Raw genomic sequence first — 56,654 nt, forward strand, 5'->3', positions numbered from 1 at the left:
GCACCGGCTGCTGCACGACCCGATCTCCGCCGGCGCGCTGCGCCGCATCCCGGTCGGCGACCGCACGCTGCTCGGCCTGTCCGACGGCTTCCTGTTGATGTCGCGCGACTTTCTCGGTACCGCCGAGGCGCCGGCGATCGGGCACGACACCCTGCGCCAGCGGTACGGCGAGGTGCGGCTCCCGCTCGGCTGCTTCCTGCTCCCCGGCGAGCGACCGGTGCTCATCGACACCGGACTCGGCGCGGACGACTTCCGGCGGGGCGGCCGGCTCGTCGGCGGCAACCTGCTGCCCCAGCTCGCGCGGCAGGGCGTACGTCCGGACGACGTCAGCGTGCTGGCGCTGAGCCACCTGCACGGCGACCACTCGGGTACCGTCGGCGACCCGCTCACCGGCCGGCCGGTCTTCGCCAACGCGCGGACGTTCGTCGGCCGCGGCGACTGGGAGCACTTCGTCGAGCGGGAGCTGGCGCCGATCCCCATCGCGCCGCACACCCGGGCCGCGCTGCTGGAGCTGGAGCGGCGCGGGCAGGTCACGCTGATCGACGGCGAGCGGGACATCGCACCCGGCGTACGGGCCATCGCCGCACCCGGCCACACCCCCGGTCACACCGTCTACGCGGTGCACGACCACGGGGAGCGCGTACTCGTGCTCGGCGACGCCATGCACTGCCCCCAGCAGCTGGACCACCTCGACTGGCAGGTCACGTTCGACGTCGACCCGGTGCTCGCCCGCCAGACCCGCGACCGCCTGCACGCGGACCTAGAGGCACACGGCGGCGGCGCGGTCGGCTGCCACTTCCCCGAACTCCTCCTCGCCCGCGTCCTAACCCGCAAGCCCGGCGCGTAGCGACCTCTGGAGTCGGGTCCTAGCATCCGTCCACATTGGTCATTGCGGATTCAATGCCTGGCAAAGATTTGAGCTACCGCGACGTCCGCGGTGGTCCAGACCGTCGCTCCCGCAGCCTCACCCTCCGCGCTTCACGACCACGCCGGTGCGCACGACCACGCCGGTGCGCACGGCCGCGCGGCGCCGTGCGGGCTGCGGGCGGGGTGTCGCTTGCGGGATGCTCCGGAGCTGGGCGCAGCACTGCGCCCAGCCGGACTGTGGTCGCCGCGGGTGACCACAGCAACCGATGTCGGCGCAGCGCGCGGGCTGCGGGAAGGGTGTCGCTTGCGGGATGCTCCGGAGCTGGGCGCAGCGCTGCGCCCAGCCGGGCTGTGGTCGCCGCAGATGACAACAGCAACCGGTGTCGGTCGCTTGCCGGGCGCATTCGTGCGCCCAGGTCGAGAGCTGGCCGCGGCAGAGCCCGGCCCGGCCGTTGGCCGCGCGGGTTGGGTTGTGTCGCGCGGAGGGTGAGGCCGCGGGAGCAGCGGTCCGGACCACGACGGACGTCGCGGTAGCCCAAATCTCTGTCTCTGGGCGGCCGGGGTCAGGCTGTCGCGTAGTCCTGAGCCGCCTCGGCGGCCTCGTTGAGGGCGGCGTTGAGGAGGTCGGCGTCGACGGAGGCGGCGAGTGCGTCGGCGCCGATGGCGGTCAGCATCTGCGGCGCCCGGGTGCGCACCACGCGCAGCGCCCAGTCGAGCATCGGCCCGTTCGTCACCTCGTCGAAGTGCACGAGCATGTTGCCGCGCTCCGGCGCGATGTAGTGGTAGTGCGGCTCGTCGGCGAAACAGTCGAAGCGCAGGTACTCGGCGAGCCCGTCGGTGGCGAAGACGTGCAGCGAGACGCCCTGGTCCGTGTCCTGCCGATGGAACAGCGAGTCGGGACCTGTCGCGGCGATTTCCTCGGCGGTGAGCTTCTTCGCCTCCTCGACCGGGTCGAAGACGCGGTACTCCAGGCCGATCGTGAGCGAGCCGGCCGGGAAGTAGCGGGTCTTCTCCGGCTCGTGCGGCACCGGAATCGACTCGATGAAGTTACCCACGCGCATCTCGGTCAGCGACATGCCTACTCCCAGGACTCGAGCAGGTCGTCCACCGCGGCGAAGGCTGTGTACAGGCCCTCGAACCCGGTGAAGTACATGGCCGACCCGGTGATGCCCTTGATGACCTGCTCCCGCGAGATCCCCCACGCCTTGCCGAGCAGTGCCGCCTCGCGCAGCCCCTCACGCGAGCCGGTGATGGTGTGGTGGCGCAGCATCAGGTACGGCGCGATCTGCTTGGGCAGCGTCTTGAGCGCGACCTCCCACTTGGCCCGGTTCACCTTGACGAACTCGGGGTGGTACTTCAACCCGAACAGGATCGAGTCGGGCAGGTACCCGATGGTCTTCTCGTACCACTCGGTGAGCGCCTTGCGGTCGGCGGCCGTCATGTCCCTTGTGGACAGATCAAGGCCGGCCTTGAAGGCTTCCGGGTCGGCGGTCCACCCGTCCGGGAAGGGCGCGAGCGGCTCCACCGGCGGCCCGTACGCCGGCAGCTGCTCGCCCACCGCGCGGAAGACGTGGCCCAGGCCGCGCATGCCCGCGTACAGCTGGGAGAACATCACCAGCTCCATGAGCTTCTCCTTCGACATGCCGTTGCGCCGAAGGGTGATGAACTCGTTGAGGATGCCGGTCTCCCAGCCGAGCATCATGTAGCTGTGGATGTTCTGGCTGCTGAGCAGGATCACGTTCGCGTGTGACGGGCGGCCGAAGAAGTCCGAGCCCCAGCGGTGCAGCTTCGCGAAGTCCGGTGCGTAGTCGAGCATCAGGCTGTTCGCGTACATCTCGTAGAGCGGTCCGCGCCAGCTCCACACCTTGACGAGATTGGCGTTGACCTCTTCCTCGGACGTCTCCCCCAGCCTGGTCAGGTCCAAGCCCTCGCTCGCGCCAACCATCGGTTCTCCGTTCCGTGCCGTCCCGCGTGACTTCGCGGTGATGGAGACTCTTACCGTCCGCCAGTGTGGAGCGTCACATGATTGACGCCGGCGGTAGTCAGGTAGGGTCTTACGTGCCGCCGATCGTATATGGAATGTGATTGTATGGTCAAGGTGATCGGCGCGCACCGCGATGACCTGGAGGACCGTTGAGCGGACCAGCAGAAGCGGAGATCCCCCTCGCCGGCCCGGTCGGCCCGCGCGCCGCCTTCATCTCGCTGCGTACCCGCAACTACCGGCTCTTCGCCATCGGACAGTTCTTCTCCAGCACCGGCCTCTGGGTGCAGCGCATCGCGCAGGACTGGCTCGTGCTGACCCTCACCGGCAGCGCCACGGCCGTCGGCATCACCACCGCACTACAGTTCCTGCCCTCGGTCCTGTTCGGGCTGCTCGGCGGCTTGCTGGCCGACCGGTACTCGAAGCGGCGCCTGCTGCTCATCACGCAGACCGCGGCGGCCCTGATGTCCGCCCTGCTGGCCGTCCTCACCCTCACCGGCGTGGTGCACGCGTGGCATGTCTTCGTCATCGCCTTCGCGCTCGGCACCGCCGCCGCCCTGGAGATCCCCACCCGGCACTCGTTCGTCAACGAGCTTGTCCCGCCAGCCCAGCTGCGCAACGCGATAAGCCTGAACGCCGCGATCTTCCAGCTCGGCGCGCTGATCGGGCCGGCGATCAGCGGATACCTCGTCACCGCCGTCGGTCCCGGCTACTCCTTCGCCATCAACGCCGCGGCGTACCTGGCCCCGATGGTCGCGCTGCTGCGGATGCGGGGGGACGCCTTGCGCCACCCGGTCCGGCCGGCGGTCACCGAGCGGGCCAGCCGCCAGCTCGTCGACGGCCTTCGCTACGTCGCCCACCGGCCCCAGATCCTGTGGCTCACGGTGCTGATCGGTACGTTCGGCATCTTCATCGCGAGCATCCCGGTGACGAACGCGGCGTTCGCGCGGATGGTCTTCCACAGCGGTGCCGCGGGCTACGGGATGCTCAGCTCGGTGGTGGCGATCGGCTCGGTCCTCGGCGCCCTCTTCGCCGCCTCCCGAGGCCGCCCGAGACTGCGGACCAGCGTCCTGTCCGCGGCGGCCCTCGCGGGGCTCTTCCTGCTCGCCTCGGTCGTACCTGGGCTCGTCGGCTACGCGATCGTCGCGGGGCCATCGGTTTCGCCACGATGACCCTCGTGACGGCCGCGAACTCCACGGTCCAGACCGCCGCCGAGGACCATGTCCGGGGCCGGGTCATCGGGCTGTACATGCTCGTGTTCCTCGGCGGCGGCGCGATCGGCGGACCGATCATCGGAGCCGTCGCCGAGTACTTCGGGCCGCGCGCCGGCATGCTCGTCGCCGGTGTGGCCGCCGGGCTTGTGACGCTGGTGGTCGCCGTGCAGCTGGGCCGGGCGGTCGGCTTCCGGTTCCGGCTTCGCCGGGTGCGCCGGCCGGCCGCCGCGGTCGTGGTCGCCGCGGCAACCCGGCAGCCGCAGCCCACAGGCATCGTCTCCGACTCGGGGAACCCGGGCAAGGCTAGGCTTCCAGCACGATATCCGATACGATGTCGTATCGCGGCAGTGCCGGCCGCCCTCCCAACGGGAGTGACACAAGCGCGTGGACGTCAACTACACCATCCGCCAGCTGCAATACTTCGTCGCGGTCGCGCAGACCGGCACGATTAGTGCCGCGGCGAGCCGCGTCCATGTCTCACAGTCCGCGCTCTCCCTGGCCGTCTCCCAGCTGGAGCGGGGCCTCGGCGTCAAGCTGCTGGTCCGGCACCGGGCCAAGGGCGTCGAGCTGACCCCGGCCGGGGCCCGGCTGCTACAGCACGCGGAGGCGCTGCTGGCCAAGGCGGCCGACCTCCAGTCGGAGGCGGGTGTGGAGCGGGGCGGCGCGCTCTCCGGCACGCTCGCGGTGGGCTGCTACACGACGCTCGCGCCGCTGTTCATCCCCCCGCTGCTGGCCGGGTTCAAGGAGGAGTGTCCGGGCATCATGCTGGAGCTCGCCGAGTACTCCCAGCCGGAGCTACAGCGGGACCTGCACGACGGCGTGCTGGAGCTGGCGCTGCTCTACGACTACCAGCTCGACGCCGACCTCGAGTACATCGAGGTGCGGACGCTGTACCCGCACGTGCTGATGGCCGAAGACCACCGCTTCGCCAAGGACGAGACGGTGAGCCTCACCGCCCTGGCCAACGAGCCGATGATCCTCTTCGACGTGCCGCCCAGCCGGGAAAACTGGGAGCGGATGATGAGCACCATCGGCATCGAGCCGATGCTCGGCCACCGCACTCATAACTTCGAGCTCACCCGTTGCCTGGTGGGGCGCGGGCTCGGCTACGCGGTGCTCTTCCAGCACCCGACGGTCGACCTGACGTACGAGGGGCGGCGGGTCGTGGCCCGGCCCATCGAGGAAAACGTGCCGCCGATCCAGCTCGTGCTCGCGTACCCGTCGCGGACAAGCCTCACCGCCCGCGCGCACGCCTTCGCCGACTTCGCCATCGCCGCGCTCGCCGGACACCCGACACACCGTGAGTGAGCTGTCCGGCCGGCCACGCTCGGCACAGGATCCGCGCGTGGGTCTGACCGACCCCGAAACACTCACCGGGCCCCGGCGCGCGCTGTACGACGCGATCGCGGGCGGGCCCCGCCGGCAGCAGCGGGGCCAGGTGCCGATCGCCGACGAGCAGGGCAGGTTGCTCGGACCGTTCGGCCTCATGCTGATCGCCCCCGAGGTGGGTGACGCCGTCCAGCGGCTCGGCGCGGCGCTGCGCTTCCAGAGCGGCCTGAGCCCGCGCGTCCGCGAGCTGGCCATCCTCACCGTGGCCGTGGCGACGGGCTGCGAGTTCGAGTGGTGGGCGCACGAGCAGGCCGCCCTGGCCGCCGGCCTGGACCCCGCACAGCTACAGTCCATCTTGGACGGCAGTTTGCCCGAGGGCCTCACCGGCGCCGAGCGGGAAGCCGCCCGTGTATGCCTCGCCCTCGCCCACCGGCACCGGCTCGACGACGACGAGTATGCGAGCGCCGAGCGCACCCTCGGCCCGGTCACGCTCGCGGAGCTCACCTGGCTCGTCGGCTACTACTCCACGCTCGCCCTCGCGCTCGCCGTCTTCGCCCCGCCCTCGCCCGCGCCCTCGACCGAAGGCCAGCCCTCGCCCTCGACGGGAGAGCAGCCTTCGCCCTCGACCGGAGACCAGCCGGATACTTCATCGCGGAAACCGAGGTAGAAGGCAAGGAATGCAGGTTTGACGCTCGTTCTCGGGCGTTCCTAGGCTGCGGTACTACGTCTCCGCAGCGGCCACCACGGGCCACGGCGGACGGTCCGGCGGTGAGGTGAACGGTAGTGCCTTCAGACCAAAAGACGATCGTCGACGAGATTTCGCTGTCCGACCTCTACGACGACCCGTATCCGATCTACCGGCGGCTGCGCACGGAGGCGCCGGTGGCCTGGGTGCCGGTCGCCAACCGATATCTCGTGACCCGCTACGACGACATCGTCCATCTTGAACGGCACCCGGAAATCTTCATCGCCAACGAGCACGGTTCGCTGATGACCCGCATCATGGGCCACACGTTGCTGCGCAAGGACGGCGCCGCGCACCGCCGGGAGCGGGCCGCGGCCGAGGCGCCGATGCGCCCGCGTACCGTCAACCGGCACTGGATGCCGCTGTTCCAGCGCAACGCCGACGACCTGATCGACGAGTTCGCCGCCGACGGCGGGGGCGACCTGTTCCGGCAGTTCGCCGGGCCGCTCGCGGCGCGCAACCTCGCGCTGGTGCTCGGCCTGCGGGACGCCAGCGACGTGGACATGCAGCGGTGGTCGCAGGCGATGATGGACGGCGGCGGCAACTACGCCGACGACCCGGTGGTCTGGGAGCGGGCCGACAAGGCCGCGGCCGAGATCGACGAGGCCGTCTACGCGGCGGTCCGGCACGTGCGCGAGCACCCCGACGAGTCGGTCATCTCCTCGATGGTGCACGCCGCGGACCCGCTGACCGTCGACGAGATCCGCGCCAACGTGAAGGTCTTCGTCGGCGGCGGGCTCAACGAGCCGCGCGACTCCATCTCCGTTGCGATCTGGGCCGTGCTGACCCACCCGGAAATCCGTGCCGCGGTCGAGCAGGACCCGGCGCGGTGGCGGGCGGTGTTCGAGGAAGCGATCCGCTGGGTCGCGCCGATCGGCATGTACCCCCGAGAGGTCGCGCAGCCCGTCGAGCTGGGCGGTGTGACCCTGGAGCCCGGCTCCCGCCTCGGCGTGTGCATCGGCTCCGCCAACCGCGACGAGAGCGTCTTCGAGCGGCCGGACGACTTCGACATCAACCGGCCCAGCAAGGCGCACATCGCATTCGGCGGCGGCCCGCATTTCTGCCTCGGCACCTGGGTCGCACGCGCGCAGGTCGCCCAGGTCGCGCTCCCGACGCTCTTCCGGCGGCTGCCCGACCTTCGGCTCAGCGACACCCAGGAAGTACGGCTCGGCGGTTGGGTGTTCCGCGGGCTGCTCAACCTGCCCACCCTTTGGGGGTGTGAGCCATGCTGCCGCCGCCACCGTTCAACCTGGACGAGCCGGGCACGATCGAGTTCACCGCGCGGCGGGCGCTCGAAGGGCAGGCGCTCAACCGGTTCGCGCTCAGCCTGCGCAAGCCGGACAACCGCGCCGCGTTCCTCGCCGACGAGGCGGCGTACATGCGCGCCGCCGACCTGAGCGACGACGAGATCGACCTGGTACGCCAGCGCGACTGGACCGGCCTCATGCGGGCCGGCGGCCACCTCCAGTCGGTGCTCAAGCTCGCCGCGACCGTCGGCCAGGACCTCTGGCACGTCGGCGCCCACAACGCCGGTTGTACGAAGGACGAGCTTGTCGCCGCGTGCCCGCGCCGGGTCACCGGGCTGCCGGGGAGTGACGGCTGATGGCCCGCGTCGTCGCCGGGATCGGCATCTCGCACACCCCGTCCATGGGCATCGAGTTCGACCGCGGGATGGCCAGCGAGTCCGGCTTCAGCCCGCGCTGGCAGCCGTGGTACGACGGCACCCGGCGGGTCGAGCGGCTCCTGCACGCGCTGGCACCGGACCACCTCGTCGTGGTGTACAACGACCACCTCAACTACTTCGACCTCGACAACTACCCGACGCTCGCCATCGGGGTCGGCGACCGGTTCCGGCAGGCGGACGAGGGCTGGGGGCCGCGGCCGGTGCCCGACCTCAACGGCGACGTCCGATGGGGCCTGCACCTCACCGAGCACCTCGTCGCCAGCGAGTTCGACATGACGGTGAGCCAGGACCTCGCGGTGGACCACGGCATCTTCTCCTGGATGCCGTACCTGCTTGAGCGCCCCTGGCCGGTCGCCATCACGCCGATCGCGGTCAACATGATCCGCCACCCCCTGCCGACAGCGCACCGGCTGTACTGCCTCGGCCGCGCTATCCGCGCCGGCATCGAGTCCTTCGACGCGGACGAGCGGGTCGTCGTGGTCAGCACCGGCGGCATGTCCCACCAGATCAGCGGCGCGCGGTTCGGCATCGCGAACGAGGGCCTCGACCAGTGGTTCCTGGAGATGCTCCCGGAGCATCTCGACGAGCTGATGGCGATTCCGGTACGCGAGTACATGCGCTACGGCGGGACCGAGGCCGCCGAGCTGTCGCTCTGGTTCGCCATGCGCTCGGCGCTTTCCCCAGACGCCCGTGCGGTGTACAGCTTCCAGACGTTTCCCGCGGTGACCGGCTGCGGCGCGCTGATGATGCTCGAGCCCGGCGTGACGGTCGCGCTCGACGAGCAGGACGAGAAGACGGAGGCAACCCGATGAGGTTCGGCACGGTCCGCGCGAACGGGCACGAGCGCGTGGTGCTCGGCGTCGGCGAGGAGCGGGCGCTCCCGCTTGACGGCGTAACCAGTCTCGCCCGCGTCATCGAGGAGTGGCCGGCGGCCGAGCCCGCGGTCAAGCAGGCCCTCGCCGGCGACCTGACGCGGGCGCGGCACGTCGACCAGTTCGAGTGGCTGCCACCGATCCCCCGCCCCGGGAAAGTCATCTGCGTGGCGCTGAACAACAGCGCCAACACCGACCGCATCATGAGCGGACCCAAGCATCCCGCGATGTTCCTCAAGCCGGCGAGCGCGCTCATCGGCCACGGACAGTCGATCCGGCTCCGCGCGGAGTACGGCCGGGTGCACCCCGAGCCGGAGCTCGCGGTGGTGGTCGGCCGGGGCGGCGAGGATATCCCGCGCGACGCGGCCATGGACCACGTCTTCGGGTACACCATCATGAACGACCTCACCTCGCCCACCATGCGGGGCGAGGACACGTTCCACTACCGTGCCATCCACCCCGCCGCCGACGGCTCCGGCGATGTGTCCTACGTGGACACCTGGGTCACGTACCCGATGCGCTACAAGGGCTCCGACACGTTCGGTCCGATCGGTCCGTGGGTCGCCACGAAGGACGACATCCCGGACCCGCACGACCTGACCATCCGCTGCCTGCACCAGGGACGCGTCGTCACCGAGGACAACACGCGAAACCTGCTGCACTCGGTGGCCGACGTCATCGCGTTCGTGTCGCGGTACACGGCGCTGGAGACCGGCGACATCATCGCGATGGGCACCGCACTGAAGGCGTCCGCGAAGGGCGGCTCGGCCGTGCAGAACGTCGACCTCACCACGCTCGGCGGGCCGGTCGACGTGACCATCTCCGGCATCGGCACGCTGAGCAGCCCGGTGGAGATGCGATGACGGCGGAGATCCGGGCCGCCGTCGACGCGGTGATGGCGGAGTGGGCGTGGCACATCGACCACGGCGACGTCGACGCGCTTGTCGCGCTCTTCACCGACGACGCGCGGTACGTCGCCGGTGGCGTGACCCTCGACGGCAAGGGCGAGATCGAGGAGCGCTACAGGTCGCGTACCCGGCACGGCGCCCGGACCACCCGGCACGTCTACAGTGGACTGCGCCTGACCGAGGTCACCCCGGCGGCAGTCCGGGCGACGAGCACCTGGATCTGCTACGCGGCCAACGCGCCGGCACCTGTGGAAGGTACCCGGGTGTTCCTCGTCGCGGACTTCCTCGACCGGCTGACCCACTGCGCCGACGGGCGGTGGCGGCTGGCCGAGCGCACCATCGTCGACGTCTTTCGGGACTCCACGCTTGCCCCGGTGCGGGTACCGGTATGACGGCGCCGACCCCGTTCGCCGTCGACGTACCCGGAGGCCGGCTGTACGGCGAGGCGGCCGGCGCCGGTCCGGCCGTGGTACTCCTGCACGGGTTCGGCTGTGACATGTCGATGTGGGACCCGCAGTTCGAGGAGTTCGCGCGGCGGCATCGGACGGTCCGGTACGACATGCGCGGCTTCGGTGAGTCCGCGCCGCCGGTCGCCGGTGCCGATCACGTCGCCGACCTGCTCGCCGTCCTCGACGCGCTCGACGTCGCGCGGGCGCACCTTGTCGGTCTCTCGCTCGGCGGCAACCTCGGGCTCGCAGCCGCGGTCGAGGCACCGGACCGGGTCGCCAGCCTTGTGCTCTGCTCCCCCGGGCTGCCCGGGCACCGGTGGACGACGCCCCGGCCGCCCGACGAGGCAGCGGCCGTGGCCCGCCGCGACGGAATCGCCGCTGCCAAGGACTTCTGGCTCAGCCACAAGCTATTCGAACCTACCCGTGCCCACCCGACGGCATATCGCGCGCTGGCGTCGATGGTCGAGCGGTTCGCCGGCGCACCGTGGCGCGATGGGGCCGCGGTCGAGCCACTCCCCCCGGTGGCGGACCGGCTCGGCGCGGTGGCGGCCACCACGCTCGTCGTCAACGGCGAGCAGGACCTGCCTGGCTACCGAGAGATCGGCGAGATCGTACATCGGGGCGTGCCCCGCGCCGAGCGCCGCGAGGTATCCGGCGCCGGCCATTTCGTAAGCCTCGAACAGCCCACCGCCTTCAACCGCCTCGCCGACCGTTTCCTCGACCGGGTCGACCGGAGCCCCACGACCGACCGGCACCACAGGTCCGGGCCGACAGCGGCATCCGACCGGGCGAGATCGTGATCCTGGAGGAGAAGATGACACCCCACGACCTGAACCCCCGCACATTCCGGCCCGGCCAGCAGGGACCGTCCTCCGCGACGATGGTCGAGGAGGAGCCGTCGAGCCCGGGCGCGTCGCCCGACGGGTGGACGGACGACCCGCAGTCGCGCGGCCGGATCGTCGAGGCGATCGCGATGCTGGAGTCGGCGGCGACCGCGATGGGTGCCGCGGCGTTGACCCCGGCCGACCTGCGTTCGGCACGGCAGACCAACCAGCTGCTCGCCGAGGCCGCCGGGCACGAGGTGCCCGGCCGCGTGGTCGAGCTGATCGGCGAGTTTCACCGGCAGCTCTACGCCCGCTGCGCCAACTCGCGGCTAATCGAGCTGATCGGCGAGGAGATGACGCTGCTGCGGGCGGTCGAGCACGACCCGGTGCGGCTGTCACCGGCCCGGCTGCGCGGGATCGTCGAGGAGCACGAACAGCTTGTCGACCTCATCGCGACCGATCCCACGGCGCCGACAATCCGGTACGTGCTTCGCGCGCACCGCGAGCGCGTCTGCTACCTGTGAGGCGCCCGCCGTGGGCGCGACCGCGATCGGTGAGGGGTCGGCTGCCGCACGGCGAAGGGCACGTCGCGGTGCGGCAGCCGGTCAGTCCCGCTCCGCCCCGGCGGCGATGGCCCCGGCGATGACCGCCCAGGCGCTCGCGCCGGCGTCCGGCCGGCCCTGCGCCCGCTCGCCGATCCAGCCCGCCCGCCCCACCTGGGGACGCATCGACGCGGTGGCTTCGGCACCCGCGCGGGCACCGTCGGCGGCCGCGCGGAGCGCGGCGATCGGGTCGTCCCCGGCGGCACCGGCCCGGTCCCGGGACGCCAGCAGCCCGTCGAGCACCGTGCGCTGCCCCGCGTGTACACCGCCGCGGCGTGCCACGCCCGCGGCCATCACGTCGAGGGCCCCGACGACGTCCGCCGCCGCCAGCTCCGTCCGGCCGGCGAGCGCCCGCCCCGCGTCCCGCCACGCCATGCCCAGCAACGTGCCGAATGTGGACGGTGCGGCACGGCTCAACGCTCCACCGGCGCGCAGCAGAAGGGCGCCGGCGTCCCCCGCCTCGTCGCCGGCGAGCTCTTTCTCCACGGCGGCGAACCCGATCGCGAGGCTTTCACCGAGGTCGCCGTCGCCGGCCGCGGCGTCGAGCGCGGTCAGCTCGGCCCGAGCGTCGAGGACCCGGGCGCACGCATTCAGCAGCCCGGCACGCAGCCGCGTGGTGTCAAGCACGCGCTCGCTCATGCCGGGGCCTGGCTCGCGGTCGCGGCGGCGATCAGCGGCTCGATCGTCTCGTCCAGGTGGAGCAGGCTGATCGACGCGCCGGCCATCTCCAGCGATGTCGCGTACTCCCCGACGAAGACGTGGCGCGGCACGATCCGCGCCTTCTCCAGTAGCTGGTGCACCGCGCGGTAGATGATGTACAGCTCCTCGCGGGGTGTGGCACCGAGGCCGTTGACGAGCACCGCGACCTCGTCGCCTGCGGCGAGGGACAGCTCGGCGACAAGTTGCGGCACCATCTCGTGGGCGAGTTCGTCCACTGTGACCAGTGGGCCGCGCCGGGTGCCGGGCTCGCCGTGGATGCCCGTGCCGATTTCCATCTCGTCGGCCGCCAGCGCGAAGTTGGGCGTACCGACGGTGGGCAGGATCGCGCCGGAGAGGGCGACGCCGATGCTTCGCGTACGGTCGAGGGTGTGCCGGGCCAGCGCGGCGACGTCGGCCAGGCTCCGGCCGGCACGCGCGGCCAGACCCGCCACCGCGTAGCCGAAGAAGATGCCGGCGATGCCCCGCCGCTGGTCCGCCTGCTCCGCCGGTGCGGAGAGGATGTCGTCGGCGCCGCGCACCGACTCGACGGTGATGCCGTAGTCGCTCGCGAGATCCGCCGCGGCCTCGAAGTTGATCCGGTCGCCACCGTAGTTGCCGTACAGGTAGAGCACGCCCTCGCCGGTGTCGATAGCCCTGGTGACCGACAGCATGACGTCCGCGCTCGGCGAGGCGAACATGTTGCCGACCGAGCAGCCATCGGCGAGCCCGCGCACCACGTACCCGACGAACAGCGGCAGGTGGCCGGAGCCGCCGCCGGTCGCGATCGCCACCCTCGGCCGCTCCGGACGGTCGGCGCGGACCACCGCGCGGGGCTCGTCGGGCAACCGGCGCACCTGGCCGGGATGGGCCAACAGCAGACCTTCAAGGGCCTCGTCGGCGAAGCGCTCCGGGTCGTTGAGAAATTTACGCATGGGACGGCACGGCTTCCCTTCAGCTATGCGGACGCTCAGCCGAAGGTCGGCTCGCGCCCGAACACCTCGTGGACCATCGGCTCGAAGTGCTCCATCGGCAGGTTGTCGTAGTCGGGGTCGAAGCAGTTCTCGTCGTAGTTCTCGCAGAAGTACACGGCGTCGTCGAACCACTCGTGACCGCGGAACCGCTCACGCACGTTCCGGTCGCCGCCGACGAAGTGCGCGTAGTAGTACATCGAGAAGATCGGGTGGTTCCTGAGGATCCACGTGATCCGGGGCGACACGAACGGCTTGATGACCGCGGCGGCGAGCTCGCCGTGCGAGTACGGCGCCAGGATGTCGCCGATGTCGTGGATCAGTGCGGCGACGACGTAGTCGGTCTCCTCCCCCGCCCGGAAGGCGCGGGTGGCCGACTGAAGGGAGTGTTGGGTCCGGTTCACCTGGTACCCGCCGACGCCCTCCTCCTCTATGGCGGTCAGCGCCACGATGATGCGGTGGGGAAGCTCCGCCTTCTGCGCCCGCTCGGCGAGCTTGACGGTCGCGAACTCCTCGGGCGAGCCGTCCTGCATGCGGGTGAACGTCACGGGACGCGGGACGATATCCATGGCACTCTCCGTAGCTAGAGCTTCACGTGGGGGCGCCGCGCGGCCGCGACAGGGCCCACGATTTCCGCGATCCACGCGGATTGTATAGGATTTTTGATCTCCTGGTCAACGGCGCAGCGCGGTGGCACACGTCCTGGACTTGATACGATTTCGTATTGTACGGTCACGGTGCCGGCGCTGACCGAGCGCGCCGCTTTCACCCATCCCATGACGCCCAGGAGGCCGCGCCATGACCGAGTTGAGCGAGGGTCTCGACCTGTCGGCCATCGACTCGATCTCGCCCGAGGAGGTCCAACAGAACCTCGCGCACATCTGGAGCTGGCGAGGCCCGCTCTACGAGACGTACGCGATGAGCCTTTACATCGACTACGCCCCGGACTTCGGCAAGCTCTCCCGCTGGAGCGGCGACGTCTTCGGCCGGCGCTCAGGCTCGCGCAACGTCATCCTGGCCAGCGCGCAGAACATCCACAGCTACATGATGATGGGCTGGGAAACGGGTCTGCGCAACGAGTTCTACGTCTTGTGGCGCAACGGGATGTCGAAGGAGGACGTGCTCGAACTGGTCATGTTCTCCCAGATGTACGCGGGCATGCGCGGCCTCGGCCACGTCTACCACGCGGTCGGCGACCTGCTGCCGATCTGGGCGCCGCCGAAGGAGCCGGCCGTGTACCCCGAGGGCTGGGCGGCCGACCCGGAGGCGTTCAAGTGCGGCCTCGACCTGAGCACCCGCGAGCTGACCGACTCCGACGTAGCCAACCTCACCGAGTGGTACGAGCGGACCATCGGCTACGTACCGAAGTCGATCAAGTTTGGTATCAAGCGCAACCCGAAGTTCGTCAAGCTCAACCGGGCCCGCTGGGAAGTCACCCTCAAGACGACTCCCAAGCAGCTCGCGCCGTACCTCATGCTGCGCCACCACACGATCACCGGCTCGATCGAAGGTCTTCGGGAGTCCGCCCTGCTCGGCAAGGCCTGGGGCATCACGCCCGATCTCATCGTGCGCGCGGTCACCAACACCGCCATGTACTTCACCCACTTCGAGGGGCTGTACGCGGTTGAGGAAGCACTCGAGGACATCCTCGAAAACTGGGACAAGTGACGGAGGAGTATCCAATGGCCAGAAGCGAGGGCCTCGACCTCAACAACATCGACGAGACGAGCGTCGAGGAAATCGACGACGCGCTCATCCACGTGTGGAGCTGGCGCGGCCCGCTCTACGAGATGTACGCGACGAGCCTGCAACTGGACAACGCCCCCGACTTCGGAAAGATCTCCCGCTGGGCGTCCGACCTCTTCGGCCGCCCGGCCGGCGAGCGCGCGGTGGTCCTGCAGAGCTGCCAGAACATCCACAGCTACATGATGCTGGGCTGGGAAACGGGCATCCGCAACGAGTTCGTCACCCTGTGGCGCAACGGGATGTCCAAGGAGTCACTCCTCGAACTCGTGATGTTCTCCCAGATGTACGCCGGCATGCGCGGTCTCGGCCACGCGTACCACGCCATCGGTGACTTCCTGCCGGCCTGGTCGCCGCCGAAGCAGGAAGTGCTGTTTCCGCTGGGCTGGGAGGCCGACCCGGAGGCATTTAAGTGCGGGCTCGACCTCAGCACGCGCGAGCTGACCGACAAGGACGTCGAAAACCTCACCGGCTGGTACGAGCGGACGATCGGCTACCTGCCGAAGTCGATCCAGTTCGGCATCAAGCGCAACCCCAAGTTCGTCAAGCTCAACCGGGCCCGCTGGGAAGTCACCCTGAAGCAGACCCCCAAACAGCTCGCGCCGTACCTGATGCTGCGCCACCACACGATCACCCAGTCGGTGGACGGTCTGCGGGAGTCCGCGCTGCTGGCCAAGGCGTGGGGCGTCGACTCGGACCTCATCATCCGGGCGATCACCAACACGGCGATGTACTTCACCGGTTTCGAGGGCCTGTACGCCGCCTACGAAGCCGTCGACGACCTCCTCGACTGAGCGGCGGATCAGGCTGCGGGAGCGTGGGCGGAAGTCAACGTCTGTCCAAGACCACTCCCTCCGGATCCCACTCCCTAACAGAGATTTGAGCTACCGCGATGTCCGCGGTGGTCCAGACCGCTGCTCCCGCGGCCTCACCCTCCGCGTCACACAACCCAACCCGGCCGCCGCCGCGGCCGGACGCTATCCGGCAGATCGTGGTACTTGGCTGTTGCTATAGGCACAGCCAAGTACCACGATCGCTCACGTTCCCCAACCTCGATCGCGCCAGCGATCGTGGTACGTGGGTGCCCCTCCAGGGGCAGCCACGTACCACGATCTGCCTGATGGTGTCCCGCTGTAGCGTCGATCAAGGAAAATCCGCGGCCGCAGGCCACGATCGGCGTCTTTGCGCGGGCCACGCCGGCCTGGGGTTGGCTTGTGTATCGCGGAGGGTGAGGCCGCGGGAGCAGCGGTCCGGACCACCGCGGACATCGCGGTAGCTCAAATCTATTGTGGACGGATCTGCGGTAAGAGGCAGGGCCTAGGAAGCGGCGGGTTGCGGTATCGGGGCGGCAAGCTGAGCGGCGACAGCGCCCACCGTCTCGTCGAGCACCTCGGCGCCCTCGACGAGCAGGCGCGAGATCTGCTCGATCCCGGACGGCGATGGTGTCACCAGCGGCGGGCGGACGAAGCCGGAGCCGATCAGGCCGGCCTGCGCGAGGACCCACTTCGCCGGCGCCGGGTTGGTCTCCACGAAGATCAGGTCGACAAGCGGGTGCAACGCGTAGTGCAGTGCCTGGGCGGTCTCCAGGTCGCCGGCGTCGGCCGCGTCGAACATCCGCGCCACCGCGCCGGGCGCGATATTGGCGACCGCGCTCACGAAGCCGATGCCGCCGAGCGAGAGCAGCGGCAGGCAGAGCAGCTCGATGCCGGACCAGACCAGCGTGTCCCGGCCCGCGGCGTAGAAGACGCGGGAGAAGTGCTCGAAGTCCTTTGTGGTCTCCTTGACGCCCACCACGTTGGCGAAGTCGCGCCGCAGCCGCGCGATCGTCTCCGGGGCGATGTCGACCGCGGTGCGGGACGGCACGTTGTAGACGACGATCGGCAGGTCGGGAAACTCCCGCGCGACCGTCGAGTACCAGGCGTAGAGGCCATGCTGGGTCGGGCGCGCGTAGTACGGCGTGATGACGAGCACCGCGTCAGCGCCCATCTCCCGGGCGGCCGCGGTCAGCCGCAGTGTCTCGTCGAGCGTCGCCGCGCCGGTGCCGGGCAGGAATGGGATCTCGTCGGCGGTCTCCTCGCTGACCACCCGCATCGCGGCGATCCGCTCGTCGGCGCTGAGCGCGCTCGGCTCGCCGGTGGAGCCGCCGATGGAGATGCCGTGCGAGCCGTTGGCCCGCTGCCACCGGACGAGCCGCCGCAGCCCCTCGGTGTCGAGCTCGCCGCCGGCGGTGAAGGGTGTGACGACCGGTGCGATCGACCCGCGGATCGTCGCCGGGTTTGCGCGAAACCTCACCGCCGGCCGCCGACCGGCTGCGAGGTGGCCGAGTGGCGCTCGAGGAACCTTTGTGCGGTGCGCATCCGGTGCGCCCGCGCGTAGTCCTCGATCTTTGTCGGCGTCGACTGGTTTTCGATCAGGTCGATGAGCCGGGTGTGCTCGGCGACCGCCTGCTGGGCACGCTCGGGGATGAACGCGAACGAGGAGCTCCGGATGCCGCGCACCCGCTCCCACTCCCGATCCACCAGGCCGAGCAGGTAGGTGTTGGGGCAGGCGCGGTAGAGCGTTTCGTGCAGCTCCTGGTTGAGGTTGCTGAAGCCGACCGGGTCGAGCCGCTCGAGGCTGCGCGCCATCGACTCGTTGAGCTTGCGCGCCGCCTTGATCTCCTTCTTGCCGAGGTGGGGCGCGGCGAGCGACGTGGCGGTGGCTTCGAGGATGGCGAGAGTCTCCATCGTCTCGCCATACGCCGTCGCGTCGACGCTGCGGACGGTGGCGCCGACGTTTCGCTTGAAGTCGACGTAGCCCTCGGCTTCGAGGCGCCGCAGTGCCTCGCGCACCGGGACAGCGCTGACGCCGATCTCGGCGGCCAGGCGGTCGAGCACCAGCCGGTATCCGGGCCCGAACGTGCCGTCGAGGATCCGCGCGCGGATCACTTCGTACGCGACCTCGGCCTTGGAGCCCTGTGCGACCCGCCCCGTCGTCGATGTCATGACTGCTCCGATCTCGCGCTCCAGGCCTCGTAGGCCGGTCGCCATTTCTTCGTCAACGGATAGAGCCCTTGCACCGCGTCACCGGCGGCGACGCGCTCGAATATGAAGCGCTCCTCGCGCTCCTGCTCGACGGCGTCGCGGGCCACCTCGGGCGCGATCGACCGAGGGACGACGACCACGCCGTCACCGTCGCCGACGATCAGATCGCCCGGACAGACCAAAGCCCCGCCGCAGGACACCGCGACGTCACTCTGCCAGGGCACGTGGCGGCGACCGAGCACCGCGGGATGGGCTCCGCCGGTGTAGACCGGCAGATCCATGGCAGCGATCGCGTGGTAGTCGCGCACCGCGCCGTCGGTGACGATGCCGGTTGCGCCGCGGAGCTGAGCACGCAGGGCGAGAATATCGCCGATGGTACCGGCGCTGGACTGCCCCCGTGCGCCGATCACGAGCACCTCACCCGGGGCGATCTCGTCGACGGCCCGCTTCTGCGCGTTGTAGCCGCCCCCGCGCTCGGCGAACAGGTCCTCGCGCAGCGGGAGGTACTCCAAAGTCTTGGCGAAGCCGATCATCTTAAGCTCGGGACGCGTCGCGTGCAGCCCGTCGAGGGTGCAGCCGTGCAGGCCGCGCTTGCGCAGCTGGGACGAGATGGTCGCGGTCGACACGTCGCGCAGGAGCCGCAGGACATCGGCGTTGCCGTCATCGCGGTCGCCGGTCCAGCCGGCGCCGTACGCCTGGGCGCGCACCCCATCGTCCACCTTGGGCATCGCGCCGATCGGCTCCAGCGGTGTCGGGTCCTGCACGATCGGGCTGACGAGCCGACCGGTGGTGAGCCCGTCGACGGGGCCGTCGGCGCCGCCGACCCAGACCTCGACCTCCACGGTGTCGCCCGGCGTGACGACGCTCGACCCGGTGGGCGTGCCGGTCAGGATGACGTCGCCGGGCTCAAGGGTCATCAGCCGGGACAGGTCGGCGACGATCTGGTCGAAGCCGAAGATGAGCTCCTCGCCCAGACAGGCGTCCTGCACCACGTCGCCGTTGACCCACGTGCGCAGATGCAGCCGCGCCGGGTCCACGCGCGCCGCGTCGAGCAGCTCCGGGCCGAGCGGGGTGAACCCATCGGCCCCCTTGGAGCGCACGTTCGACCCGGAGTCGGCGTACCGGAGGTCGTACACCCCGAAGTCGTTGGCCGCCGTGACCCAGGCGACGTGTGCCCACGCGTGCTCCACCGGCACCCGCTTGGCCCGCGTACCGATGATCAACGCCACCTCGCCCTCGAAGGCGAGCAGCTCGCAGCCGTGCGGGCGGTGCACACCCTGCCCGCTCCGCGCCACCGAGGTCGGCGGCTTCAGGAAGTACGAGGGGAAGGGCGGCGTCTTACCACGCTCGGCGGCCCGGCTTCGATAGCTCAAATGGACCGCGACGACCTTGCCCGGCAAGCGATCTTCGAGAGTCGCCACCCAACCTCCTTTCGCCGGTCATATCATATAACATGACCTACACGAATAAGGGATGGACGGAAGCCGATCGACATCGCGCCGGTGTTCAGGCGAAACGGTGATACGCCGTTTTGATCTGCGTGTAACGCAGCACGCCCCACTTTCCGTCCTCCCCACCCATACCAGACTCTTTCCACCCGGCGTGGTGCGCATGAACCGATTCGCCCAGGGTCCGGTTGACATAGATCTCACCGAACTCGAGCTCGTCGACCGTACGCATCACCGTCGAGTAGTCCTTGCTGAAAACGTATGCCGACAGGCCGTACCGACTGTCATTGGCGACCGACAGCGCGTGTGCGAGGTCGTCGAAACCGACGATCGGAGTCACCGGTCCGAACGTCTCCTCGCGCATGATGCGCATCCGCGGTGACACGTCGCCGAAGACGGTGGGCTCGTACCAGTACCCGCTGGCGAAACCGTCGCCCGCCGGCCGCCGCCCACCGGTGAGCACCTTCGCGCCCTCCTGTACGGCGGCGGCCACCGCGGCCTCGACCTTGTCGAGCTGGGCCTGGCTCACCAGCGGCCCCAGGTCGGCGCCGCCGGCCGGATCGCCCAGCCGCATGGCGCGCACCGCGTCGACGTACCGCTCGGTGAACTCGTCGAGCACGTCCCGGTGCACGAGCACGCGCTCGGCGCTTGTGCAGACCTGGCCACAGTTCGTGTGCCGCGCCTCCAGGATCGCCGGCACGGTACGGTCCAGGTCGGCGTCGCGCCACACGATCGCGGGCGCCTTGCCGCCGAGTTCGAGCGAGACACGGGTCAGGTTGCGGGAGGCGGCCGCCATGACGGCCTTGCCGGTCTCCCGATGGCCGGTGAACGTGACGAGGTCGGCCTCCCCCGACTCGACGATCCGCCGGCCGGCGTCCGGGCCGCCGACGACAAGGTTGAGCACCCCGGCCGGGATGTCGAGCTCCTCGTCGAAGAGGCGGAAAAGCTCCACCGTGCCGACCGGCGTCACCTCGCTCGGCTTTACCACCACGGTGTTTCCGGTCACCAGCGCCGGGCCGAGCTTGCGGCAGAGCACGGCGAGCGGGAAGTTCCACGGGCAGATCGCCGCGACCACGCCGAGCGGCACCCGCAACAGCTGCACCTGCTCCCCCGGTACGTCGCCGGGGAGGATCTCGCCCTCCAGGCGCAGGTCCCACTCGGCGTTGTAGCGCAGAAAGCTCTCCGCGAACGCCACCTCGCCCGCGGCCTCGGAGGCTCGCTTGCCGACCTCGCGCACGAGCGTCCTGGCGAGCAGCTCGCTGTGCGCGTGGATCACGTCGGCCATCCGGCGCAGCAGCCGGCCACGCTCGCCGGCCGGAGTGCGCGCCCAGCCCGGAGCGGCCCGCCGTGCCGCCGCCAGCGCGGCATCCACCTGTTCGGGCGATGCCGAGGCGATGTCGGCGATGACGCCTTCGTCGCTGGGGTCGAGCACCCGTACGGGCTCGCCGTCACCCGTACGCCAGGTGCCGTCGACGTACACGCCGCGGTAGCTCATCTCGGGGTCTCCTCCATTGGCTGGGCGGCCTGGCCGCCGTCTCCCGCACGGGTCACACGAGGGCCGAGCGCGACGGCCTCGACCGAGGCGAAGCGGATGGCGCCGAACCAGGGCGGCAACACCATCTGCCCGAGCCGTGGGCGCACCCGCGACATCGGCTCGGTCAGCTGGTACAGCGCGAGATGCGTGAGCGGATCCTCGCGCGGCGCGTTGCCGCCGACCGGAGTCACCGCGTATCGGCAGCCGCTGTCGATGCCTTCGACGGCCACGTTTTCCAGCAGGTGGCCGCGGTAGTAGTCGTCGTAGGCGGCCGCCTCGACACCTTCCGGCGGCGAGCTGAGCGCCAGGAACATCTCGCCGGTGAGCGTGGGCGGGTCGTACCCCGGCTTCAGCACGCAGTCCCAGCTGGCGAAGTCGAGCCGGCCGAACCACTCGGGCTCGTGACCGCGCCCCAGCGCCGCGAGGTGCCGCCGGATGTCGGCGGGCCGCGGCCCCTGCTCGTACACGGTCAGGAACCGGTGACCGGTCGGCGGCCACCCGAGGCGGTACGCGTCGACCCGGAACCGCCGGGCCGCGCGATAGCCCGGGACGAGGAGCACGTCGTGGACGTGCTCCTCGTACCACGCGTGGTACTCGGCGTCCTCGACACCGTCGGGCGGCGTCGAGAACACGAGTCGCAGGGCCCTGCTCATGGCTCTACATCCGCGAAATCAGCTGGACCCGCGAGCGGCGCCGGCCGGCGCCTTCCTGCCTGTGCGCGGGGCGTCCTTGCGCAGCGCGGAGTCCGGTGCGACCTCGGCGAGGATCGCGTCGAGCGTACGGATGCCGTCCGCCCCGGCCGGGATGCCGCAGTACAGGATCGCGTGCAGGGCGATCTCGCGCAGCTCCACTTCGGACACACCGTTGGCGAGCGCGCCCCGGATGTGGATGTTCAGCTCGTGCGAGCGCCCGAGCGCCATCAGCATCGCGACCGTGATCATGCTGCGGTTCTTGAGCGGCAGCTCCTCCCGCGACCACAGGTCACCGAAGCACCACCGGGTGACGATCTCCTGGAGCTTGTCGTTCAGCTCGGTGGTCGAGTAGATCTGCGCGTCGGCACCGGCTTCGCCGAACATCCGCCGGCGAAGCTCGATACCCGAATCGAATGTGTCGTCTTCCAACATGGGGGCAACGCACCCTCTCTTGTCGCGGCGGACCGGCCGGCTCAGGCGGCGAGGTTCACCCAGATGCTCTTGACCTCGCTGTACGTGTCGATCGCGTAGCGGCCCATCTCCTGCCCGTAGCCGCTGGCCTTGTAGCCGCCCCACGGCGCGGCCGGGTCGAGCACCGGCGGGTGGTTGATGTACACGTTCGCCGCCTGGATCTGCGCCGCGAGGGTGTGCGCGGTGACGAGGTCGCGGGTCCAGATGCCGGCGACCAGGCCGTACTGTGTCGCGTTGGCCCGGGCGGCGAGCTCGTCCGGGTCGGAGTACGTCAGCACGGGAATGACCGGCCCGAAGACCTCTTCCTTGATGATGGTCATCTCGTCGTTGAGGTTGGTCAGCACCGTCGGCTCGTAGAAGTTGCCCCGGGCCAGGTCGCCGCCGGCCCGGTCGCCGCCGGCCAGCACCTGGGCGCCTTCGGACACCGCACCCCGCACGTAGTCGCTGACGCTCTCCAGCTGCTCCGGCGAGACGAGCGGGCCGAGGTCGGTGCCCTCGTCCAGGCCCCGGCCGAGCCGCATCGCCTTGGCGCCCGCGGCGAACTTCTCCGCGAACTCGTCCGCGCGCTTCTCGTCCACATAGAACCGGGTCAGCGCGCCGCAGACCTGGCCGCTGTTGAAGAAGGCACCCTGCAGGTTGCCGGCGACCGCCGCGTCGATGTTCGCGTCGCGGGCGATGATGCTCGGCGCCTTGCCGCCCAGCTCCAGCGTGACCCGCTTGAGGTTGCCCGCGGCCGCGGCCGCGATGTGCCGGCCCACCTCGGTCGAGCCGGTGAACGAGACCTTGTCCACGCCGTCGTGCGCGACAAGCGCCTTGCCCACCTCGGGGCCGCCGGTCAGCAGGTTGACCACGCCGGCCGGGACGCCGGCTTCCTGGCAGATCTCGGCCAACTTGTACGTGCTCAGCGGGGTCTGCTCGGCGGGCTTGAGAATCGCCGTATTGCCGCACGCCAGCGCCGGCGCCAGCTTGAACGCCGCGATCATGATCGGGAAGTTCCACGGCGTGATCAGCGCGCACACGCCGACCGGCTCGCGGCGGGTGTAGTTCATGACGTTCGGCCAGGACAGCGGCGACGTCGAGCCCTCGATCTTCGTGCACCAGCCGGCGAAGTACCGGAAGTGCTCGGCGGTACCGCCGACGTTGACGTGGCGCGCGACGAACCACGGCTGGCCCTGGTCGCGGCTCTCGATCTCGCCCAGCTCGTCGCCGTGCTTGTCGATCAGGTCGGCGATCCGCCACAGCAGCTTGCCGCGCGCCGCCGGCGACATGTCGCGCCACTCGGGGTCGGACAGCGCGGAACGGGCGGCCGCGACCGCCTCGTCGACCTCCGCCTGGCCCGCCTCGGGGCAGACCCCGATCACCTCGTTCGTCGCGGGGTCGTACGTCTTGAACTCACCGCCGGAACCCGACTCGAGCCACCGGCCACCGATCAGCAGACGGGTACGGATGTCCATCGTCTCTCCACTCGTGGGAAGGGGTGACAAACACAGGAACTGACGACCGAGGGCATAGCGCGATCGAGGGGCCACTTCCGTATACGATCCTATATAACAGATCGTAGGTGTCAACCGTCCGGAAGGCCTGCGGACACGGCCCCTCAGTCGCGCGTGAGGTCCACTTCGGACCATGCCTGGTGTGCCGCGGAGTGGTCGGCCGTGCCGTCGATCCGGGACAGCGACTCCGCCCAGCGCTCGTCGGTGAGCGCGGTGATCGGCGCGCTCACGCCCAGGCTCGCCGCCACGTCCGCGGCGATGTGTACGTCCTTGGCGAGCAGGCCGAGCTGGAAACCTGTCGCGTACTTGCCGGTCACCACGTTGTCGCCGAAGACGACGTCGCTGACGAAGCTGCGCCCGGTCGAGGTGTTGAGGGTGTCGACGATGACGCCGGTGTCCAGACCGAACGTCTTGCCGACCACGAGCGCCTCCGCGGTGGCGCAGTACGTGGCGGCCGCGACGAAGTTGTTCAGCGCTTTCATCACGTGGCCGCTGCCCAGCGCGCCGGTGCGGTACTGGCGGGCCACGTCGCCCATCAGCCGCAGCTCCGGCTGGACGGTAGCGACGTCCTCGTCGGCGCCCCCGACCATGATGGAAAGCTCGCCGGTGGTCGCCCGCGGTACGCCGCCGGAGACCGGCGCGTCGACGACCCGCACGCCGCGGCCGTCGAGGGCGGCGCCAAGCGCCACGGTGTCCGACGGGTTGGACGAACTCATGTCGAGCACGATCGCGCCGGGCTCGAGCGCGGAGGCGATACCACCGTCCCACTCGAGCACGACGTCCCGCACGATCGCGCCGTTCGGCAGCATCGTCACCACGACCGGCAGGCCGCCGAACGACGCCGCCCCGGTCGCCGCCCGCGCGCCCGGGTGCTCGGCGGCGAAGCGCGCCGCGAGCTCCGCCGAGGCGTCGTGCACCACAAGCTCGAAGCCGGCCTCGACCAGGTTGTGCGCCATCGGCCAGCCCATGTTTCCCAAGCCGACGAAGCCCGCCTTGCGCCCGCTGGTCTCGGCCCGGTCCGGACGTATCGGTGTCTGTCCCGTCATAGCGTCTCCGCTCCCTCCTCGACGGTGTGCACCGGGCCCCGCCCGGACGCCGTCACAGCAACTGCCACTGGATGAGGGTCACCTCGTCGGTGACCGACTCGAAGCTGGCCCGCACCCGGTCGCCGACGACCACCGGCTGCGCGCCCGGCAGGACTCGGCCGGTGATCCGCGGCCCGTCGTCGAGCTCCACCACCGCCACCGTGTATGGCGTCTGTCCGTTGAACGCGGCATGCAGGGCGCGGTGGTACACGGCGAAGCTCCAGACCGTGCCGGTCGGGCGCAGGTCCCGCCACTCGTACGTACGGCCGAGGCAGTCCGGGCACCCGACGAGCGGCGGGTAGCGCAGCCGGCCACACGTCAGGCAACGCTGCACGGCGATGCGCCCCTCCCGCGCGGCTGCCCAGAACGGGCCTGCGACCGGATCGTCCACATCGGGCAGTAGCGCGCTCATGCCGCCACCGCCGGATCGGTCGAGAGGATCGACGCGGCCGCCTTGGAGAACGCCTGGCTGGAGCAGTACATCGCCACTCCCGCACCGTCGACCTGCCGCTCGCCGGCGTCGCCGCGCAGCTGGCGTACCGCCTCCACCATGTGCATCCACCCCCATGCGTAGCTCTCCGACAGCTGGCCGCCGTGGGTGTTCAGCGGCAGCCGCCCGCCCGGCCGGGTGTGCCCCTCGGCGAGGAACGGGCCGGCCTCGCCGATGCCGCAGAAGCCGTAGTACTCGAGCATCTGCAGGCTCCAGACCGCCGTCGGGTCCTGGATGTAGAGGACGTCGATGTCCGAGGTACTCAGGCCCGTCTTGGTCCAGATCGACCGTGCGGCGTCCCGCAGCCACGGCCGCAGCAGGTTGTCTGGGTTGTACGCGCCGCGAACGCCGGACTGCTCGGCGATGCCGGAGACGTACACCGGCGTGTGCGGCATGTCGCGGGCGCGCTCGGCCGTGGTCACCACCACCGCCACGCCGCCGTCGGAGATCATCGTGACGTCCGGGCGGCGCAGCGGCTCCACGAGGTACGGCGTGGCGAGGTAGTCGGCCATCGACAGCGGCTTGCGGAAGATGGCGTTAGGGTTGCGCCCTGCCCACTCCCGCTGCCCGACGGCGATCCAGCCGAACTGCTCGTCCGTGGTGCCGTACAGGTACTTGTGCCGTTGCAGCGCCAGTGCTGCCGGCCCGGCGATGTGCACGAGCCCTGAGGCGGTGGCGAGGTCGACGCCGCCGAGCGGCGCGCCGAAGTCCACCTTGCCGGTGCGGGCGTTGGCACCGTACGACATCACGATCGTCTCGGCCATCCCGGACAGGATCGCCATCACCGCGAGGTGCAGCGAGAAGTTGCAGGTGCCGTAGTCGAGGCACTGGGCGTACGGCGGGTTGACGCCGAGCAGCTCACCCACCGCCACGTCGTTTCCCAGCCCCTGCGCGGACTTGCAGGCGATGAGCCCGTCCACGTCTTCCTTCGCCAGGCCGGCGTCGGCGAGCGCGGCCACGATGGCGTCGACCGCGTTCTCCTCGACGGATCGGCCCGGCAGCTCGCCCTGAACCGTGTGTCCTATCCCGACGATCGCCACCTTGCCGGCGACATCCATGGGGTGCTGCCTCAGCCGACGTTCCACTGGGCGCCGAAGACCGGGAGCACCGTGCCGGTGATGAACCCGGCGCGGGGCGAGGCGAGGAAGCCGCACGCGTACGCCAGGTCCTCCGGCGTGCCGAGGCGCCCGACCGGAATCCGGCCGATCACCTCGCCGCGGTGGTTCTCGTCCGGTGCGCCGAGCTTGGTGACGTGCGGGTGCGACGCGTCGTTCTTGATGGTGTCGATGGCGCCCGGTGCGACGTCGTTGACGGTGATCCCGAACGGGCCGAGCTCGATCGCCAGGCTCTTGGTGAGCGCCCGCAGGCCGCCCTTGGCGGTCACGTTGTGCGCGCGGTGGGACAGCCCGAGGAAGGCGTCCGGGCCGGTGATGTGGATGATGCGGCCCCACTTCTTCTCGACCATCCCCGGCACGAACGTCTTCGCCAGCCGGAACGAGGCGTTGAGCTGCGTGTTGAGCACCGACAGCCAATCGTCCACTGTGAGGTCGAAGAACGACTGGAACGGGCGGATGGCCGCGTTGCTGACGTAGATGTCGACGCCGCCGAACTGCTCCTTGGCCTGCGCGGCGATCTCGTCGATCGTCTCCTGCTGGGAGATGTCGCCGACGGCGGCGATGACTCCGACGCCCAGGTCGCGCGCCTCCTTGGCGACCGCGTCGACCTCTTCCCGGTTGGTGCGCGAGTTGACGATGACGTTCGCCCCACGGGCGGCGAACTCAAGCGCCACCGCCCGCCCGATGTTGCGCCCCGAGCCCGTCACGAGCGCGGTCTTCGACGCGAGATCCTGCTCCACGAAAAGTACCCCTCCGGTCAGATCACGTTGTCTTCGGCCAATGCGGCGATCTGCTTGGTCGACATGCCCAGCAGTTCGCCGTACACGTACTCGTTGTCCTCGCCGTACGCCGGCGCCCCGCGGTCCGGTCGGCCCCCGATGTACGCCGGCGTGGTGTCGAGCTTCACCGGCACCTCGGCCACCGGCCAGCGGCCGATCTTGCTGCCGGTCACCTCGGTGAGCCATTCCAGGTGCGCGAGCTGCGGGTCGGTGTCGTACCGGTCCCCCGCGTCCTGGCAGACGCCGGCCGCGACGCCCGCGCGCTGGAGCCGGTGCATCACGTCGTACCGGTCCTCGCCGGCGGTCCACGCGGTGACGAGGTCGTCCAGCTCGTCCTGGTGGGCGAGGCGGTCGGCGAGCGTCGCGAAGCGGGGGTCGGCAAGCCACTCCGGCCGGCCGGCGACGCGGGCGAGGGCCTGCCACTCGGCCTCGGTGAAGCAGGCGACAGCGATCCAGTTGTCGCCGCCCGCGCACCGGTAGGCGCCGTGCGGCGCGGCCGGCTTGTACGGCGAACGGTTGCCGATGCGCGACCACGCGCGGCCGTTGGCCGACCAGTCGAGCACCGACGTGCCGCCGACGAAGATGCCCGCCTCGGTCTGCGAAGCGTCGATCCACTGCCCGCGCCCGGTCACCTGCCGGTGGACGAGCGCGGCGAGGATCGCGCTGGCGAAGCTGTACGCGCCGATCCAGTCCAAATAGGAGTATCCCCAGCCGGCCGGCATCGCCGGGTCGGGCAGGCCGGACATCTCCGCGGTGCCGGCCAGCGCCGCAGCCACCGGCCCGATCGCGCGGAAGCGGCCGTACGTGCCGTGCGCCCCCATCCCGGACTGCTGGGCGTAGATGACGTCGGGGCGTAGCTCGCGCAGCTGCTCGTAGCCGAGGCCCCAGCGCTGCATCACGCCCGGCGAGAAGCCCTCGGCGACGACGTCGGAGAGCTGTACGAGCCGCCGTGCGATGGCCAGCCCTTCGGGGTGGCGCACGTTCAGCGAGATGCCGAGCTTGCCGGCGTTCTTGTTGTTGAACTGGCCGCCCATGTCCGGGTCGGTCACGCCGGGCAGCGGGCCGCGCGCCTTCTCCCGCGCGGCACGGCCGCCGACCGGTGCCATCGCGCCCATCCGGGTGTCCGGGTGGGCGGCCCACTCGACCTTGATGCACTGGGCGCCGAACGCGGAGAGGAAGCGGGTGCCACCTGCCGACGCGAGAAACCAGGAGAAGTCGAGGATCCGCACGTCGTCGAGCGCGAACGGCTTGTCCTGCTTGGCCGAGCGACCCGCGAGCCGCTCGCGCGGTGCGGTACGGGCGCTGGGCGTGGCGGTCGCCGGCGGGCGGGGCAGGACCGTCGCGGTGTCCTCGCCGAGCAGCGGTGCCCGCCGCCCGGCCACCCACTCGGTCTCGGTGGAGAGCCACTTGCTGACCGGGTACGTGAACGACCGGCCGTGCTCCGGGTGCTCCACCTCGGCGTAGGTGCCCCGGCGCTGCCAGTGCGGGTCCGCGACGTTCTCCTCCGGGCGGCGCAGCGGGGCGCAGAAGAGCCCCGCCTCCTGCGCCATCTCCCATGGAAAGGAGCGCCAGGTGTACTTGCGGGTCACCCGCTGGAAGATCTCCAGTGGCCGGGCCGCCTCCTGGAGCCCGCCGGTGCTGCTGCCCGGGATCGCCCTCGGCTGCGTGCTCGTGTCCTCGTCGACATTGAGCGGGTACTCCATCCCCAGCCGTTTCATGAACGCGGCGAGGTTCTGCTCGTCCTTGCCGCCCGCGACAACGCCGATGAACCAGCGCCCGTCCTTCGTCTGGCTGATCGTGGGCGCGAGGGTCACCACCTCCATCGCGTGCCGGCAGGTCTGCCGGTAGAGCGGCACCCGCCGCATGACCCAGCTCATCAGGTCGAGCTCGGTGTTCTTCGCCGCGGCCTCGTGCACCGCGCAGGACAGGTACTGGCCGGCGCCGGACTGTCCACGGTGGTACAGGGCGGCGAGGATGCCCATCACCACCTGCTCGCCGGCGATGTGGTACGCCTGCCACATCTGCGGGGCGATCGGCGGCGTGTCGTACGTGCCGTCGGGCTGGGGGTCGTAGCCGCAGTTCGACATCTCGCCACCGAGCGCGAGATGTACGAGGTCCGATCCTTTGTAGTCGGCCCACGGTCCACTGTCGCCGAACGGGCTCACCCGCGCGTAGATCAGGCCGGGGTTGCGCCGGGACATGTCGTCGTACCCGAGCCCGGCGCCGGCGAGCTGGCCGAGGGGCGTCGAGTCGAGCACGATGTCCGCGCCCGCCATCAGCTCGGCCAGCCGAGCCCGGTCCGGCTCCTGGGACAGGTCCGCGACGACCGAACGCTTGCCCCGGTTGTAGTGCCAGAAGTACAGCGACCGCTCGGGGCCGGGGACGTCCTCGTAGTACGGGCCGATCCGCCGGGTCGCGCTGCCCTCGGGCGGTTCGACCTTGACGACCTCCGCACCCATGCCGGCGAGCAGCAGGCCGGCGTACTCGGCCTGCTCGTCCGCGAATTCGATGACCCGGATGCCGTCGAGCGAGCCCGCGGCGTCACGCGGCGGCGTCATGGTCACCGTGCAGGGGAAAGTGGCACGCGACCCGCTGCCCGGGCGCGATCTCGCGGAGTTCAGGTACGACAGTCGCGCACTTGTCCTGCGCGATTGGGCACCTGGTGCGGAACCGGCAGCCGCTCGGCGGGTTCATCGGCGACGGGATCTCGCCCCGGAGCGTGGTGCCGTGGTCCTCCGTGTCCCGGTGCGACGGGACGGCGTCGAGCAGAGCGCGTGTGTACGGGTGCGCCGGCTTGCGGGTCACCGTGTCGGACGGCGCCATCTCGACAAGCTTGCCGAGGTACATCACGGCGATCCGGTCGGAGATGTTGTGCACCACCGACAGGTCGTGCGAGATGAACAGCATCGACAGGCCGAGCTCGGTGCGCATGTCCTCCAGGAGGTTGAGCACCTGACCCTGGATCGAGACGTCGAGCGACGCCACCGGCTCGTCGCAGACAAGCAGCTCCGGCTGGAGGACGAGTGCCCGCGCGATGGCCACCCGCTGGCACTGCCCGCCGGAGAGCTGGTGCGGCCGGCGTTCACCGACGATGTCGATGTCCATGCCGACCAGGCGGAGCATCTCGGTGACCTTTTCCTGAGCCGCCTCGCGCGCCACGCCCGCGATCGTGAGCCCTTCGGCGACGATGTCCCGGACCCGCCGGCGTGGGTTCAGGGCGGAGACCGGGTCCTGGAAGATCAGCTGCATCCGGCGGCGCGCGGCGCGCAGCTCGTTGCGGGGCAGCCCGGTCAGCCGCTGCCCGCCGAGCGTCACGTTGCCCGAGGTGGGCGGCGGCAGATGCATCACCGCGCGTCCGGTGGACGACTTCCCGCAGCCGGACTCCCCCACCAGGCCAAGCGTCTCGCCGCGCGCGACCTGGAACGAAACGTCGGACACGGCCTCCAGGTAGCCGCCCCGCACCGGGTAGCGCAGCACGAGGTTGTCCACAGTCAACAGTGGTTTCGCGCTCGTCGTGTCCACATCGGACATCGGCGCCACGGCCGTGCTCATTCCCGCCCCGCCTTCGCCAGCCGCATCCCGGTCGACCCGTCCGGCAACGGCGTCGGCCAGTGGCACCGGTACCAGTGCTCGGCCGAGCCCTCGCTGAACTCCGGCGCCGGGTCGTCTTCGTGGCACTTCTCGGTGGCCGCCGCGCAGCGCGGTGCGAACCGGCAGCCGACCACGTCCGGCGTGTTGCGCCGCGGGCTGCCCGGGATCGTGGCCAGCTTCGTGTGGATCTCCGCCTCGATGTCCGGGATCGAGCGCAGCAGCGCCGACGTGTACTGGTGGCGGTGCTTGCGGAAGACGTCGGCCGTCGCACCGGTCTCCACCACCTGGCTGGCGTACATGACGGCGAGCTGGTCGGTGCGGCCGGCGACGACGCCGAGGTCGTGGCTGATGATGATCGCGGACATGTTGCGGCTCGTCTGGATTTCCTTGATGAGGTCGAGGATCTGCTTCTGCACCGTCACGTCCAGCGCCGTCGTCGCCTCGTCGGCGATCAGCACGTCCGGGTCGCAGGCCAGCGCCGCGGCGATCATCACGCGCTGCCGCATGCCGCCGGAGAGCTGGTACGGGTACTGCTTGAGGCGCGCGGCCGGCTCGGAGATCCCGACCAGCTCCAGCAGCTCCAGCGCCCGGGCCCGCGCCTCTTGGCGGCCGATCCCCCGGTGGTAGCGCAACCCTTCGGTGATCTGGCGGCCGACCGGGACCACCGGGTTGAGCGACGTCATCGGGTTCTGGAACACCATGCCGATGCCGGCACCCAGCCGCCGGCGCCGCTCCTTCTTCGGCAGCGTCAGCACGTCGACCCCGTCGAGCACCACTCGCCCGCTGACCGTCGCGGCCTTCGGGCTGATGCCCATGATGGTCCGTACGAGCATTGTCTTGCCCGAGCCGGACTCGCCTACCACGCCGAGTGTCTCCCCGCGGCGGACGGCGAACGAGACGTTGTCGACGAGCTTCACCGGGCCGTCAGCGGTATCGATGGAACAGCTGAGGTTCTCGACCTCGAGCACAGTCTCCATGGATCTCGTTCTCCTGTCAGATGTTCGCTTCGCGGACATCGAGCTTGATGCGCAACGCATCGCCAAGTGTGTTGAGCGCGTAGACCGTCAGGAACAGCACGATGCAGGGCATCAGTGCGGGCCACGGATAGTCGGCGAGGGTCGCCTGCGCGGCCGCGATCATCCCTCCCCAGCTCGGCGTCGGCGGTTGCACGCCGAGGCCGAGGAAGCTGAGGGAGCCTTCCGTCACGATGATGCTCGGCAGCACGAGGACCGCGTACGACAGCAACGGCAGGATGGAGTTGGGCAGCACCTCGCGGATCATCAGCCGGAAGCCGCCACTGCCCATCGCCTGGGCGGCGATGACGTACTCCCGGCTCATCTGCGCGAGCGCGTTGGCGCGGGTGAGCCGCATGAACGTCGGTATGAAGATGAGGCTCAGCGCGCATGTCAGGTTGACCAGCGTCGGCCGCAGCGCGAGCACGATCGCCATCAGCAGCAGCAGCGAGGGCACCGAAAGCACGGTGTTCGCCACGATGTCGATGACCCGGGTGACGCGGCCGCGGAAGTACACCGACAGCAGGCCGAGCGCGACGCCGATGGTCAACGCGAGCAGTGTCGAGAGGAAGCTGATGACGATGGAGACCCGGGCGCCGAACACCAGGCGCGACAGCACGCTGCGGCCGATGTTGTCGGTGCCGAGGAACTCCGTGCCCAGGTGCGGTGCCAGGTTTACCGGCCCGGCGATCGTCGTGTAGTCGTGCAGCGGCAGCCACTGCACGGTGACCGCGGTGAGCAGCAGGACCGCGACCCAGATCGCGGCGAGGACGACCGCGATCGACTTGGGCTTGCGACGCCGCCGCGATGCCGGGTTGAGCGGGTTGTACGCCGCGAGCCGCGAGCGCGGCTGGGCGCCGGTGCCCTCGACGCCCGAGTCGGGCAGAACGCCTGTCATCGTGCCCCCGAGACCGCGGATCGATGACCATCAGGCCAAGATCGACAAGTGTGTTCAGTACCAGATATGTCAGCGCCATGACGACCACCGCGCCCTGCACGACCGGCAGGTCCTTGCCCTGTACGGCGGTGCCGACGGCCTGGCCGATGCCCGGCAGGGCGAAGAAGTTCTCCAGGATGATGGTGCCGCCGACCAGGTAGCCGAAGACGAGCCCGGTGAGGGTGAACAGCGACAGCGACGCCGGCCGCAGGGCGTGGCGCAGCATGATGTACGTGTCCGACATGCCGCGGGCCCGCGCCGCGAGCACGTAGTCTTCGCGCAGCACCGTGACGAGGTCGGCGCGCAGCACCCGCAGGAAGAGCGGCGTGGTGCTGAGCACGAGCACGATCACGGCAAGGCCGGCGTGGTGGAGGCTCCCGAAGAAGTCTTCCGAGATCGGCACCCAGCCGAACGTCGGAAATATCTTGAGCTGGTACGACAGGAGCTCGGCCAGCACGACGCACCCGACGAACGTCGGGACCGACTGGAGCCCGGACGAGATGCTGGTGACGATCCGGTCCAGCCGGCCGTCGGCGCGGGCCGCGCAGACAAGGGCCAGCGGCACCGCGATGAGCAACGAGAGCACCAGCGTGAGTATGGCGATCTCGAGCGTCACCGGAAGGCGGTCGGCGAGCGTCTGGGTCACCGCCTGCTGTGTCTGGATCGAGTCGCCGAGGTCGCCGCGGACCGCGTCCTTGAGCCAGTCCCAGTACCGGACCCAGAACGGGTCGTCGAAGCCGTACTCCGCGTTGAGCTGCGCGATGGCCTCGGGCGTGGCGAACTCACCGAGGATCAGCACGGCCGGGGAGCCGGGGATGAGACTTGTCAGGCCGGCGGTCCCGGCGGTGACGAGGACGAGGATGACGACCGCGTCGACGAGCTTCTTGCCGACGAAGCGCGCGGCGTTCACGTTGCCTCCTCACGATGCGCATCTGGCTGTGGGGGCATCCGTCGCTCGACAAGGCCGGCGGCGCCCGTAATGAATTCAGTAGGCGCGCACGGCGACACTACTTCTCCCGCGATAGTTGGTCCGCGAATCGCCAGCGCATTCCGTCTGAGCGGAACACCTTCGATTCATGTATGAGATCGTATAAGATCTGGGTCGCCTGTCAAGTGCCGCTAAGCCGGGCCCGGCGCCCATTTGGATCTTCGTTTCCCCTGTATAAAACCATATAGCTTCGCCGTCTGGCGATATCCGTGTCCAAAAACGATCACGCCCGGAACACGGTGGCTCAGCGCAGGAGCTGGCCGGCCCGCGCGACACCGGCGAGGTCGAGGAGCTGGTCGGCCAGTGATGCCGACCGTTCGCCGATCACCGGGCCGGCGAGCGCCTGGAACTTCGCCCGCAGGTGCCGCTCCTGTGCCACCACGTCGGTCGCGGGATACCGATGTCGTGCCCGGCCTCGACGCTGTCCCGCGCGGTCTGCAGCCGCACCAGAGTCGAGGTCGGGTTTACCGCCGTCGCGTCCTCGACCACGTCGATGCGCCGCATCAGCTCGCGCAGGTCGGCGCGGCCGACCCGCTCGTCGCTGAACGTCGCCGGGCTCGTGGTGTCGTCGCCGAGGATCGTCATGGCGGTCGCCGCGCGCAGGCTGAACTTCGCCTGCAACCCGGTCGCCGGGTAAGCCACCTTGCAGACCCGCGCGATGTTCGGGTGCACGGTGATCCGGACGCTCCGTACGTCGGCCGCGTCCCGGCCCGCCATCAGAGCACGGGTCGACTCGATCGCGGCGTGCGTACCGTGGCAGGCCGCGTGGTACTTGAACAGGGTCCTCGTCACCAGCCACTCGTCGCGTACGAGGTCGAGCCGTTCGCGGTCGACCTCCCCGGTGCCCGCGGCGTCGACGAGCCCGGCGGTCGCCTCGAAGGCGTCGGCGTTGGCGACGTACCCACGCCGGCCCAGCCGCGCGGCCACGACCCCGCTCTGCGCCGCCCAACCGGCGTGGAACGGCTTGGCCATAGTGGCGAAGTTGGCCTGCACACCGGCGGACATCGAGGCGGCCAGCCCCATCGCGTACCCGAACCGCTCCTCGTCCAGGCGCAGCAGCCAGGAGGCCGCCGCCGTCGCGGCGAAGACACCGATCGAGCTGGTGCTGTGCCAGCCCTTCTGATAGTGCGGGAGCCCCATCGCGATGCCGTAGCGGCACCCGATCTCGACGCCGATGACGACCGCGGCCAGCAGGTCGGCGCCGGACATGCCCTCCGTCTCGGCCACCGCCAGGGCCGCCGGCACGGTCGGTGCGGCGGTGTGGAGGCCGCCGACGTTGTTGGTGTCGTCGTAGTCGAGTGCGTGGCCGGTGGCGCCGTTGACCAGCGCGGCCATCTGCTCCGGCACCCGCGCGCCGGTGCCCACCAGGCTCGCCGGTCCGGAGCCGCCGCCGAGCTCGTCCCGCACGATCCGGGCCAGCGGCTCGCCGGTGCCGGCCAGCACGCAGCCGAACCAGTCGAGGATCGACTGCTGCCCCCACCGCCGGGCGGCCGGGGGGATGTCGGCCGGGGCGAGCTGCCCGTACCGCCGCCAGAGTTCCGTACTCAGCGCCATGTCAGCGCACCTCCGTCAACGGTGGCCGTAGATCGGGTGCGGGAGGTAGTCCGCCTCGAGCTCGGCGACGTCTTCCGCGGTAAGGACGATGTCGACGGCGGCGACCGCGTCGGTCACGTGGAGCGGCTTGGTCACGCCGACGATCGGTGCCGTCACCTGGGGCTTGCTCATCAGCCAGGCGAGCGCCACCCGTGCCGGCGGTATGCCGTGCCGCGCGGCGACCCGGCCGGTCGCCTCCACCACCGGCTTGTCCATGTCGTGGAAGAGCTTGGTGCCGAAGATGTCGGTGTCCAGGCGCAGCGTGGCCCCGTCCCACCCGCGGGCCAGCTTGCCCTGCGCGAGCGGGCTCCACGGCAGCATGCCGACGCCCTGGTCCGCGCAGAGCGGCACCATCTCGCGCTCCTCCTCGCGGTAGATCAGGTTGTACAGGTTCTGCATCGTGACGAACCTGTGCCAGCCGTTGCGCTCGGCGAGGTGCAGTGCCTTGGCGAACTGCCAGGCGTACATCGAGGAGGCGCCGACATAGCGGACCTTGCCGGCGCGTACGACGTCGTCGAGCGCCCGCAGCGTCTCCTCGATCGGGGTGTTGGGGTCCCAGCGGTGGATCTGGTAGAGGTCGACGTAGTCGGTGTCGAGGCGGCGCAGGCTCGCGTCCAACTCCTGCATGATCGCCTTGCGGGAGAGCCCGCCGCCGTTCGGGCCCGGGCGCATGGTGCCGTGCACCTTCGTCGCGATCACCACCTCGTCCCGCTTGGTGTACTCGCGCAGCGCCCGCCCGACGATCTGCTCGCTCTCCCCGCCGGCGTAGATGTTGGCGGTGTCGAAGAAGTTGATCCCCGACTCGACGGCCGCGCGTACCAGGTCTCGCGCCTGCTCCTCGGGCACCTTCCAGGCGTTTCGGCCAGGCTCCGGGGTGCCGAAGCTCATGCAGCCGAAGCAGACGACCGACACGTCGAGGCCGGTGGTCCCGAGCTTGGTGTAGCGCATCAGTTCCCTCCGTGGGCTTGGGCGGCGCCGAAGCGCGGTACCCGCACACCGTCCAGGGCGACATGGACGATCTTGGACTCGGTGTAGAAGTCGATGCTGTGCGCGCCGCCCTCGCGGCCCACGCCGCTGGCCTTGGTCCCGCCGAACGGGGTACGCAGGTCCCGGATGTTGTGCGAGTTGAGCCAGACCATGCCCGCCTCGACCGCGCCCGCCACCCGGTGCCCGCGCCGCAGGTCGGAGGTCCAGACGTACGCCGCCAGGCCGTACCGCGTGTCGTTGGCCAGGCGCACCGCCTCGGCCTCGTCGGCGAACGGCGTGACGCAGACGACCGGGCCGAAGATCTCCTCCTGGAAGATCCGCATCCGTGGCGTCACGTCGGCGAAGACCGTGGCGGCGAGGAAGTTGCCCGACTCCAGCCCGGCCGGGCGGTCGCCACCGGCCACCAGCCGGGCGCCCTCCGCCACGCCGATGTCGACGTACTCCCGGACCCGCGCGAGGTGCTCGGGATGCACGAGCGCGCCGATCTCGGTGGTGTCGAGTGCGGGATCGCCGACCTGGACCCGCGCCGCGCGCTCGGCGAGACGCTCGACGAACCGCTCGTAGACCGGCTGTTCGACAAGGATGCGCGAGCCGGCCGTACACCGCTCGCCGTTCAGCGAGAAGACCCCGAAGAGCGCGCTGTCGAGCGCGGCGTCGAGGTCCGCGTCGGCGAAGACCACCACAGGGCTCTTGCCGCCCAGCTCCATCGAGAGGCCCTTGAGGTGGTCCGCCGCGGTACGCATGATGATCTTCCCGGTCGTCGTCTCGCCGGTGAACGAGATCCGCGGTACGTCTGGGTGGGCCACGAGGGCGGCGCCGGCGACCTCGCCGATGCCGTGCACGATGTTGAACACGCCGCCCGGCAGCCCGGCGCGTTCGGTCAGCGCCGGGAGCAGGCTCGCCGACAGCGGCGTCCACTCGGCGGGCTTGAGCACGACCGAGCAGCCCGAGGCCAGGGCCGGGGCGAGCTTCCAGGATTCGAGCATGAACGGGGTGTTCCACGGCGTGATCAGCCCGGCGACGCCGACCGGGCGCCGGACGACGTACCCGAGCTGGGAGTCGCCGGTACGGAACGCGTCCTCGTGCATGCCGACGACCAGGCTGGCGAAGTAGCGGAAGTTCTCCGCCGCCCGGGCGGCCTGGCCGCGGGCCTGGGTGACCGGCAGTCCGGTGTCGAACGTTTCGAAGCGGGCGAGCTGGTCAGCCGACTCCTCGATCAGGTCGGCGAGGCGGGTGAGCACCTTCGCCCGCTCCCGCGGCGCCGCGCCGGCCCACGCCCCCTCGGTGAACGCCCGGTGGGCCGCCTGGACGGCCCGGTCGACGTCGGCGGCCGTACCCGCGGACACCTGCGCGTACGGGGTGTCGCTCACCGGGTCGGCGAGGGGAACGTGCCGCCGTCGAGGCTGTCGACGTGCTTGCCGTCGACGTAGTGCTGGATCGACGTGGGCAGTCCAGCCGGTGGGTTCACTCTCTCACCTCACGCGCGCAGGGTCAGACGACCGTGCTCATCGCGTCGACAAGCCGCAGCTCGTCGGCGCTAAGCTCGAAGTTCCAGATGTCGATGTTTTCCCGGATCCGCTCGGGGCGTACCGACCGGGGCAGGCACACGACGCCGTGCTGGACGTGCCAGCGGAGCAGGACCTGGGCCGGCGTCACCGAGTGCGCGTTCGCGACCTTCGCCAGCGTGGGGTCGTCGTGGTCGGTGAGGCGGATCGCGCTGAAGCCTTCCAGGACGATGCCGCGCTCGCGCAGCTGCGCCATCCGCTCCCGGTCGAAGAGCTCCGGCGTCCACTTGATCTGGTTGACCGCCGGCACGACGCCGGTGGCGTCGACGAGCTCGTCGATCTGCGCGGTGCTGTAGTTACTCACGCCGATCGCGCGGACCTTTCCCTCCTCCCGCGCGGCGACGAGGAACCTCCACAGCGGCACGGACTCCTCCGGCTGCGGCGGCGCGTGGATCAGCCAGAGGTCGAGGTAGTCGGTACGCAGCTTCTTCAGGCTGCCGTCGAGGGTCTCCCGCTCGAAGCCCACCCGCCGGGGCGGGATCTTCGAGGTCAGGAAGACCTCCTCGCGGTCGACGCCGCAGTCTTCGAGCGCCTGGCCGATCTCGGCCTCGTTCTCGTAGCCGTACGCGGTGTCGATGTGCCGGTAACCCGCCTCCAGCGCGGTCCGGACCGTGGGCCCCACGTCGTCGCCGATCACGTTCCAGGTACCGAGTCCGACCAGCGGCAGTGGCTTGCCGACACCGATATCGACAGACTTGTGCCCGCTCATCAGCTCAGCGCCGCGGCGATCACGCTCGTGTCGGTGACCTGCTCGAACCGGCTGATCCGGCCGCCCGTCACGGTGAACCAGTGCACGTAGCGGGCCTCGAACGCCTTGCCGGTCGCCTTGTAGGTGCCGGAGTACCAGCCGAGCGCCGCGACGACGTCGCCGTCACCCACGATCACGTCCGGGACCACCTTGAACCCGTCCCACTCCGCGCCGATCCGCGCGAAGACGTTCTCCACCACCGCTTCCGGGCCGTGATACGTACCGGCGTACGGGAAGCCGGCCGCCTCGACCCATTCCACGTCGGGCGAGAGCGTGGCGAGCGCACCCGGTACGTCCCCGGAGGCCATGCGGCCGTAGTGCGCGCGGACGACGTCGGTGGCGTCGGTCATGGGTCACTCCCCGGAAGCGGCATCAGGTATACGAGATCATATACGTTCTGCGATCCGGGTCAAGGCGCTCAGTACAGCTCGCGCCGCCCGACGGGCCGATCGCCGGAGACGGTCGCGACCGTCCGGGCCCGGCCCACTCCCCTACCTGCCGGACTCGGCGATGTGCTCGACGAGGAGCGGGCAGGTGTCGTCGGCGAGCGAGTCGTCCAGGCGGGACCCGACGTCGTCGAGGATGGTGCGCACGGTCCGCAGCCGGTGCGCCCGGGCCTGGCGCGCGATCTCGGCCGGCGTGATGGAACGGGACTCGATGAGGTCGAAGAGGGCGTAGTGCTCGCGTACCGCCTCCTGCGCCGCGTCGACCGAGTAGACCGGATGGTCTCGGGCGATGCCTCGGATGCGCGCCGCCTGGCAGCGGACGAGCTCGAGCAGGTGGCTGTTGGGGCAGCGCGAATAGAGCAGTTCGTGCAGTTCGTGCCCAAGCTCGCCGTACCGGTCGACCCGCCCGCTTAGGACGCATTCGGCCATCTCGGCGTTGAGCTTGCGCGCCAGGGCGATGTCCTCCGGCGTCAGTAGCGGCACGCTCAGCGCCGTGGCGTTCTCCTCCAGCACGGCCAGTGCCTCCACCGCCATGTCGGTCGGAATCATCTGCCCTCCGTAGCCTCGCCGCACGCACCCACATACGCCGGACCGCCGGCAAAGCTACGCAGGGGCCGCATCGCCGGTTGCGCCCGTGTCAACGTGATACTAAGAGCGTGTTACCGGCGTGACCAGCCTTCCGCCGGGTCGAGTCCGCCCCTGACCTCGTGCCCCACACCGAGTCCATCGGCGCTCGCTGATGCCGTAGCACGCGGATCGATAGACCGACACCGTCGTCCATCTTGGACACCCTTGACTCTTCTCGACGCACTGGTACAGTCCCAATCTGTATAGATTTTCCTATACGATCTGGAGGTGGCCCGTGCTGAGAAACGCACTCACCGCGTCCCGTCCAGCGAGAGTCGCCGCGGCGGTCGGCGCGACGGTTTTGGCCCTGGCGCTCGGTGCCTGTGGCTCGGACGGATCCGGAGGGCCCGACGGGTCGAGTGACTCGTCCGCCGCCCCCGGTGGTGGGCTGCCGAACGGCACGCCCAAGAAGGGCGGCGCGCTGACGATGGTCGTCGCCTCGGTCGGTTCGAGCTTCGATCCGGCGATCCAGCAGCTCAACGCGTTCACCGAGTCCGGCCCGATGAGCGCCATCTACGGCGCCACGCTCTACCAGCTCGCCGGCGACCCGAAGGTGCGGCCCGGCTTCGTCAAGTCCTTCACCCCGTCGCCGGACTTCAAGAGCTGGACCGCTGTGCTCAACCCGGACATCAAGTTCAGCGACGGTACGCCGTTCGACGCGGCGGCCATCGCGTACAACATCGAGCGTTCCGCCGACCCGGCGACGGGCTCGATCTTCCGGCTCGTCGCGCAGGGCATGAAGACCACGGTCGTCGACCCGCTGACCCTGAAGATCGACCTCGAAGCGGCCGACGCGCAGTTCGACAAGCAGTTCATGATCGCCTTCGGCTGCATCGGGTCACCGACCGCGATGAAGGCGCTCGGCACCGAGTTTCGCACCAAGCCGGTCGGTGCCGGACCGTTCAAGCTGCGGAGCCTCACGCCCGGACAGTCCATGGAGGTCGAGCGAAACCCGTACTACTCCTCGTTCGCCAAGGACCAGCCGTACCTGGACAGCGTCACCTTCCAGGCCGTCGGCTCGTACCCGCAGCAGATCGCCGCGCTTCAGAACGGGTCCGCGCAGGTCATGTTCGCCAGCGGTCAGCAGATCATCGACCAGCTGAAGACCTCCGGCCTCAACAACTACAGCTTCCAGAGCATCGGCGGCGGCTCGTACCTGTTCAACACGAGGAAGGCGCCGTTCGACGACCCGGCGGCCCGCGAGGCTGTCGTGCTCGCCCTCAACCGGGCGACCGCGGCGAACGTGTTCGCGCCCGGCACACCGCCGGTCACGAACTTCTTCCCCGATAGCAACCCGTTCCACGACAACAAGAACGACTACGTCGCGCAGAACAAGGAACGGGCCCAGCAGCTCTTCGACGAGCTCGCGGGAAAGGCAAGCCGGTCGAGTTCGAGTTCCTCTTCCAGTCGAACTTCCCCGACTCGGTCAACACGGCACAGGGCATCCAGGCGCAGCTGTCGACGTACCAGAACGTCAAGGTGACGGTGAAGGGTGAGCCCGGCGCCAACCAGCTCGCCAGCATGCGGGCCGGCAACTACCAGATGACGCAGTACGGCCTCTACTCCCAGAACGCGGTGCCCGACGGGGTCAACCAGTTCGGCACCGGCGCACCGTCCAACTTCACCGGTTGGAGCAACTCCACTGTGGACAGCGCGATCCGCGAGCTGCACGAGACGCAGGACGCGGCGAAGCAGAAGGAGTCCTGGAGCAAAATCCTCGAACAGCTGAACAAGGACAACCCGCTGATGTTCGTCAACCAGGGCGTGCTCGGCTTCGCCGCCTCGAAGGACATCACCGGCATCCAGCTGATCGGCCTTGGGTTCATACCGCTCTTCGGGCCGCTCGGGTACGCGTCCTAACCGGGGAGTACAGATGAAGGTAGGCATCCGGATCCCGCCCTGCCGGCCAGTTCCGGAGGTGGCCGCGTCGGCACGGCTAGCCGAGCGGGCCGGTTTCGACGCGGTCACCATGCCGGACTCCCCCACGCTGTGGCGGGACACGTTTACAGCGCTCGCGTTCGCCGCCACCGCGACCGAGCGGGTCGAGCTCTGGTCGTCGGTCACCAACGTCGTCACGCGCCAGCCGATCGGCCTGGCGAGCAGCGTGCGGACGGTGGCGGAGCTGTGCGGCGACAGGTTCCGGCTCGGCATCGGTGCCGCCGACAGCTCCGCGTTCCTCACTGGACGGTGCCCGGCGACGACGGGCGAGCTGCGGTCGGGCATCGCGCTCGTCACCGACCTGCTGCGCGGTGCCGAGGGGAAGATCGGCGACCACGCGGTCACCCTCCAGGACCCGAGCGGTCCGGTGCCGGTCTACCTCGCCGCGGAGGGTCCCCGAAACACCGCGCTCGCGGTCGAGGTCGCGGACGGCGTGATGACGACGTTCCGGGACGTCGACCGGAAGGCGGAGCGGATCGCAGCGGCGTACGCCAAGAGTGGGCGCACCAGCCCGTTCCGGCACATCGTCGTCTCGTTCGTCAAGATCACGGACGACCCGGCTCGCGAGGCGCGCGAGCTCAAGCCGCGGATCGTGAAGACGGTCCAGGCGGAGGGGGCCCGGCTGTTCGAGGAGGCCGGCTTCGACATCCGGGTACCGAGCAAGCCGATCCTGCTGCCGGACGGCACGGACATCGGGCACCCGCGCGATATGGACGAGGCGATCCGGGTGGCGTCGCAGTGGGTCCCGGACGAGGCCGCCGTCTGGTACGCCGGGCAGATCGGCCTGTTCGGGACGCCACGCGAGATCGTCGCGGGCATCGAGCGCCTGGCCGGGCTCGGGGTCGCGGCGCTGCACATGACCGACGGTGGGTCCTTCGACCTGCCGGACGCGCTCATCGAGCAGTTCGGCGCCGAGGTGTTGCCACTGCTGCGGGCGGGATGTTCTCCTTGAGATTCTTCATTCTCCGCAAGGTGATCCAGGCCGTAGTGGTCATCGTCCTGGTCACCCTCGCGACGCAGCTGCTGTCCAGCCTCATCCCGGGTTCGCCGGGCCAGTCGATCCTCGGCGAGGGCGCCGGCAAGGAGGCGATCGACAGGTTCAACCAGGAGTACGGCTTCGACAAGCCGTTCTGGACCCGGTACTGGGACTGGATCACCGGCGCGCTGCACGGCGACCTCGGCCAGTCCGTCCAGAGTAGACAGCCCGTCGCCGACGTCCTGCTGGCGCACCTCCCGGTGACGCTCGAACTCGCCGTCGTCTCGATCGCGCTGTCACTGCTCATCGCGATCCCGGTCGCCGTGCTCTGCGCGACGTACGAAGGCGGCTGGCTCGACCGGCTGGTGACCGCCTTCTCCTCCGGGCTGCTCGCGATCCCCGGCTTCGTGGCGTGCGTCTTCCTCGTCGCCTTCTTCTCCGTACAGGCGGGCGTGTTCCCCATCTACGGCTGGGTGCCGCTCACCGAGGACCCGTGGCAGAACGTCGTGCACGCGGCGCTTCCGGTGGCCGTACTGAGCATCGCGTCGTGCCCGCTCTTCCTCCGGGTGCTCCGCGCGGACCTTGTCACCACGCTCCGGGAGGACTTCGTGCTAGCCGCCCGGGCCCGCGGGCTGCCGAACTCGTACATCATGTTCCGTCACGTGCTCCGCCCGGCGTCGGCGTCCCTCTTCACGCTGGCCGGGCTGGTGTTCGGTTTCCTGATGGCGGGTCGATCATCGTGGAGACGTACTTCTCGCTGCCCGGCATCGGCCAGGCGGTCGGCATCGCCGTGCAGGCCAACGACCTGCCGATCGTGCAGGGAGTCGTCGCGCTCGTCGCGGTCGTGTACGTCGTCGTCAACACACTCGTCGACACCGGATACAGGCTTCTCGACCCGCAGTCCGGGAGGCAGCGATGACGGCCGCCCCTCTCGGTGTGGCCCCGGCCGCACGGACCCGCCAGCGGCGACGGCGCCGTTCGAACGTGTCGGTCGCCCTCGCGTTCGGCTGGGCGGGCCTGATCGTGCTGCTCTGCCTCACCGCGCAGTGGCTACCCCTGCACGACCCCACGACGTCGGTCGGCAACCCAAACCTGGAGCCGTCGCTGACGAGAGAGTTCCTCGGTACCGACGCGATCGGGCGCAGCCTGCTGTCCAGGATCGCGTACGGCGCGCGGGCCTCGGTCGAGATCAGCCTCTCCGCGACCCTCCTCGCCATGGTGATCGGCGTGATCCTCGGCCTCGCCACGGTGTACCTGCGCGGCGTGTTCACCGAGATCGTCGACACGCTCACCAACGCGGTGCTGGCCGTGCCGGCGCTGTTGCTGCTGCTCGCGATCATGATGGCGCTGCGGCCCAGCACGCCGGTACTCATCGGGGCGCTCGGCTTCATCTTCATCCCGGCGTTCATGCGGCTCACCCGCGCGAGCGCGCAGTCCCAGATGCACCGCGAGTACGTGCTCGCGGCACGCGCGATGGGCGCTGGCGGGCCGCGGCTGATGCTGCGCGAGGTGCTCCCCAACGCGATCCTGCCGGTGATCTCGTACGCCGCGCTCGTGCTGCCGTCCATCATGATCACCGAGGGCTCCCTCAGCTACCTCGGCTTCGGCGTCCAGCCACCCACGCCCAGCTGGGGCGCGATGATCGCGCAGGGGCAGCCGGCCCTGGCCCGCGCGCCGTGGCCGACGATCATCCCGTGCATCGTGATGTTCGCGACGGTGCTCGCGCTGAACACGATCGGTGACTGGCTTCGGGTACGGATGGACGCCCGCGAAGGCCAGCTCTGACCTCACAGTTGGCTTGTCCGCTCCCGGTTGACGGGGGCCGCGAAGAACTCGGCGAGCGGCTCGACAAGCCTGCTCGGCGCCCTGTTCAGGCCGTCGTGTCCGCTGCGCGGGATCGGGAGGACCCGGGCGTGTGGGAGAGCGTGGGCAAGTGTCTCGTTGAGCCCGACGTAGTAGGGCGGGCCGCCGGCGCCGTAGGTCAGCAGCACCTCAGCCTGGACCGCCGACCACGGGTCGGCGGGGCCGTCGTGGAGCCGTACCTGGTTCGTCTCGTCGAGGGTCTGTGCCAACAGATTGCCCATCGTGCGACCGATCGGCGTACGCAGGAACGCGCGGCAGATCGCGACGCGGACGCCGAGCGGAAGCCTCGCCGCCGGGGAGTGGGTGTTGAGGCCGGCGGTGGTGATGGCCATGCTCCTGGCGAGGTCGCCGTCTTGTGCCGCCTGGCGCGCGGCGTCGAGCCATTCCATGGGAAACTCGCCGTCGATGCTGACCGCCGCGTCGTAGAGCGCGAGCCGGTCGATCGGCATCCGCAGCGCGGCCCGCAAGGCGATGAAGCCGCCGGAGCTGTGCCCGATGACGTTGCGGGCGCCGGTGTGCTCCAGGACCGCGCCGAGGTCGTCGATGTCCTGGTCGAAGGTGTACGGCTCCTTGCGCGGGCCCGCGTCCTCGCGCCCCCGCCGGTTGTAGAGGTGCACGGTGAACCGGTCGGCCAGCTTACTGGCGAGCCGGCGGTAGATGCCGATCGTGACGCCGCCGCCATGCACGACGACGATGTCCGGTCCGCTTCCCGTCGAGTGCAGCACGATCGTCGCGCCATCAGGTGCCGTGATCCGTTCCATCTGCCCACCTCGCTAGACAACAAAACTGCGAACGCCGTTTGCAGTTTACAGTGGATCTGTGAGCGACGCACATGGGAGTTCCGGCGCGGGCCGGCAGCCGATCTGGGCCAGGCCCGAGCGCGGCAGCCGAGGCCCCGTACCGGCACACAGCCGGGACGCCATCGTCACCGCCGCGATCGCCCTGGCCGACGCCGACGGAATCGCCGCGGTGTCGATGCGTGCCGTCGCCACCGCGCTGGGCACCAGCGCCGGGTCGCTCTACAGGTACCTGTCGACCCGCGACGACCTACTGGACCTCATGACGGACCGGGTCATCGGCGAGCTGCGACCGTACCCGCCAGCCAGCGACGACGACTGGCTGGACACGATGGTCCAGCTGGCCAACCGGCAGTTGGCGCTCTACAGGCGCCATCCCTGGCTGCTCGACATCATCCACCGCGCCGGTACCGGCCCGGAAAACCTGGCCTGGTTCGACACCTGCCTGCGGCTCCTGGAGCCCGTCCCGTGCCCCGTGACCGCCAAGTTCGAGGCGATCGCGATGATGACCGGTGTGGTCAGCCTCTTCGCCCGCAGCGAGGCCACCGCCGGGACGTTCACCCTCGCCGGCGTCGACCTCGCGCCCTACCCACACCTCGCCGCGGCGTTCAGCCAGCCCGCGGGCCCCGCGTCCCCCGACGACCTCTTCGGAAGGATCCTTCGAATCCTGCTGACCGGGCTGCTCACCACCGAACCAACGGACTAGATGTCCTCAAACAGAGAGATTTGAGCTACCGCGATCTCCGCGGTGGTCCGGACCCAATGCCACTCACCTTAAGTTGATCTTGGGTTGGGGTGTGTTGGTCCGGGCGGGTTGTGGTGGGACCGGTGACGATCGCTGGTTGTGGTCGGTGATGGTGCGGCGGCTGTTGGTGGCCGGTTGACGGACTGGATCTCGGTTGGGGTACTCGCGGCGTCGGTGCCACGGGACGTGGTCGACGAGGCGGTCATGGTGTGTGATCGTCAGCCGCGGCGTTCGGATGGGAAGTTGCCGGCGCATGTGATGGTGTATTTCGCGATGGCGTTGGCGTTGTTCGCCGAGGACGACTACGAGGGTGTGCTGGCCCGGCTGGCGGAACCGTTGATGCAGTGGGGCTGCTGGGATCGTAGTTGGTCGATGCCGGGGTCGGCGGGGATCACGCAGGCCCGGCAGCGGCTGGGGTCGGACGTGGTACGGGAGGTGTTCGAGCGGGTCGCCCGGCCGGTGTGTGAGCAGTTGACTCGGGGGGCCTGGCTGGCCGGGCGGCGGCTGGTGTCGATCGACGGGTTCGAGTGTGATCTGCCGGACAGCCCTGCGAACGGGGAGTACTTCGGCTACGCCGGCGGGGCGGGACGTTCGGCGTTCCCGAAAGCACGGGTGGTGAGCCTGGTCGAGTCGGGTTCGCACGCCCCGATCGGTGCCACGATCGGGCCGATCGTGGGCAAGGGACTGGGCGAGCAGAGCCTGGCCCGCAACCTGTTCGGGCTGCTGGAACCGGGCATGCTGCTGCTGGCCGACCGGAACTTCCACAGCTGGCCGGACTGGTTGGCCGCCACTGCCACCGGCGCGGACCTGTTGTGGCGGGTCGGTGCCAGCGGCCGTGGTGGCATGGCCCTGCCGGTCGTGGCGGCCCTGGCCGACGGGTCGTACCTGACCGTGCTCTACGCCTCCCGCACGCGCCAGCCCGAACGGGACCGGATCCTGGCCGCCGCCCGCGCTGGCCACGACTTCGATCAGCAACGGGCCCGGATCGCCCGGGTCGTCGAATACGAGGTCACCAACCGCGGCGAACCCGACCAGACCGAACCGATCCGCCTGCTGTCCACCATCCTCGACCCCGTCCAGGCCCCCGCTCACACGCTGGCCGCCGCCTACCACGAACGCTGGGAACACGAAACCGGCAACGGCCAACTCAAGACCCACCTACGCGGCCCCGGCCGGATCCTGCGCTCACGCAGCCCCGACATGGTCATCCAGGAAATCTACGGCTACCTGCTCACCCACCACGCGATCAGCGCCCTGATCTGCCGCGCCGCCACCGAGGCCGACATCGACCCCGACCAAGTCAAATTCCTGCGCACCGTACGCATCGTGCGCCGCCGGATCACCGACCCGGCGGCCTTTTCCCCCTGACCGCCTGCAACACCTGCTCACCGCGATCCACGCCGAGATCACCACACCTCGACACCTACACCCCCACCGACGACATCGTTCCTACCCCCGCGTCGTCAAACGCATGCGCCACAACAGCTACCGGATCAAACAACCCCACGACACCGGCACCCGCCATACCGGACCGCCCACCATCAAACTCCAACCCACCACAACATCAACTTAAGCTGAGTGGCATTGGGTCCGGACCGCTGCTCCCGCGGCCTCACCCTCCGCGGTTCACAAGCCAACCCCTGGCCGGCATGGCCGGCGGTGAGGCCGCGGCCCGCCTGCCGCACGCACGGGTCGCCGATGGCCGGCCTAGTCGCAGATGCATGCCCTTGATCGGTGGGCGCTCTGGTCGTCCGTGGCGATCCGTTGCCCCCGCAGGGGCAATTTTTCGCCACGGACGCGGCGCGACGCAGCGCTAGCGTGTCGATCAAGGAGGTCTGCGGTCGTGGGGTCCGCGGCTGGGCGCGGCCACGCGCCCAGCTCGAGAGCTCGCGGAAACAGGAACCCCCACGGGGTTGGGCTTGGACCGCGGAGCCGGCAGCAGAGGTCGGGGAACTCGGCGAGCGCCAGCGAGCCGCCGACCGCAGCGGTGCCCGCGGGAGCATACGGTCAGCGACTGGCGCGGGCCGGGGAAAATACCCTGTCTCAAGAAATTGAATGTGACCCGAGCCCGTGTGTCAGATTCGGTGGGCGGGTGTACGCGTTCACTACCCTGCCGGCAGCGGCTGGACGCCGCACACTATCGCGGAGGTGACCTCAGGTGTCTGACACGGCGCCGACAATCGCACAGGATCCGGACAATCCCGCGACCAGCGAGGCGGTCCCCGAGCCCCGCCAGGCCGAGCCCGGACCGCCAGCGGCTGATGACCCAGTGACCGGCGAGCAGGGCGCGGGCCGGTTTGGCAAGCCCGGGGCGCCGCTGTCGAGGTCGCCGTTCGTGGTCGGGTTTACCGCTGGCCTGGGCCTGCTGCTGGCGTACACCTTCTTCCTGGTCATCCAGGACGCCGCCTCCATCCTCATCCTCATCTTCATCGCGTTGTTCCTCGCCGTCGGCCTCAACCCCGCCGTCGTACGCCTGCAACGCTGGGGCCTGCCGCGCGGCCTCGCGGTGGCTGGTGTGGGGCTCGGCGTCCTGGTCCTGCTCGCCGCCGGCCTGCTCGCGCTTGTCCCACCCGTGGTCACCCAGACAAGCGCCCTGGTGGAAAACCTGCCCGAATACATCAACCAGATGCGGCGCAGCGAGGCCCTGCGCGATCTCAACGAGCAGTACCAGGTGATCGACCGCCTCCAGTCCGCCGCGACCGCCACCAACATGACCAGGGCCGCCGGCGGGGTACTCGGCGGCGCCCAGGCCGTGTTCGGCGCGCTGTTCAACGTCCTCACCGTCGTCGTCCTGACCATCTACTTCCTGGCCGCGTTCGACCGGCTCCGGCTCGGCGCCTACAAGCTCGTCCCCGCCTCCCGCCGCGCGCGCGTCCAGGGCATCGGCGACGAGATCCTGGCCAAGGTCGGCGCGTTCATGGCCGGCGCCCTCGCCATCGCGTTGATCGCCGGTGTGGCGACCTGGATCTTCCTGGTCATCGTCGGAGTGACCTACCCGTTCGCGCTCGCGGTCGTCGTCGCCGTGTGCGACCTGATCCCCCAGGTCGGCGCCACGATCGGCGCGGTCGTGGTGAGCGCGGTCGGCTTCGCCACCGGCGGCGTGAGCGTCGGCATCACCTGCATCGTGTTCTTCGTCGTCTACCAGCAGTTGGAAAACTTCGTCATCTACCCGAAGGTGATGCGCCGCGCGGTCAAGGTCAGCGACCTCGCCGCGATCCTCGCCGCCCTGCTCGGCATCGCGCTACTCGGCGTGATCGGCGCCCTCATCGCGATCCCCGCCGTGGCCGCCGTCCAGCTCATCGTGCGCGAGATTGTCCTACCCCGCCAAGAGCAGAGCTAGGGTCCGATGAGTACTACGTGGCGCCACCTGCCAGCACCCGCCCAGGCCATCGCGGTCGCCGCTTCGGACGCCGTCGCCGCCGCACAGGCGCGCGACCGGGACGGGCTCGAGGCCGCCGTCGGACCCCTTGCCGCCGCCGAGGGGTCCGGCCTGGTGCTGGGCGCGGTGGTCAGGCTCCTCCTGGAGGAGGCACACCCCGACGGGCTGGCCGGCGACGACGTCCGCCGGGTCATCGAAGACTGCGTACGAGCCGCCGCGGTATGGGAGCCGGCCGTCGATCCCCATGCGCTCCTCGTCCTGCTAGCGGGCGCGTTGGGCGTCCACGACCAGGACGAGGAGGCGCAGGGCCCGGCACCCGAAGCACTGGCCCGGCATGCGGCACTGCTCGTCGCCCACCTGTTGAACACGCCGCGGCGTCCACTCGCGGGATACCTGACGGCGGCGTTCACCGAGATCGAACGCACCGAACTGATGGACTGACCGCCGTTGTCAGGCCGCAGGCACGGTTAGCCGCCGGCGGAGGCGGGCGAGGTGGGCGCGGGCTGTGGACGGCGGGATGCCGAGGATCACGGCGATCTCCGGCGACCGGTACCGGAGCGCCAGAAGCCGCAGGATCTCGCGTTGCCGTGTGGGCAGGTTGGCGAGGAGCGCGGCCGCCGCCGCCCGGCTGACCACGGTGCCCTCCGGGTCGCCGTCGGGTCCGGATGCCGTGGCGTCGGCGACGCGCGCGACGTCGTCGGTGGTCAGTTCGGGTCGGCGCCGCCGTGCCCGGTAGTGGTCGTGTACCAGGTTGCGGGCGATCGCCAGCAGCCAGGCCCGCGGCCCCACGTCCCGCCAGGTGAAGGTGCCGAGCCTGGTGAGCGCCCGCAGAAACGTCTCGGACGTCAGGTCCTCCGCCGCCTCCCGCTGGCTGACCCGGGCGTGGACGAACCGGAAGATCTCGTCCGCGTGGGCCCGGTACAGCAGGGCGAACGCGCCCATGTCTCCGTCCTGCGCCCGGCGGACGATCGCCTCCTCGCTCAGCGCCGCATGGCCACTCATCCCTACGCCACCACCGACTCGTCGGGGGCTGTCACGCGCCGGTCGGCCACCGAGACGGCGCGCGCCGCCGCCGCGGTCACCAGGAGCAGGAGCGCGGGTACCACCAGGGCGGCGGACAGTCCGACGACCTGCGCCGCCGCCCCGATCAGGCCGGGGCCGACCGAGAAGCCGAGGTAGCCGATGGTGGCGACCCGCGCGACCGACGTCGCCGCGCTCTGGCCGGGGAGCCGGCTCGCCGCCGCGAGGACGGTCGGCAGGGTGTACGAGAGTCCGGCGCCGAGTAGCGTGAAGCCGATCATGCCGGCCGTCGGCGTCTGCCCGATCACGCCGATCAGCAGGCCGGCCGCGGCACAGAGCAGCGCACCGCGGAAGGCGGGGACCGCGCCGTACCGCTGTCGCAGCCGATCCCCGGTGAACCGCCCGACGACCATCATCGTGGCGAACGCGCCGAACCCGAGGGCCGCCACGCCGGGACTGGCGCCGAGCTCGTCCCGCAGGAATACCGAGCTCCAGTCACCGACGCTGCCCTCCGCCAGCGTGCAGCAGAAAGCGAGGAGGCCGAGCGTCGTCAGCTGCGCGGACCACCGCTTCGGGCGCGGCGCTGGCGCCCGCTCTGGTTCGGGCCGGCGCCGCATGTCCACTGTGGAGGGGAACAGCAGGCGGGCCGCGGCCGCCCCGCCCGCCAGGCAGGCGAGCGCGACGACCGCGAAGTGTGGCCGCGTGCCGAGGCCGGCGTACGCGGCGAGAGACCCGATGCCGGCGCCGGCGATGACGCCGACGCTGTGCATCGCGTGCAGGCCGGAGAAGAGTGGCTGCCCGTGCCGTACCTCGACCGCGGCGCCGTGTGAGTTGACCGCGACGTCGACGACGCTGTTGAGGATGCCGAAGAGCACCAGGCACACGGCGAGGCTCTGCATGCCGCCGGCCAGCGCCGGCGGGATGAGCGCCACGGAGAAGAGCGGCAGGAACACCCGCAACGTGGCCCGACTTCCCAGGCGCGGCACGACCATGGCACCCACCTGGAGGCCGAGGACCGAGCCGAGGTGTTCGGCCATCAGCACCGCGGCGAGGCCGCCGTCGCCGAGGCTGAGGCCGTCTTTGACCGCGGGTATCCTGGCCGCCCAACTGGCGAAGATCAGGCCGGTCAGGAAGAGGATGACGGACAGGCCGACCCGGGCCCGGCGGGTCTCGCGCACGTGCTGCCTCCTTCTAACCGGTCAGGTGGTGACGAGGGCCGCGGCGCGGGTGTTGAGCAGGACGGTGCTGCCGTGCCGGTCGAAGGAGAACGTCATCTGCCGCGGGTTGCCCAAGGCGGCGCGCACCTGGGCGTGCCGGTGTGGTGGGCACAGGAAGAGGAAGAATCCGCCGCCGCCCGCGCCGAGCAGCTTGCCGCCGTACGCGCCGGCCTGGCGTGCCCGCTCGTACATGGTGTCGAGCTGCTGGTCGTGAATCTTGTCGGACAGCTCCCGTTTGCGCTGCCAGCTCTCGTCCAGCAGCCGCCCGAGCTCCCGTACCTCGCCGCGCAGCAGCAGTTCGTGACCGGTGGCGACGTGTGACTTCAGCGCGTGGAGCTGGTCGAGGCGCCGGTCGATGTTGGCCTTCTGGTCGCTGAGGATGTCGGACGCGCGGCGGGTCCGTCCGGTGTAGAGGATCAGGGCGTGGCGGTGGAACTCGGCCAGGTGCGCGGCCGGTACGAGGACCCGCTGGGCGGTGACGCTCCCGTCGGGGTGGAAGCGGTACTCACGCCAGTCGCCGAACGCGGCCGCGTACTGGTCCTGCTTGCCGATCGGCTGCCCGAGCACGTCGATCTCGATGCGGCACGCGGCCTCCGCCAGCTCCGCCGGCCCGGGTGCCGCGCCCTGGTAGGCCAGCAGCGCGTTGAGCAGCCCGACGGCCAGCGCGCTGGACGAGCCGAGCCCGCTCCCCCCGGCGGGTACATCGGACATGCAGGAGATCTCGAGCCCACCGGAGATGCCGGCGGCGACGAGGCATTCGCGGATCACTCCGTTGCGGATGTCGTGCACGTGCCCGGTGCGCTCCTGCGTCCAGTGGTTGACCACCAGCTCGTCGTCCCAGCGGGGCTTGACGGCGACGTGGACGTGCTTGTCGATGGCGAAGCTCAGCACGGAGCCACCGGCACGGCGGTAGTAGTCGGCGAGGTCGGTACCGCCGCCGAAGAGGCTGATCCGCAGCGGGGTCTGGGTGACGATCATCGGTCCCGGCTCCCCAGGTAGTCCTTGAGGACGGTCATCATCAAGTGGTTCATCGCCAGGTGCACGTCTTCGACCTTCTGCATGTCGGGCACCGGCACGTGGATGCAGTGGTCGGCGAGTTCGCGCAGCTGCCCGCCGTCGTAGCCGACCAGCGCGACGGTCTCCACGTCGCGACCCTTGGCGTACCGCACGGCCTCCACCACGTTCGGGGAGTTGCCGCTGCCGGAGATGGCGATGACCAGGTCGGTGGGATCGAGCAGCGAGTGCAGCTGGTGCACGAAGACCTGGTCGTACCCGATGTCGTTGGCGACGGCGAGCACGGTCGGCACGTTGTCGTTCAGGCAGGCGAGCCGGAAGCTGGCCCCGATGCCCTTGTTGAAGTCGGTGACGAAGTGTGAGGCGGTGGAGGCGCTGCCCCCGTTGCCGAATATGTAGACCGAGCCCGCCCGGTCGTGTACCCGGACCAGCGTGTCGATGACCGCGGTCACCTGGTCGACGTCGACCTGGTCGATGACCTTCTTGAGCTCGTCCAAATACTGGCTGGCGCCGAGCGCGAGGCTGGTGGCGTCCATTGTGTCCTCCGTTCAGGTGCGTTCGTCGAGCACGATCTTGGTGGCCGCCTTCAGGTCGTCGACGGTGTGATCGGCGGCTACGGCGTGCTTGGCGTCCGTGCCGGCCTCGCCGGTGCGCAGCAGGATCGTGCGCATCCCGGCGTTGCGTCCGGTTTGGACGTCCACTGTGGTGTCTCCGATGAACCAGGAAGCGGAGAGGTCGATGTGGTAGCGCTCGGCGGCCTCCTCGATGAGTGCGGTGCCCGGCTTCCGGCAGTCACAGGGCACCTTGTAGAGCGGGTTCTCGCCGGGAAAGCCGGCGTCCGGGTGGTGCGGGCAGAAGAAGAGGTCGTCCACGTACACCCCGCGGTCGCCGAGCTCGGTCTCCAGCTTGCGATGGATCTCGTCGAGTCCCGCCAGAGAGCAGTGGCCCCGCGCGACGACGGGCTGGTTGGTGACCACGATGGACAGCCGGTCGGAGTCGTTGAGGGCGGCGAGGGCCGCGTACGCGTCCTCGGTCACCCGCAGCTGGCCGGGCTCGCTGACCAGCCCGACGTGCTCGTTGAGCGTGCCGTCCCGGTCCAGGAAGACGGCTCGCTGCGGCCGGCGCAGGCTGCGCGCGGCGACCAGCCCGCTCGCGGCGTGCCGCCGGACCAGCTCGAGCCGCGCGGGTGTGCCGAGGTCCTTCACGTATTCGGTGCTGCGGTAGCCGTACACCTCGCCGCGCGGGATCGCCGGGGCGAGCAGGTCGCGTTCGAGGTCGCGGCGGGCGCCCACCGGTGCGCCGTCGAGCAGTGCCCGTTCCAGCACGAAGACGCCGGCGTTGACGAGGTTGCGGTGCCAGCCGATCCGGCCGACGTTCTTCGGCACGATGTCGGTCACCACGCCGCCGGGGCCGAGCGTCACCAGGTCGCTGTCGGCGGGGTGGTCGTTCGGGTGGACGAGCAGGGTGGCCAGCCCCGGATGTGCACTGTGGAATCGGGTCATCCGGCCGAGGTCGACGTCGAAGAGCACGTCGCCGTAGAGCACGAAGAAGCGCTCCGGGAGCCGATCGCGCAGCGCGCCGAACGCGCCGCCCGTGCCGAGCGGGGTGGCTTCCCGGAAGTACTCGACCGCGAGGCCGAACTGGCCGCCGTCCCCGCCGAACTCCTCGATCTTTTCGGCGAGATGTCCGGTGACCACGACGACCCGGGTCACACCCGCACGGCGCAGGCAGCCGATCTGGTGTGCCAGCAGTGGGCGGTCACCCACGGGCACCAACGCCTTGGGTATGCGGTGCGCCAGCCCGCCGAGCCGGGTGCCGAGCCCGCCGGCGAGGATGACCGCGGTGTCGATCTGTTGGCTCACGTCGATCGCCTCCTATCAGCCCCGGCCGCTCGCGGCCAGCGGCGCGTCGTGGGCGAGCAGGTCGAGCAGCAGCGGGAGCCAGGTGCGGCGCCGCCGGGGCGCGCTGGGCAGCAGGTGCACGCGCAGCCCGATGCGTACCGCCGCGCCGTCGTTGACCGGGTCGTCGCCCACCACGAGCCCGTCCTCCGGGTCCAGCCCGAGCGCGTCGCACGCGGCCCGGAAGAGCGCGACGTCCGGCTTCTCGGCCCCGTGCTCGCAGGAGAGGACGTATGCGTCGACGAGGTCGCCCATGCCGTGGTGTGCCAGGGTCGGGCGGATGTCCCAGCCGACGTTGCTCACCACGCCCACCGGCACGCGCCGCTCGCGCAGCCACTCCAGCGCCGCTCGCACATCCGGGTACGGTGTCCAGCCGGCCGGGTCGAGCACCCGCGCGTAGAGGGCGTCGGCGAGAGCCGCGTCCGCGCCGGCGCGGTGAAACCAGGACAGGATCGCCCGCCGGTGGGTGGCCGGCGAGGTCTGGCAGCCGCGCTGCTCGGCCACCACCTCGGGCCAGCCGCGGGCGTCCTCGATCCGGTCGTAGAGGACCCGGACCGTGCCCTCGTCCGTGGGGCGGCCAAGCCGCCGCAGCGCCACGCGGAGCCAGTCGATGCTGTCGTCGAACGTGAAGAGCGTGTGGTCGAAGTCGAAGATGATGCCTTTTGGACGGTCGGCGCCCACGGTCATCGTTGCTCCTTGTCTCGTCGGCCGGTTACAGGGGCAGCAGGGTGCACCTCCCGCGGCGATCGCGTCCACATCGGACATCTGGTGTTCGAACCACTCGACCGGCCGGAGCGCGGTGACCGCCGCCGTCATCGCCCGGGCCCGTACCAGCCGCTCGTCCGGTGTGAGGCCAAGGGCGGCGCGGAGCATGTCGGCGGTCGCTTCGACGTCGCGCGGCTCGGCCAGCGGCACCGCGCCGGTCAGCACGTCAGCCGATCCCGCCTCGCCGGAGAGCACGACGGCGCCGTGGCGGTCGTTGACCACGGGGCCTTCGAGCGCGACCGCGTTGAGGCCGTCGGCGACCGGGTTGACGAGCAGCACGTCGTAGGTGCGCAGCAGCCCCAGCGCCCGCTCGTGGTCGTCGCCGTAGTGGGCCGAGATGCTGCCCGGGTGGCGGGTGTTGACCCGGTCGACGATGGCCCAGGTCTGCTCGGCGTACCTGCGGTAGTCGGCGATACGTTCCCGTGAGGGCAGGAAGCAGGCCACGAACCGCACGGTCGCCGCCAGGGCGGGATCCTGGTCCAGCAGCAGCCCGTACGCCTGGAATCCGCGGACCGCGTTCTTCGCCGGGTCGAGCCGGTCGACCCGCGCGATGATCCGGCGCGGGTCGCCGCCGCGCAGCTGTAGCGCCCACCGCTCCGCGCCCGCGGACCGGGACCGGCTCACCAGCCTGGGTACGTCCATCGGGGTGGGATAGCGCCGCACCCAGGTGACCCGCCCTCGGTGCCGGACGAGCCCCCGGTCGTGGTCGACGTCGGCGCCGAGCTTAGCGCAGCAGTCCAGAAACCGTTGGGCCCACCGCGAGCGCTGGAAGCCGAGCAGGTCGGCGCCGAGCATCCCGCCGACGAGGGCGCGAGCGATCGCCGGTGGCAGGGCGAACAGCGACTCCGGCGTGGGAAAAGGTGTGTGGCTGAAGTGGATGATCCGCGTGTCCGGGCGTCGGGCGCGCACGAGCGCGGGGGCGAGCATCAACTGGTAGTCGTGTATCGCGACGGTGGCGGCCTCGGCCGCGGTCCCCACGGCGCTCTCCGCCAACGCCCGATTCACCGCCCGGTAGGGTGCCAGCGAACCGGACGGATCGTCCCGGCTGTAAACCACCGGTATCTGATCTTCGATGCCGTGCAGGATGGACCATAGAATATTCACGCCGACATCGTCGTAATATCCGCGATACTCGTTTTCGCCGACAGGTAATGGCGTGTATTCGTATCCGAGGCTGGCGGTAAGCCGCCCGAAGAGGCCGGACCGCAACGCGCGGGCGTCCAGCTCCGCGACGGTCGGCGCGACCCAGGTGGTACGTCCCGGCCTGGCCTTGGCGACGCCGTCGAGCAGGGCGGTCACGCTGCTGGGGCGTGGTGCGGGCACGAGTTTGCCGGCCTGGTCGACGAACTGGACCGGGCCGCGGTCGGAAAGCAGCACCAGGTGACCGGTATTGATCGACACTGGCGCTTCGGTCCTCGGGACAGTGGCCGACACAGGCTCCCCCCAATTGATTTTTCCGCTGGTTAACGCGCCCGATACTTTTTGGCCCATTCCTTCTTGCGGTGCGGCTCGATCCTGCCGGAGGACCCGCC

Annotated in this window: 56 protein-coding genes and 2 pseudogenes (1 of these 58 only partly in view); 23 read left to right on the forward strand and 35 right to left on the reverse strand. The window is 70.2% G+C overall.

Translation table 11 applies throughout. The features are described 5' to 3' along the window. On the forward strand, positions 1-847 hold the 3' portion of the coding sequence (locus Pflav_RS14170; RefSeq protein ID WP_173036585.1) for an MBL fold metallo-hydrolase. The gene continues 32 nt to the left of window position 1, outside the view; 847 of the gene's 879 nt are visible here — the last part of the coding sequence; its start codon lies off the left edge, out of view; the stop codon is at positions 845-847. A 583-nt stretch (positions 848-1,430) separates the two neighbouring features. Here the strand turns inward: Pflav_RS14170 and Pflav_RS14175 are convergent. Together Pflav_RS14175 and Pflav_RS14180 are read right to left on the reverse strand one after the other, a co-directional pair. Beyond that, positions 1,431-1,943 (reverse strand): DUF7700 domain-containing protein, encoded by a 513-nt coding sequence (locus tag Pflav_RS14175; protein ID WP_173036586.1) that lies wholly within the window; start codon positions 1,941-1,943, stop codon positions 1,431-1,433. Between the two features lie 2 nt (positions 1,944-1,945). Next, a complete protein-coding gene (locus tag Pflav_RS14180; RefSeq protein ID WP_173036587.1) occupies positions 1,946-2,812 on the reverse strand; it encodes a hypothetical protein in 867 nt (288 codons plus the stop codon). Positions 2,813-3,000: 188 nt separating this feature from the next. On the opposite strand from Pflav_RS14180, the gene Pflav_RS14185 reads away from it, so the two are divergent. The 11 genes from Pflav_RS14185 to Pflav_RS14235 all read left to right on the forward strand — a co-directional run bounded on the left by Pflav_RS14185 (position 3,001) and on the right by Pflav_RS14235 (position 11,397). Continuing rightward, positions 3,001-4,020, forward strand: coding sequence for an MFS transporter (locus tag Pflav_RS14185; RefSeq protein WP_173036588.1), 1,020 nt, complete (start codon positions 3,001-3,003; stop codon positions 4,018-4,020). Positions 4,021-4,025: 5 nt separating this feature from the next. Beyond that, positions 4,026-4,514, forward strand: coding sequence for an MFS transporter (locus Pflav_RS47405; protein WP_173036589.1), 489 nt, complete (start codon positions 4,026-4,028; stop codon positions 4,512-4,514). After that, positions 4,447-5,370: a LysR family transcriptional regulator gene (locus Pflav_RS14195; protein ID WP_173036590.1), complete on the forward strand. Its 924-nt coding sequence runs from the start codon at positions 4,447-4,449 to the stop codon at positions 5,368-5,370. The genes Pflav_RS47405 and Pflav_RS14195 overlap by 68 nt, the downstream gene beginning before the upstream one ends. A gap of 37 nt (positions 5,371-5,407) precedes the next feature. Further along, positions 5,408-6,058: a carboxymuconolactone decarboxylase family protein gene (locus Pflav_RS14200; protein WP_173036591.1), complete on the forward strand. Its 651-nt coding sequence runs from the start codon at positions 5,408-5,410 to the stop codon at positions 6,056-6,058. 116 nt (positions 6,059-6,174) lie between these two features. Further along, positions 6,175-7,533 carry a cytochrome P450 gene (locus Pflav_RS14205; RefSeq protein ID WP_173036592.1) on the forward strand — a complete coding sequence of 453 codons (1,359 nt, stop codon included), beginning with the start codon at positions 6,175-6,177 and terminating at the stop codon, positions 7,531-7,533. Beyond that, a complete protein-coding gene (locus Pflav_RS14210) occupies positions 7,464-7,739 on the forward strand; it encodes a hypothetical protein (protein WP_232072674.1) in 276 nt (91 codons plus the stop codon). The genes Pflav_RS14205 and Pflav_RS14210 overlap by 70 nt, the downstream gene beginning before the upstream one ends. Then, positions 7,739-8,632: a DODA-type extradiol aromatic ring-opening family dioxygenase gene (locus Pflav_RS14215; RefSeq protein ID WP_173036593.1), complete on the forward strand. Its 894-nt coding sequence runs from the start codon at positions 7,739-7,741 to the stop codon at positions 8,630-8,632. The genes Pflav_RS14210 and Pflav_RS14215 overlap by 1 nt, the downstream gene beginning before the upstream one ends. Then, positions 8,629-9,555, forward strand: a complete 927-nt coding sequence (locus tag Pflav_RS14220) for a fumarylacetoacetate hydrolase family protein (RefSeq protein ID WP_173036594.1) — start codon at positions 8,629-8,631, stop codon at positions 9,553-9,555. Before Pflav_RS14215 ends, Pflav_RS14220 begins: the two co-directional genes overlap by 4 nt. Further along, positions 9,552-9,992: a nuclear transport factor 2 family protein gene (locus tag Pflav_RS14225; RefSeq protein WP_173036595.1), complete on the forward strand. Its 441-nt coding sequence runs from the start codon at positions 9,552-9,554 to the stop codon at positions 9,990-9,992. The genes Pflav_RS14220 and Pflav_RS14225 overlap by 4 nt, the downstream gene beginning before the upstream one ends. Then, a complete protein-coding gene (locus Pflav_RS14230; protein WP_173036596.1) occupies positions 9,989-10,849 on the forward strand; it encodes an alpha/beta fold hydrolase in 861 nt (286 codons plus the stop codon). Before Pflav_RS14225 ends, Pflav_RS14230 begins: the two co-directional genes overlap by 4 nt. Positions 10,850-10,863: 14 nt before the next feature. Continuing rightward, positions 10,864-11,397, forward strand: coding sequence for an FCD domain-containing protein (locus Pflav_RS14235; RefSeq protein WP_173036597.1), 534 nt, complete (start codon positions 10,864-10,866; stop codon positions 11,395-11,397). Between the two features lie 81 nt (positions 11,398-11,478). Here Pflav_RS14235 and Pflav_RS14240 read toward each other — a convergent pair whose 3' ends face one another. Genes Pflav_RS14240 through Pflav_RS14250 form a run of 3 tightly spaced genes read right to left on the reverse strand, consistent with a single transcriptional unit; the run spans position 11,479 to position 13,711 of the window. Next, positions 11,479-12,102 (reverse strand): DAK2 domain-containing protein, encoded by a 624-nt coding sequence (locus Pflav_RS14240; protein ID WP_173036598.1) that lies wholly within the window; start codon positions 12,100-12,102, stop codon positions 11,479-11,481. An 8-nt stretch (positions 12,103-12,110) separates the two neighbouring features. Beyond that, entirely contained in the window at positions 12,111-13,106 is a 996-nt protein-coding gene (locus tag Pflav_RS14245; RefSeq protein WP_173036599.1) for a dihydroxyacetone kinase subunit DhaK, read from the reverse strand. A gap of 35 nt (positions 13,107-13,141) precedes the next feature. Then, positions 13,142-13,711, reverse strand: a complete 570-nt coding sequence (locus Pflav_RS14250) for an HD domain-containing protein (RefSeq protein ID WP_173036600.1) — start codon at positions 13,709-13,711, stop codon at positions 13,142-13,144. Positions 13,712-13,940: 229 nt separating this feature from the next. Between Pflav_RS14250 and Pflav_RS14255 the strand changes: the two genes are divergently transcribed. After that, on the forward strand, positions 13,941-14,810 hold the full coding sequence (locus tag Pflav_RS14255) for a hypothetical protein (RefSeq protein WP_173036601.1): 870 nt from the start codon (positions 13,941-13,943) through the stop codon (positions 14,808-14,810). A gap of 14 nt (positions 14,811-14,824) precedes the next feature. Next, positions 14,825-15,679, forward strand: coding sequence for a hypothetical protein (locus tag Pflav_RS14260; protein WP_173036602.1), 855 nt, complete (start codon positions 14,825-14,827; stop codon positions 15,677-15,679). Between the two features lie 523 nt (positions 15,680-16,202). Here the strand turns inward: Pflav_RS14260 and dapA are convergent. The 23 genes and pseudogenes from dapA to Pflav_RS14370 form a co-directional block, all read right to left on the reverse strand. After that, complete coding sequence (gene dapA, locus Pflav_RS14265; RefSeq protein ID WP_173036603.1) at positions 16,203-17,177, reverse strand: 4-hydroxy-tetrahydrodipicolinate synthase; 975 nt, start codon at positions 17,175-17,177, stop codon at positions 16,203-16,205. Beyond that, positions 17,174-17,869, reverse strand: a complete 696-nt coding sequence (locus Pflav_RS14270) for a GntR family transcriptional regulator (protein WP_173036604.1) — start codon at positions 17,867-17,869, stop codon at positions 17,174-17,176. The genes dapA and Pflav_RS14270 overlap by 4 nt, the downstream gene beginning before the upstream one ends. Next, positions 17,866-19,329 carry a fumarylacetoacetate hydrolase family protein gene (locus tag Pflav_RS14275; RefSeq protein WP_173036605.1) on the reverse strand — a complete coding sequence of 488 codons (1,464 nt, stop codon included), beginning with the start codon at positions 19,327-19,329 and terminating at the stop codon, positions 17,866-17,868. Before Pflav_RS14275 ends, Pflav_RS14270 begins: the two co-directional genes overlap by 4 nt. An 85-nt stretch (positions 19,330-19,414) precedes the next feature. After that, on the reverse strand, positions 19,415-20,851 hold the full coding sequence (locus Pflav_RS14280; RefSeq protein ID WP_173036606.1) for an aldehyde dehydrogenase family protein: 1,437 nt from the start codon (positions 20,849-20,851) through the stop codon (positions 19,415-19,417). Next, entirely contained in the window at positions 20,848-21,543 is a 696-nt protein-coding gene (locus tag Pflav_RS14285) for a hypothetical protein (RefSeq protein WP_173036607.1), read from the reverse strand. Before Pflav_RS14285 ends, Pflav_RS14280 begins: the two co-directional genes overlap by 4 nt. Before the next feature lie 18 nt (positions 21,544-21,561). Further along, a complete protein-coding gene (locus tag Pflav_RS14290; protein ID WP_173036608.1) occupies positions 21,562-22,014 on the reverse strand; it encodes a carboxymuconolactone decarboxylase family protein in 453 nt (150 codons plus the stop codon). A 41-nt stretch (positions 22,015-22,055) separates the two neighbouring features. After that, positions 22,056-23,507: an aldehyde dehydrogenase family protein gene (locus tag Pflav_RS14295; RefSeq protein ID WP_173036609.1), complete on the reverse strand. Its 1,452-nt coding sequence runs from the start codon at positions 23,505-23,507 to the stop codon at positions 22,056-22,058. A gap of 143 nt (positions 23,508-23,650) precedes the next feature. Then, positions 23,651-24,592: an NAD(P)-dependent oxidoreductase gene (locus Pflav_RS14300; RefSeq protein ID WP_173036610.1), complete on the reverse strand. Its 942-nt coding sequence runs from the start codon at positions 24,590-24,592 to the stop codon at positions 23,651-23,653. A 52-nt stretch (positions 24,593-24,644) separates the two neighbouring features. Then, positions 24,645-25,043: a Zn-ribbon domain-containing OB-fold protein gene (locus tag Pflav_RS14305; protein WP_173036611.1), complete on the reverse strand. Its 399-nt coding sequence runs from the start codon at positions 25,041-25,043 to the stop codon at positions 24,645-24,647. Beyond that, entirely contained in the window at positions 25,040-26,179 is a 1,140-nt protein-coding gene (locus Pflav_RS14310; RefSeq protein ID WP_173036612.1) for a thiolase C-terminal domain-containing protein, read from the reverse strand. The genes Pflav_RS14305 and Pflav_RS14310 overlap by 4 nt, the downstream gene beginning before the upstream one ends. 11 nt (positions 26,180-26,190) lie before the next feature. Next, complete coding sequence (locus Pflav_RS14315; RefSeq protein WP_173036613.1) at positions 26,191-26,976, reverse strand: SDR family NAD(P)-dependent oxidoreductase; 786 nt, start codon at positions 26,974-26,976, stop codon at positions 26,191-26,193. Between the two features lie 17 nt (positions 26,977-26,993). Next, complete coding sequence (locus Pflav_RS14320) at positions 26,994-29,573, reverse strand: CaiB/BaiF CoA transferase family protein (protein WP_173036614.1); 2,580 nt, start codon at positions 29,571-29,573, stop codon at positions 26,994-26,996. Continuing rightward, complete coding sequence (locus Pflav_RS14325) at positions 29,557-30,567, reverse strand: ABC transporter ATP-binding protein (RefSeq protein WP_232071392.1); 1,011 nt, start codon at positions 30,565-30,567, stop codon at positions 29,557-29,559. The genes Pflav_RS14320 and Pflav_RS14325 overlap by 17 nt, the downstream gene beginning before the upstream one ends. Beyond that, complete coding sequence (locus Pflav_RS14330; RefSeq protein WP_197938484.1) at positions 30,564-31,583, reverse strand: ABC transporter ATP-binding protein; 1,020 nt, start codon at positions 31,581-31,583, stop codon at positions 30,564-30,566. The genes Pflav_RS14325 and Pflav_RS14330 overlap by 4 nt, the downstream gene beginning before the upstream one ends. A 16-nt stretch (positions 31,584-31,599) precedes the next feature. After that, the gene (locus tag Pflav_RS14335) at positions 31,600-32,517 is read right to left on the reverse strand and encodes an ABC transporter permease (RefSeq protein ID WP_173036616.1); all 918 of its coding nucleotides are present in this window, start codon (positions 32,515-32,517) and stop codon (positions 31,600-31,602) included. Positions 32,518-32,584: 67 nt separating this feature from the next. Further along, positions 32,585-33,466 (reverse strand): annotated as a pseudogene (locus tag Pflav_RS48695) (ABC transporter permease); the annotation flags it as partial. A gap of 322 nt (positions 33,467-33,788) precedes the next feature. After that, positions 33,789-33,926 carry a hypothetical protein gene (locus Pflav_RS45490; RefSeq protein WP_232071396.1) on the reverse strand — a complete coding sequence of 46 codons (138 nt, stop codon included), beginning with the start codon at positions 33,924-33,926 and terminating at the stop codon, positions 33,789-33,791. Next, positions 33,869-35,098 (reverse strand): MmgE/PrpD family protein, encoded by a 1,230-nt coding sequence (locus tag Pflav_RS14345; RefSeq protein ID WP_173036617.1) that lies wholly within the window; start codon positions 35,096-35,098, stop codon positions 33,869-33,871. Before Pflav_RS14345 ends, Pflav_RS45490 begins: the two co-directional genes overlap by 58 nt. Positions 35,099-35,113: 15 nt before the next feature. Beyond that, complete coding sequence (locus Pflav_RS14350; RefSeq protein ID WP_173036618.1) at positions 35,114-36,085, reverse strand: aldo/keto reductase; 972 nt, start codon at positions 36,083-36,085, stop codon at positions 35,114-35,116. Continuing rightward, positions 36,085-37,494, reverse strand: a complete 1,410-nt coding sequence (gene hpaE, locus Pflav_RS14355) for a 5-carboxymethyl-2-hydroxymuconate semialdehyde dehydrogenase (RefSeq protein WP_232071398.1) — start codon at positions 37,492-37,494, stop codon at positions 36,085-36,087. The genes Pflav_RS14350 and hpaE overlap by 1 nt, the downstream gene beginning before the upstream one ends. 121 nt (positions 37,495-37,615) lie before the next feature. Then, entirely contained in the window at positions 37,616-38,398 is a 783-nt protein-coding gene (locus Pflav_RS14360; protein ID WP_173036619.1) for an aldo/keto reductase, read from the reverse strand. After that, positions 38,398-38,787 (reverse strand): nuclear transport factor 2 family protein, encoded by a 390-nt coding sequence (locus Pflav_RS14365; RefSeq protein ID WP_173036620.1) that lies wholly within the window; start codon positions 38,785-38,787, stop codon positions 38,398-38,400. The genes Pflav_RS14360 and Pflav_RS14365 overlap by 1 nt, the downstream gene beginning before the upstream one ends. 141 nt (positions 38,788-38,928) lie before the next feature. Continuing rightward, entirely contained in the window at positions 38,929-39,432 is a 504-nt protein-coding gene (locus tag Pflav_RS14370; protein WP_173036621.1) for an FCD domain-containing protein, read from the reverse strand. A gap of 313 nt (positions 39,433-39,745) precedes the next feature. Between Pflav_RS14370 and Pflav_RS14375 the strand changes: the two genes are divergently transcribed. The 5 genes and pseudogenes from Pflav_RS14375 (at position 39,746) to Pflav_RS14400 (ending at position 44,209) form a co-directional block, all read left to right on the forward strand. Continuing rightward, complete coding sequence (locus Pflav_RS14375) at positions 39,746-40,993, forward strand: ABC transporter substrate-binding protein (protein ID WP_173036622.1); 1,248 nt, start codon at positions 39,746-39,748, stop codon at positions 40,991-40,993. Beyond that, positions 40,990-41,370 (forward strand): periplasmic substrate-binding domain-containing protein, encoded by a 381-nt coding sequence (locus Pflav_RS14380; RefSeq protein ID WP_232071400.1) that lies wholly within the window; start codon positions 40,990-40,992, stop codon positions 41,368-41,370. Before Pflav_RS14375 ends, Pflav_RS14380 begins: the two co-directional genes overlap by 4 nt. A gap of 13 nt (positions 41,371-41,383) precedes the next feature. Further along, on the forward strand, positions 41,384-42,400 hold the full coding sequence (locus Pflav_RS14385; protein WP_173036624.1) for an LLM class flavin-dependent oxidoreductase: 1,017 nt from the start codon (positions 41,384-41,386) through the stop codon (positions 42,398-42,400). Then, positions 42,388-43,343, forward strand: a pseudogene (locus tag Pflav_RS14390) (ABC transporter permease). Before Pflav_RS14385 ends, Pflav_RS14390 begins: the two are co-directional and overlap by 13 nt. Then, positions 43,340-44,209 carry an ABC transporter permease gene (locus Pflav_RS14400; protein ID WP_173036626.1) on the forward strand — a complete coding sequence of 290 codons (870 nt, stop codon included), beginning with the start codon at positions 43,340-43,342 and terminating at the stop codon, positions 44,207-44,209. Before Pflav_RS14390 ends, Pflav_RS14400 begins: the two are co-directional and overlap by 4 nt. A 2-nt stretch (positions 44,210-44,211) precedes the next feature. Here Pflav_RS14400 and Pflav_RS14405 read toward each other — a convergent pair whose 3' ends face one another. Continuing rightward, positions 44,212-45,048: an alpha/beta fold hydrolase gene (locus tag Pflav_RS14405; protein ID WP_173036627.1), complete on the reverse strand. Its 837-nt coding sequence runs from the start codon at positions 45,046-45,048 to the stop codon at positions 44,212-44,214. Positions 45,049-45,106: 58 nt separating this feature from the next. On the opposite strand from Pflav_RS14405, the gene Pflav_RS14410 reads away from it, so the two are divergent. The 4 genes from Pflav_RS14410 to Pflav_RS14425 all read left to right on the forward strand — a co-directional run bounded on the left by Pflav_RS14410 (position 45,107) and on the right by Pflav_RS14425 (position 49,649). After that, positions 45,107-45,790 carry a TetR/AcrR family transcriptional regulator gene (locus Pflav_RS14410; protein ID WP_197938485.1) on the forward strand — a complete coding sequence of 228 codons (684 nt, stop codon included), beginning with the start codon at positions 45,107-45,109 and terminating at the stop codon, positions 45,788-45,790. A gap of 174 nt (positions 45,791-45,964) precedes the next feature. After that, complete coding sequence (locus tag Pflav_RS14415) at positions 45,965-47,197, forward strand: IS4 family transposase (protein WP_197938486.1); 1,233 nt, start codon at positions 45,965-45,967, stop codon at positions 47,195-47,197. 901 nt (positions 47,198-48,098) lie between these two features. Beyond that, positions 48,099-49,169: an AI-2E family transporter gene (locus Pflav_RS14420; RefSeq protein ID WP_232072675.1), complete on the forward strand. Its 1,071-nt coding sequence runs from the start codon at positions 48,099-48,101 to the stop codon at positions 49,167-49,169. A 6-nt stretch (positions 49,170-49,175) separates the two neighbouring features. Next, positions 49,176-49,649 (forward strand): hypothetical protein, encoded by a 474-nt coding sequence (locus tag Pflav_RS14425; protein ID WP_173036630.1) that lies wholly within the window; start codon positions 49,176-49,178, stop codon positions 49,647-49,649. A gap of 9 nt (positions 49,650-49,658) precedes the next feature. On the opposite strand, the gene Pflav_RS14430 is transcribed toward Pflav_RS14425, so the two are convergent. Genes Pflav_RS14430 through Pflav_RS14455 form a run of 6 tightly spaced genes read right to left on the reverse strand, consistent with a single transcriptional unit; the run spans position 49,659 to position 56,499 of the window. After that, positions 49,659-50,210, reverse strand: coding sequence for an RNA polymerase sigma factor (locus tag Pflav_RS14430; protein WP_173036631.1), 552 nt, complete (start codon positions 50,208-50,210; stop codon positions 49,659-49,661). Positions 50,211-50,212: 2 nt separating this feature from the next. Continuing rightward, the gene (locus Pflav_RS14435) at positions 50,213-51,406 is read right to left on the reverse strand and encodes an MFS transporter (protein WP_173036632.1); all 1,194 of its coding nucleotides are present in this window, start codon (positions 51,404-51,406) and stop codon (positions 50,213-50,215) included. Positions 51,407-51,427: 21 nt separating this feature from the next. Next, positions 51,428-52,423, reverse strand: a complete 996-nt coding sequence (locus tag Pflav_RS14440; protein WP_173036633.1) for a GHMP family kinase ATP-binding protein — start codon at positions 52,421-52,423, stop codon at positions 51,428-51,430. Further along, positions 52,420-52,995, reverse strand: coding sequence for an SIS domain-containing protein (locus Pflav_RS14445; RefSeq protein WP_173036634.1), 576 nt, complete (start codon positions 52,993-52,995; stop codon positions 52,420-52,422). Before Pflav_RS14445 ends, Pflav_RS14440 begins: the two co-directional genes overlap by 4 nt. 12 nt (positions 52,996-53,007) lie before the next feature. Continuing rightward, entirely contained in the window at positions 53,008-54,321 is a 1,314-nt protein-coding gene (locus Pflav_RS14450) for an HAD-IIIA family hydrolase (protein WP_173036635.1), read from the reverse strand. A gap of 15 nt (positions 54,322-54,336) precedes the next feature. Continuing rightward, entirely contained in the window at positions 54,337-56,499 is a 2,163-nt protein-coding gene (locus Pflav_RS14455; protein WP_173036636.1) for a trehalose-6-phosphate synthase, read from the reverse strand. Between the last annotated feature and the right edge of the window lie 155 nt (positions 56,500-56,654).

The sequence above is a fragment of the Phytohabitans flavus genome, assembly GCF_011764545.1.
In the GTDB taxonomy this organism is placed as follows: domain Bacteria; phylum Actinomycetota; class Actinomycetes; order Mycobacteriales; family Micromonosporaceae; genus Phytohabitans; species Phytohabitans flavus.

Excerpts from the sequence above, each read along its gene's own strand:
- Pflav_RS14175 (WP_173036586.1), bottom strand. The coding sequence starts at position 1,943 with ATGTCGCTGACCGAGATGCGCGTGGGTAACTTCATCGAGTCGATTCCG.
- Pflav_RS14180 (WP_173036587.1), bottom strand. The coding sequence starts at position 2,812 with ATGGTTGGCGCGAGCGAGGGCTTGGACCTGACCAGGCTGGGGGAGACG.
- Pflav_RS14215 (WP_173036593.1), top strand. The coding sequence starts at position 7,739 with ATGGCCCGCGTCGTCGCCGGGATCGGCATCTCGCACACCCCGTCCATG.
- Pflav_RS14220 (WP_173036594.1), top strand. The coding sequence starts at position 8,629 with ATGAGGTTCGGCACGGTCCGCGCGAACGGGCACGAGCGCGTGGTGCTC.
- Pflav_RS14225 (WP_173036595.1), top strand. The coding sequence starts at position 9,552 with ATGACGGCGGAGATCCGGGCCGCCGTCGACGCGGTGATGGCGGAGTGG.
- Pflav_RS14230 (WP_173036596.1), top strand. The coding sequence starts at position 9,989 with ATGACGGCGCCGACCCCGTTCGCCGTCGACGTACCCGGAGGCCGGCTG.
- Pflav_RS14235 (WP_173036597.1), top strand. The coding sequence starts at position 10,864 with ATGACACCCCACGACCTGAACCCCCGCACATTCCGGCCCGGCCAGCAG.
- Pflav_RS14245 (WP_173036599.1), bottom strand. The coding sequence starts at position 13,106 with ATGCGTAAATTTCTCAACGACCCGGAGCGCTTCGCCGACGAGGCCCTT.
- Pflav_RS14250 (WP_173036600.1), bottom strand. The coding sequence starts at position 13,711 with ATGGATATCGTCCCGCGTCCCGTGACGTTCACCCGCATGCAGGACGGC.
- Pflav_RS14255 (WP_173036601.1), top strand. The coding sequence starts at position 13,941 with ATGACCGAGTTGAGCGAGGGTCTCGACCTGTCGGCCATCGACTCGATC.
- Pflav_RS14260 (WP_173036602.1), top strand. The coding sequence starts at position 14,825 with ATGGCCAGAAGCGAGGGCCTCGACCTCAACAACATCGACGAGACGAGC.
- Pflav_RS14270 (WP_173036604.1), bottom strand. The coding sequence starts at position 17,869 with ATGACATCGACGACGGGGCGGGTCGCACAGGGCTCCAAGGCCGAGGTC.
- Pflav_RS14280 (WP_173036606.1), bottom strand. The coding sequence starts at position 20,851 with ATGAGCTACCGCGGCGTGTACGTCGACGGCACCTGGCGTACGGGTGAC.
- Pflav_RS14285 (WP_173036607.1), bottom strand. The coding sequence starts at position 21,543 with ATGAGCAGGGCCCTGCGACTCGTGTTCTCGACGCCGCCCGACGGTGTC.
- Pflav_RS14290 (WP_173036608.1), bottom strand. The coding sequence starts at position 22,014 with ATGTTGGAAGACGACACATTCGATTCGGGTATCGAGCTTCGCCGGCGG.
- Pflav_RS14295 (WP_173036609.1), bottom strand. The coding sequence starts at position 23,507 with ATGGACATCCGTACCCGTCTGCTGATCGGTGGCCGGTGGCTCGAGTCG.
- Pflav_RS14300 (WP_173036610.1), bottom strand. The coding sequence starts at position 24,592 with ATGACGGGACAGACACCGATACGTCCGGACCGGGCCGAGACCAGCGGG.
- Pflav_RS14305 (WP_173036611.1), bottom strand. The coding sequence starts at position 25,043 with ATGAGCGCGCTACTGCCCGATGTGGACGATCCGGTCGCAGGCCCGTTC.
- Pflav_RS14310 (WP_173036612.1), bottom strand. The coding sequence starts at position 26,179 with ATGGATGTCGCCGGCAAGGTGGCGATCGTCGGGATAGGACACACGGTT.
- Pflav_RS14320 (WP_173036614.1), bottom strand. The coding sequence starts at position 29,573 with ATGACGCCGCCGCGTGACGCCGCGGGCTCGCTCGACGGCATCCGGGTC.
- Pflav_RS14325 (WP_232071392.1), bottom strand. The coding sequence starts at position 30,567 with ATGAGCACGGCCGTGGCGCCGATGTCCGATGTGGACACGACGAGCGCG.
- Pflav_RS14330 (WP_197938484.1), bottom strand. The coding sequence starts at position 31,583 with ATGGAGACTGTGCTCGAGGTCGAGAACCTCAGCTGTTCCATCGATACC.
- Pflav_RS14335 (WP_173036616.1), bottom strand. The coding sequence starts at position 32,517 with ATGACAGGCGTTCTGCCCGACTCGGGCGTCGAGGGCACCGGCGCCCAG.
- Pflav_RS14345 (WP_173036617.1), bottom strand. The coding sequence starts at position 35,098 with ATGGCGCTGAGTACGGAACTCTGGCGGCGGTACGGGCAGCTCGCCCCG.
- Pflav_RS14350 (WP_173036618.1), bottom strand. The coding sequence starts at position 36,085 with ATGCGCTACACCAAGCTCGGGACCACCGGCCTCGACGTGTCGGTCGTC.
- Pflav_RS14360 (WP_173036619.1), bottom strand. The coding sequence starts at position 38,398 with ATGAGCGGGCACAAGTCTGTCGATATCGGTGTCGGCAAGCCACTGCCG.
- Pflav_RS14365 (WP_173036620.1), bottom strand. The coding sequence starts at position 38,787 with ATGACCGACGCCACCGACGTCGTCCGCGCGCACTACGGCCGCATGGCC.
- Pflav_RS14370 (WP_173036621.1), bottom strand. The coding sequence starts at position 39,432 with ATGATTCCGACCGACATGGCGGTGGAGGCACTGGCCGTGCTGGAGGAG.
- Pflav_RS14385 (WP_173036624.1), top strand. The coding sequence starts at position 41,384 with ATGAAGGTAGGCATCCGGATCCCGCCCTGCCGGCCAGTTCCGGAGGTG.
- Pflav_RS14400 (WP_173036626.1), top strand. The coding sequence starts at position 43,340 with ATGACGGCCGCCCCTCTCGGTGTGGCCCCGGCCGCACGGACCCGCCAG.
- Pflav_RS14405 (WP_173036627.1), bottom strand. The coding sequence starts at position 45,048 with ATGGAACGGATCACGGCACCTGATGGCGCGACGATCGTGCTGCACTCG.
- Pflav_RS14425 (WP_173036630.1), top strand. The coding sequence starts at position 49,176 with ATGAGTACTACGTGGCGCCACCTGCCAGCACCCGCCCAGGCCATCGCG.
- Pflav_RS14430 (WP_173036631.1), bottom strand. The coding sequence starts at position 50,210 with ATGAGTGGCCATGCGGCGCTGAGCGAGGAGGCGATCGTCCGCCGGGCG.
- Pflav_RS14440 (WP_173036633.1), bottom strand. The coding sequence starts at position 52,423 with ATGATCGTCACCCAGACCCCGCTGCGGATCAGCCTCTTCGGCGGCGGT.
- Pflav_RS14445 (WP_173036634.1), bottom strand. The coding sequence starts at position 52,995 with ATGGACGCCACCAGCCTCGCGCTCGGCGCCAGCCAGTATTTGGACGAG.